At 74.4% G+C, this 57,671-nt stretch carries 35 protein-coding genes and 1 pseudogene (1 of these 36 running past the window's edge); 13 read left to right on the top strand and 23 right to left on the bottom strand.

Annotated elements, in window-relative coordinates; all coding sequences use genetic code 11:
* The 12 genes from ABEB00_RS07960 to ABEB00_RS07905 all read right to left on the bottom strand — a co-directional run.
* Nucleotides 1–16,016 carry the 5' portion of a non-ribosomal peptide synthetase gene (locus ABEB00_RS07960; protein ID WP_345618318.1) on the bottom strand. Its footprint begins 2,701 nt before the window's first position, so the window shows 16,016 of its 18,717 coding nt (coding positions 1–16,016); the start codon lies at nt 16,014–16,016; the stop codon falls past the left edge of the window.
* Nucleotides 16,017–16,136: 120 nt separating this feature from the next.
* Nucleotides 16,137–17,486: a serine hydrolase domain-containing protein gene (locus ABEB00_RS07955; protein WP_345618317.1), complete on the bottom strand. Its 1,350-nt coding sequence runs from the start codon at nt 17,484–17,486 to the stop codon at nt 16,137–16,139.
* Nucleotides 17,487–17,694: 208 nt separating this feature from the next.
* On the bottom strand, nt 17,695–18,906 hold the full coding sequence (locus ABEB00_RS07950; protein WP_345618316.1) for a cytochrome P450: 1,212 nt from the start codon (nt 18,904–18,906) through the stop codon (nt 17,695–17,697).
* Between the two features lie 758 nt (nt 18,907–19,664).
* Nucleotides 19,665–19,976, bottom strand: coding sequence for an EF-hand domain-containing protein (locus ABEB00_RS07945; RefSeq protein ID WP_345618315.1), 312 nt, complete (start codon nt 19,974–19,976; stop codon nt 19,665–19,667).
* A gap of 55 nt (nt 19,977–20,031) precedes the next feature.
* Nucleotides 20,032–20,529 carry a hemerythrin domain-containing protein gene (locus ABEB00_RS07940; protein WP_345618314.1) on the bottom strand — a complete coding sequence of 166 codons (498 nt, stop codon included), beginning with the start codon at nt 20,527–20,529 and terminating at the stop codon, nt 20,032–20,034.
* Nucleotides 20,530–20,926: 397 nt separating this feature from the next.
* The gene (locus ABEB00_RS07935) at nt 20,927–22,696 is read right to left on the bottom strand and encodes a subtype B tannase (protein ID WP_345618313.1); all 1,770 of its coding nucleotides are present in this window, start codon (nt 22,694–22,696) and stop codon (nt 20,927–20,929) included.
* Nucleotides 22,697–23,054: 358 nt separating this feature from the next.
* Nucleotides 23,055–23,978 (bottom strand): hypothetical protein, encoded by a 924-nt coding sequence (locus tag ABEB00_RS07930; RefSeq protein WP_345618312.1) that lies wholly within the window; start codon nt 23,976–23,978, stop codon nt 23,055–23,057.
* 4 nt (nt 23,979–23,982) lie between these two features.
* A complete protein-coding gene (locus tag ABEB00_RS07925) occupies nt 23,983–25,146 on the bottom strand; it encodes a C40 family peptidase (RefSeq protein ID WP_345618311.1) in 1,164 nt (387 codons plus the stop codon).
* A 278-nt stretch (nt 25,147–25,424) separates the two neighbouring features.
* Nucleotides 25,425–25,904 carry an NUDIX hydrolase gene (locus ABEB00_RS07920; RefSeq protein ID WP_345618310.1) on the bottom strand — a complete coding sequence of 160 codons (480 nt, stop codon included), beginning with the start codon at nt 25,902–25,904 and terminating at the stop codon, nt 25,425–25,427.
* Nucleotides 25,905–25,979: 75 nt separating this feature from the next.
* Nucleotides 25,980–27,599: an apolipoprotein N-acyltransferase gene (lnt, locus tag ABEB00_RS07915; protein WP_345618308.1), complete on the bottom strand. Its 1,620-nt coding sequence runs from the start codon at nt 27,597–27,599 to the stop codon at nt 25,980–25,982.
* 102 nt (nt 27,600–27,701) lie between these two features.
* Entirely contained in the window at nt 27,702–28,256 is a 555-nt protein-coding gene (locus ABEB00_RS07910; protein ID WP_345618307.1) for a hypothetical protein, read from the bottom strand.
* 91 nt (nt 28,257–28,347) lie between these two features.
* Complete coding sequence (locus ABEB00_RS07905) at nt 28,348–29,133, bottom strand: glutamate racemase (protein WP_345618305.1); 786 nt, start codon at nt 29,131–29,133, stop codon at nt 28,348–28,350.
* A 57-nt stretch (nt 29,134–29,190) separates the two neighbouring features.
* Between ABEB00_RS07905 and ABEB00_RS07900 the strand changes: the two genes are divergently transcribed.
* Entirely contained in the window at nt 29,191–30,366 is a 1,176-nt protein-coding gene (locus ABEB00_RS07900) for a glycosyltransferase (RefSeq protein ID WP_345618303.1), read from the top strand.
* A gap of 19 nt (nt 30,367–30,385) precedes the next feature.
* Here ABEB00_RS07900 and ABEB00_RS07895 read toward each other — a convergent pair whose 3' ends face one another.
* The gene (locus ABEB00_RS07895; RefSeq protein WP_345618503.1) at nt 30,386–31,648 is read right to left on the bottom strand and encodes a TerD family protein; all 1,263 of its coding nucleotides are present in this window, start codon (nt 31,646–31,648) and stop codon (nt 30,386–30,388) included.
* A 315-nt stretch (nt 31,649–31,963) separates the two neighbouring features.
* Here ABEB00_RS07895 and ABEB00_RS07890 point away from each other — a divergent pair, with 315 nt between their 5' ends.
* The 4 genes from ABEB00_RS07890 (at nt 31,964) to ABEB00_RS07875 (ending at nt 36,742) form a co-directional block, all read left to right on the top strand.
* Nucleotides 31,964–32,401 carry a DUF6643 family protein gene (locus tag ABEB00_RS07890; RefSeq protein ID WP_345618301.1) on the top strand — a complete coding sequence of 146 codons (438 nt, stop codon included), beginning with the start codon at nt 31,964–31,966 and terminating at the stop codon, nt 32,399–32,401.
* A 42-nt stretch (nt 32,402–32,443) separates the two neighbouring features.
* The gene (locus ABEB00_RS07885; protein WP_345618300.1) at nt 32,444–33,271 is read left to right on the top strand and encodes an MOSC domain-containing protein; all 828 of its coding nucleotides are present in this window, start codon (nt 32,444–32,446) and stop codon (nt 33,269–33,271) included.
* Between the two features lie 204 nt (nt 33,272–33,475).
* Nucleotides 33,476–34,081 (top strand): Rv1733c family protein, encoded by a 606-nt coding sequence (locus ABEB00_RS07880; protein ID WP_345618299.1) that lies wholly within the window; start codon nt 33,476–33,478, stop codon nt 34,079–34,081.
* A gap of 222 nt (nt 34,082–34,303) precedes the next feature.
* The gene (locus ABEB00_RS07875; protein ID WP_345618298.1) at nt 34,304–36,742 is read left to right on the top strand and encodes a right-handed parallel beta-helix repeat-containing protein; all 2,439 of its coding nucleotides are present in this window, start codon (nt 34,304–34,306) and stop codon (nt 36,740–36,742) included.
* On the opposite strand, the gene ABEB00_RS07870 is transcribed toward ABEB00_RS07875, so the two are convergent.
* Nucleotides 36,712–39,096, bottom strand: a complete 2,385-nt coding sequence (locus ABEB00_RS07870; protein WP_425586455.1) for a hypothetical protein — start codon at nt 39,094–39,096, stop codon at nt 36,712–36,714. The genes ABEB00_RS07875 and ABEB00_RS07870 overlap by 31 nt on opposite strands.
* 293 nt (nt 39,097–39,389) lie before the next feature.
* On the opposite strand from ABEB00_RS07870, the gene ABEB00_RS07865 reads away from it, so the two are divergent.
* Nucleotides 39,390–40,235: a DeoR/GlpR family DNA-binding transcription regulator gene (locus ABEB00_RS07865; RefSeq protein WP_345618297.1), complete on the top strand. Its 846-nt coding sequence runs from the start codon at nt 39,390–39,392 to the stop codon at nt 40,233–40,235.
* A gap of 29 nt (nt 40,236–40,264) precedes the next feature.
* Here ABEB00_RS07865 and cds1 read toward each other — a convergent pair whose 3' ends face one another.
* On the bottom strand, nt 40,265–41,383 hold the full coding sequence (gene cds1, locus ABEB00_RS07860) for an L-cysteine desulfhydrase Cds1 (protein ID WP_345618501.1): 1,119 nt from the start codon (nt 41,381–41,383) through the stop codon (nt 40,265–40,267).
* Nucleotides 41,384–41,719: 336 nt separating this feature from the next.
* Between cds1 and ABEB00_RS07855 the strand changes: the two genes are divergently transcribed.
* A complete protein-coding gene (locus ABEB00_RS07855) occupies nt 41,720–42,043 on the top strand; it encodes a hypothetical protein (protein ID WP_345618296.1) in 324 nt (107 codons plus the stop codon).
* Between the two features lie 183 nt (nt 42,044–42,226).
* Nucleotides 42,227–42,760, top strand: coding sequence for an ATP-binding protein (locus tag ABEB00_RS07850; protein ID WP_345618294.1), 534 nt, complete (start codon nt 42,227–42,229; stop codon nt 42,758–42,760).
* Between the two features lie 79 nt (nt 42,761–42,839).
* Here ABEB00_RS07850 and ABEB00_RS07845 read toward each other — a convergent pair whose 3' ends face one another.
* Both ABEB00_RS07845 and ABEB00_RS07840 read right to left on the bottom strand, forming a co-directional pair.
* Nucleotides 42,840–44,078 carry an ROK family protein gene (locus ABEB00_RS07845; protein ID WP_345618292.1) on the bottom strand — a complete coding sequence of 413 codons (1,239 nt, stop codon included), beginning with the start codon at nt 44,076–44,078 and terminating at the stop codon, nt 42,840–42,842.
* Nucleotides 44,079–44,114: 36 nt separating this feature from the next.
* Nucleotides 44,115–44,861 (bottom strand): alpha-ketoglutarate-dependent dioxygenase AlkB family protein, encoded by a 747-nt coding sequence (locus ABEB00_RS07840; protein ID WP_345618290.1) that lies wholly within the window; start codon nt 44,859–44,861, stop codon nt 44,115–44,117.
* Nucleotides 44,862–45,063: 202 nt separating this feature from the next.
* On the opposite strand from ABEB00_RS07840, the gene ABEB00_RS07835 reads away from it, so the two are divergent.
* Nucleotides 45,064–46,206, top strand: coding sequence for a methyltransferase (locus ABEB00_RS07835; RefSeq protein WP_345618289.1), 1,143 nt, complete (start codon nt 45,064–45,066; stop codon nt 46,204–46,206).
* Nucleotides 46,207–46,220: 14 nt separating this feature from the next.
* Here ABEB00_RS07835 and ABEB00_RS07830 read toward each other — a convergent pair whose 3' ends face one another.
* Together ABEB00_RS07830 and ABEB00_RS07825 are read right to left on the bottom strand one after the other, a co-directional pair.
* Nucleotides 46,221–47,081: a class II fructose-bisphosphate aldolase gene (locus ABEB00_RS07830; RefSeq protein WP_345618288.1), complete on the bottom strand. Its 861-nt coding sequence runs from the start codon at nt 47,079–47,081 to the stop codon at nt 46,221–46,223.
* A gap of 99 nt (nt 47,082–47,180) precedes the next feature.
* Nucleotides 47,181–48,062 carry an SIS domain-containing protein gene (locus ABEB00_RS07825; RefSeq protein ID WP_345618286.1) on the bottom strand — a complete coding sequence of 294 codons (882 nt, stop codon included), beginning with the start codon at nt 48,060–48,062 and terminating at the stop codon, nt 47,181–47,183.
* 164 nt (nt 48,063–48,226) lie between these two features.
* On the opposite strand from ABEB00_RS07825, the gene ABEB00_RS07820 reads away from it, so the two are divergent.
* A complete protein-coding gene (locus ABEB00_RS07820) occupies nt 48,227–49,006 on the top strand; it encodes a DeoR/GlpR family DNA-binding transcription regulator (RefSeq protein ID WP_345618284.1) in 780 nt (259 codons plus the stop codon).
* A 49-nt stretch (nt 49,007–49,055) separates the two neighbouring features.
* Here ABEB00_RS07820 and ABEB00_RS07815 read toward each other — a convergent pair.
* The 3 genes and pseudogenes from ABEB00_RS07815 to ABEB00_RS07805 form a co-directional block, all read right to left on the bottom strand.
* A pseudogene (locus ABEB00_RS07815) lies at nt 49,056–49,166 on the bottom strand (cupin); the annotation flags it as partial.
* A gap of 27 nt (nt 49,167–49,193) precedes the next feature.
* On the bottom strand, nt 49,194–50,159 hold the full coding sequence (locus tag ABEB00_RS07810; RefSeq protein WP_345618282.1) for a DUF6807 domain-containing protein: 966 nt from the start codon (nt 50,157–50,159) through the stop codon (nt 49,194–49,196).
* Nucleotides 50,156–51,271: a Gfo/Idh/MocA family protein gene (locus ABEB00_RS07805; RefSeq protein WP_345618281.1), complete on the bottom strand. Its 1,116-nt coding sequence runs from the start codon at nt 51,269–51,271 to the stop codon at nt 50,156–50,158. The genes ABEB00_RS07810 and ABEB00_RS07805 overlap by 4 nt, the downstream gene beginning before the upstream one ends.
* A 337-nt stretch (nt 51,272–51,608) precedes the next feature.
* Here ABEB00_RS07805 and ABEB00_RS07800 point away from each other — a divergent pair, with 337 nt between their 5' ends.
* The 3 genes from ABEB00_RS07800 to ABEB00_RS07790 all read left to right on the top strand — a co-directional run bounded on the left by ABEB00_RS07800 (nt 51,609) and on the right by ABEB00_RS07790 (nt 54,928).
* Nucleotides 51,609–52,205: a Dps family protein gene (locus ABEB00_RS07800; RefSeq protein WP_345618280.1), complete on the top strand. Its 597-nt coding sequence runs from the start codon at nt 51,609–51,611 to the stop codon at nt 52,203–52,205.
* A gap of 222 nt (nt 52,206–52,427) precedes the next feature.
* Nucleotides 52,428–53,516: an ABC-2 transporter permease gene (locus ABEB00_RS07795; RefSeq protein WP_345618278.1), complete on the top strand. Its 1,089-nt coding sequence runs from the start codon at nt 52,428–52,430 to the stop codon at nt 53,514–53,516.
* A 209-nt stretch (nt 53,517–53,725) separates the two neighbouring features.
* A complete protein-coding gene (locus tag ABEB00_RS07790) occupies nt 53,726–54,928 on the top strand; it encodes a cysteine desulfurase-like protein (protein WP_345618276.1) in 1,203 nt (400 codons plus the stop codon).
* A 133-nt stretch (nt 54,929–55,061) separates the two neighbouring features.
* Here the strand turns inward: ABEB00_RS07790 and yicI are convergent, their stop codons facing one another.
* Complete coding sequence (gene yicI / locus ABEB00_RS07785) at nt 55,062–57,332, bottom strand: alpha-xylosidase (RefSeq protein WP_345618274.1); 2,271 nt, start codon at nt 57,330–57,332, stop codon at nt 55,062–55,064.
* Nucleotides 57,333–57,671: the final 339 nt, after the last annotated feature.

Genomic DNA, 57,671 nt, shown 5'->3' with positions numbered 1-57,671 from the left:
AAGACGCTCCACCCGTCGAGCAGGACGTGGTGGAAGGTCCAGACGACCCGTATCCGGTCCGGGCCGAGCCGGATCAGGGCGAGGCGGAGCAGCGGGGCGCGGTCCAGGGCGAGGCCGCGGGCCTTGTCCTCGGCGAGCAGCCGCTCCAGCGCCGTGTCCCGCTCGGCCCCGGTCAGCGGCGTCCAGTCGTGCTCGGTGACGGGCGGCGCGGCGGTGCGGTGCACGGCCTGGAGCGGCACGGGGGCGCCGCTGAGCACCACGGTGGTCCGCAGTACGGGGGTGCGGTCGACGACGTGACGCCAGGCGGCGGCGAGCGTCGCGGGGTCGCGCGCCCCGTCCACGACGAACGTGATCTGCTCGACGTACATGCCCTGGCCGGGTTCGTCCAGGCCGTGCACGACCATGCCGGCCTGGGTGGGGGTGAGCGGGTAGAGGTCCACGACGTCGCGGCCGGTGCCGGCCAGCCGGTCCACGGCGGCCTGGTCCAGCGGGGCGAGCGGGAAGTCGGAGGGGGTGCGGCCGCCGGCGCCGGGCTCGGCGCAGTGCCGGACGATCCGCCGCAGTTCCTCGGTCAGTTCGGCGGCGAGCCGGGCCACGGTGTCCCGCCGGTGCACCTCGCGCGAGTAGGACCAGGTGAACTCCAGTCGCTCGGCGGAGACCCGGCCGAGGACGTCGAGCAGGTGCGGCCGGTCCGCCGCGCGGTCCATGGAGCCGGCCAGCGCGCCGTACGGCTCCTGGACCAGGCCGTGGGCAGTGGCGTTCCAGTCCTGCCGGCCGAGGTAGTTGAAGCCGACCTGCGGCAGCTCCGGCAGTCCGCGTGCGCCGTCGGGGCGCAGGTGGCGCAGGGCGCCGTAGCCCAGTCCGTCCCGGGGCACGGCCCGCAGGTTCTCCTTGACCGTCTTCAGGGCCGTCCCGGGGTCCGCGTCCGGCGGGACGTCCAGGGCGACGGGGAACATGGTGGTGAACCAGCCGACGGTCCGGGCGAGGTCGACGTCGTCGAAGAGATCCCCCCGGCCGTGGCCCTCCAGTGCCACCGCGACGCGGTCCCGTCCGGTCCAGCGGCCCAGGACCCGGCCCAGCGCGCACAGCAGGACGTCGTTGACGCGGGTGCGGTACACGTCCGGTACGTCCTGGAGCAGCCGTCGCGTCTCCTCGGCGTCCAGGCGCACCGTGACCGTCTCCTCACCGGCGGCGGTGTTGGCCCCGGCGAGGTCGGTCGGCAGGGGCGCCACGGCCTCGGACAGGGCCCGCCAGTGCGGGAGTTCGTCGTCGAAGCCGCCGGCCGCGGTGTGGGCGGCCAGGCGCCGCGCCCAGGCGCGGAAGGACGTGGTCTTCGCCCCGAGGTCCACCCGTTCGCCGGCCTCCAGCGCCCGGTAGGCGGTGTCCAGGTCCTCCAGGACGACCCGCCAGGACACCGCGTCCACGACCAGGTGGTGGGCGGCGAGCACCAGGACCGGTGGCCGGCCGTCGCCGTACCGGCACAGCGCGGCCCTGAGCAGGGGCCCTTCGCCCAGGTCGAACCCGGCGCACAGGCGCTCGGCGGTGGCGCGCACCGCCGCGTCGGCGTCGCCCGTCAGGTCGTGCACCTCCAGGGCGGGCGCCTCGCCGGGCGCGGTCCCGTACTGCCGCCGGCGCCCGTCGCCGGCCGGTGCGAAACGCAGCCGCAGCGCGTCGTGGTGTTCCAGTACGGCGGCCAGGGCGCCCCTGAGCGGGGTCGGGTCGGTGCCGGCGGCCAGCCGGAAGGAGACCGCCTGGGTGAGCTGCGCGGGGTCGCCGTCGAGGGTGTCGAACAGCCAGTGCTGGACCGGTGTGAGCGGTACCTCTCCGACCACGGGGCCTTGTTCCGCGACGGTCTGCGCGGGGGCGGACTCCTCGGCGGCGGCGGCGAGTTCGGCGACCGTCTGGTGCAGGAACAGGTGCCGGGGCGTCAGGGCGAGGCCGGCCCGGCGGGCGGCGGAGACGATCTGGATACCGAGGATGGAGTCGCCGCCGAGGGCGAAGTAGTTGTCCCGTGCGCCGACTTCGGGCACCCGCAGCACCTCGGACCAGATCGCGGCGAGGGTCCGTTCGGCCGCGGTGCGCGGCGGACGGTCGCCCGGCCCGGCCGGCGCCGACCACACGGGGTCGGGCAGCGCCCGCCGGTCCAGTTTCCCGGTGGCCCCGAGCGGGAGCCGCTCCAGCGCCACGACGAGGGAGGGGACCAGGTGGTCGGGGAGGGTGCGCGCGAGGAAGGCCCGGAGGTCGGCGGAGTCGGGCGGGGGCGGGGCGGCGGGGGCGGCCTGGCCGGCGGGCACCGCGTAGGCGACCAGCCGTCGGTGGCCGTCGTGTTCGACGACCCGGGCGGCCGCGGCGGACACCCGCGGATGCCGGGTCAGCGCGGCCTCGACCTCGCCCAGTTCGATCCGGAAGCCGCGGACCTTCACCTGGTCGTCCGAACGGCCGAGGTAGACCAGGTCGCCGTCGGCGCTCCAGCGCACCAGGTCACCGGTGCGGTACATGCGGCTGCCGGGCGGGCCGAGCGGGTCGGCGAGGAAGCGGGACGCGGTCAGGCCGGGCCGGTCCAGGTAGCCGCGGGCCACACCGGTGCCGGCCAGGTACAGCTCGCCGGGGGCACCGGCGGGCACCGGGCGCAGCCGGGCGTCCAGGACGTAGGCGCGGGCTCCGCCGACGGGCCGGCCGATGGGCGGGAGGCGGTCGGGTTCGGCCGGGTCGCAGGTGAAGGCGGTGGCGTAGACGGTGGCCTCGGTGGGGCCGTAGATGTTCAGCACCCGGCAGCCGGGGACGGCCGCGCGCACCTGGCGGACGGTCCGCGCGGGCAGTGCCTCACCGGCGAGGACGACGGTGTCGGCGGTGACGTGGACGGTGTCCTCGGCGAGCAGCCGGCCGAGCGCGGAGGGCACCGCGCTGAGCAGCCCGGCCCGCCAGGGCCCGTCGCGTTCGGCGAGGGCCAGCAGGTCGCGGACGATCTCGACCCGCCCGCCGGACAGCAGCGGCGAGAAGATCTCGAACACCGACACGTCGAAGTTGAGGGAGGTGGAGGCCACCACGTGGTCGAGGCCCCGCCCGCCGAACTCGGCGGCGGCCCAGTCGGTCAGTGCCAGCACCGACGCCTGGGCGACGACGACGCCCTTGGGCCGGCCGGTCGAGCCGGAGGTGTGGATGACGTAGGCGGGATGCTCCGGCAGCAGGGCGGTGCGCCGCTCGTCGTCGGTGACCTCGGCGTCGGACAGGGCGGCCAGCCGGGCGGCGCACGCCGGGTCGTCGAGGGTGATCCGGGTGAACGGGCCGTCCGGCAGCCGCTCCGCCGGCCCGGCGCCGGTGACGACCGCCTCGGGCCGTACGTCGTCGAAGAGGAAGGCGAGGCGCTCGGCGGGATGGCCGGGGTCCACGGGAAGGTAGGCGGCGCCGCTCTTGAGGACGGCCAGCAGGGCCACGATCAGGTCGGGGGTGCGCGGCAGGGCGAGGGCGACGAACCGCTCGGGTCCGGCGCCGGCCTCGATGAGCAGCCGGGCCAGCCGGTTGGCGCGCGCGTCGAGCTGCCGGTAGGTGAGGTGGCCGGTGCCGCCCAGCACGGCCGGGGCGTCGGGGGTGCGCGCGACCTGCGCCCGGAACGCCTCCGGCAGGGTCCGGGACGGCGCGGTGGTCACCGGTCCGCTGAAGCGGTCCACCAGCCGGCGGCCCGCCTCGTCGGAGAGCAGCGGCAGCTCGGCCAGGGTGCGGTCCGGTGCGGTGGCCATCTCGGTGAGCAGCGTGCGCAGGCTCGCGCCGACGCCTTCCACCGTGGCGGCGTCGAAGGCGGCGGGGTCGTAGTCCAGGGTGACGGTGAGGGTGTCGCCGGGCGCGACGACCACGCTGAGCGGGTAGTTGGTCGGCTCGACGTCGCGTTCCTGCTCCATGGCCAGGCCGTGCCGGGCCAGGGCGTCCGCGTCGAAGGGGTAGTTCTCGAACACCACGATGCTGTCGAAGAGCGGGGTGCCGCCGGGGACCTCGCTCCAGGTCTGGAGCTGGGCGAGGGAGACGAAGTCGTGGCGCCGGGACTCCGACTGCGCGGCCTGGAGTTCGGCCAGGAAGTCCAGCAGCGGGCGGTCCGCGTCGATCCGCGCCCGGGTGGGCAGGGTGTTGATGAACAGGCCGACCATGGAGGTCACGCCGGGCAGATCGGCGGGGCGCCCGGAGACGGTGGTGCCGAAGACCACGTCGGCGCCGCCGCCGTAGCGGGACAGCAGCAGCGCCCAGGCGCCCTGGAGCACGGTGTTGACGGTCAGGCCGGCCCGCTGCGCGGTCTCCCGCAGCCGTGCCGACACCCCGGCGTCGAGCGTCATCCGCACCGAGCCCGAGGACGAGCCGCGGTGCGCCTCGGCGGGGCGCCGGTCGCGCGGCAGTCCGGTGGCGACGGGGAAGCCGGCCAGGGCCCGGCGCCAGTACTGTTCCGCCCGCCCCGTGTCCTGCCGGGTCAGCCAGCGCAGATAGTCGCCGAAGGGGGCGCGGGCGGGGACCCGCGCGAGGCGCCCGGCGGTGAGCGCCGCGTACCGCTCGCACACCTCGTCGAAGACCTGGGCCGCGCTCCACCCGTCGAGCAGCAGGTGGTGGAAGGTCCACAGCAGCCGCACCCGCTCGGGCGACAGCCGGATCAGGGTGAGCCGCATCAGGGGGGCGGTGCCGAGGTCGAGGCCGGCCTGCCGGTCCGCTTCGACCAGCTCGGCCAGCTCCGTCGCGCGCCGCGGTTCGGGCCACCCGGACCAGTCGTGGTGGGTGACGGGCACGGTCACCCGGCGGCGCACGGCCTGGACGGGTTCGGTGGTCTCCTGCCACACCGGGCGGGTGCGCAGCATCGGGTTGGCGTCCGCCGTGCGCTGCCACGCCTCGGCCAGGGCGTGCGGGTCGGTGACGCCGGACAGTACGAGCTGGACCTGGTTGACGTAGGTGCGGGCGTCCGGGTCCAGCAGGCTGTGGAAGAGCATGCCCGCCTGCATCGGCGTCAGCGGGAACAGGTCCTCGACGTCCCGGCCGTCGCCCACCACCCGGTCCACCGCCGCCTGGTCGATCCGGACCAGGGGGAAGTCCGACGGCGTACGGCCGCCCGCGCGGGGATCGGCGCAGTGGGCGACGATCTCCTCCAGTGCCCCCCGCAGGCCGGCCGCGAGGGCGGCGACCGTCTCCTCACGGTGCAGGCCCCGGCTGTAGTGCCAGGTGATCTCCAGTTCGCCGTCCTCGACGCGGGCCACCACGTCCAGCAGGTGGGGGCGGACCGTGTCGGGTGCCTCGGCGCCGTCCAGGCCGCCCGGGACGGAACGCACCAGCGTGCCGCCCTCGGCGGACCAGTCGAACCGGCCGAGGTAGTTGAAGCTGACGCCGGGCATCGGCGCGTCGGCGAGCCCCGCGTCCGGCGCGAGGTGGCGCAGGGCGCCGTGGCCCAGGCCCCGGCCCGGCACCGCCCGCACCTGCTCCTTGACGGACTTCAGGGCGGTGCCCCAGTCCCCGTCCGGCACGTCGAGGGCGACCGGGAACAGGGTGGTGAACCAGCCGACCGTCCGGGACAGGTCGACGTCCTCGAAGAGCTGGTCCTCGCGGCCGTGGCCCTCCAGGCCGACGGCGACGGTCCGCCGTCCGGTCCATCCGGCGAGCACCCGGCCGAGGGCGGTGAGCAGGACGTCGTCGACGCGGGTGCGGTAGACGCCGGGCACCTTCCGCAGCAGGTCGTCGGTGCGCTGCCGGTCCAGGCGGACGGTGACCGCGCGGGCGTCGGCCGTCGTGTTGCCGCCGTCGCCGTCGACCGGCAGCGGTGCGGCCGAGTGCCGGGCCACCGTCCGCCAGTGCTCGCGCTGCGCGGCGAAGCCGCCCGCCGCGGTGTGCGCGCGCAGCCGTCGCGCCCACTCCTGGACGGAGGTGGTGCGCTCCGGCAGACGCACCGCCTCGCCGGCCCGGGCCTGCCGGTAGGCGGTCTCCAGGTCCTCCAGGAGGACCCGCCAGGAGACGCCGTCCACGACCAGGTGGTGCACGGCCAGGAGCAGCCGGGCGCCGGTGCCTCCGGCGCGGGTGAACAGGGTCGCGGTGAGCAGCGGGCCGTGCGCGAGCCGGAAGCCGCCGTGCGCGGCGGCGGTGACGCGGGCCTCGGCCTCGTCGGCCGCCGACGCCTCCAGCGCGCTCAGGTCGCACACCTCGAGCAGTTCCGGCGGCTCCTCCCCCGCCGGGGGGCACTCCTGGTGCCAGGAGCCGTCGGCGGACCGGACGAAACGGCCGCGCAGGGCGTCGTGGTGGGCGTACAGGGCCGTCAGGGCGCGGCGCAGGGCGGCCGGTTCGACGTCGCCCGGTGTCTCCACGACGACCGACTGGTTGAAGAACTCCGGGCGCGTCGGGCCGGCGTCCAGGAACCAGTGCTGGATGGGGGTGAGCGGGACCTCGCCGCGCACCGGGCCGGTTCCGGCGACGGGCACGGCGGTGCCGGTGGCCGCCGCGGCGGCCAGGGCGGCGATCGTCGGATTGCGGAAGAGGTCGCGCGGGGTGAGGGTGAGCCCGGCGGCGCGGGCGCGGGAGACGACCTGGATGCTGAGGATCGAGTCGCCGCCCAGCATGAAGAAGTTGTCGTCGGCGCCGACCCGTTCCGTGCCGAGGAGTTCCGCCCAGATCCCGGCGAGGACGCGCTCGGCCCCGGGGCGCGGTGCGCGGTAGGCGGTGTCGCCGGCGGCCGACCAGTCGGGGGCGGGCAGCCTGCGCCGGTCCACCTTGCCGTTGGCCGTCAGGGGCAGCTCGGCGACGGTGACGAAGGCGGCGGGCACCATGTAGTCGGGCAGTGCGGCGACGACGTGGTCGCGCAGGCCGGCCGCGGCCGGCACGGTGGCCGCGGGGGCGGCCACGAGGTGCGCGGCCAGCCGCTTGCGTCCGGCGTGCTCGTACACCGAGACGACGGCCTCGGCGACGGCCGGGTGGGCGGTGAGCCGGGCCTCGATCTCGGCGGGTTCGACCCGGAACCCGCGGATCTTGAACTGGTCGTCGGCGCGTCCCACGAAGCGCAGTTCGCCGTCGGCGCTCCAGCGCACGACGTCGCCGGTGCGGTACATCCGCCCGCCGGCCGGGCCGAACGGGTCGGCCAGGTAGCGGCCGGCGGTCGCGCCGGGCCGCCCGGCGTAGCCGCGGGCCAGTCCGGCGCCCGCGACGTACAGCTCGCCGGGGACGCCGGGCGGCTGCGGCCGCAGGGCGTCGTCCAGCACGTACACCCGGGTGTTGTCGAGCGGACGGCCGATGGGCAGCACCGGCGGGAGCGGGTCGCCGGCCCGGAAGGGGCGCCGGGTCACGAAGGTGGTGGTCTCGGTCGGTCCGTAGCCGTCCACGACGGTGAGGCCGGGGCAGGCGTCGAGGACCCGGCCCACCACCGCGCCGGGCACCGCCTCGCCGCCGGTCCACACCTCGCGGGCGCCGCGCAGACAGGTGGGGTCCTCCTGGGCGAGCAGCCGGAACAGGCCGGCGGTCAGCCACAGGTGCCGTACGCCGTGTTCGGTGATCGCCCGGCGGACGACGCTCACGTCCAGGTCGGCCGCCGGGGCCAGCACGGCCGTCCCGCCGCGCAGCAGCGGCACCCACACCTCGTAGGTGGCGGCGTCGAAGGCGTGCGGCGAGTGGACCAGGACCCGGTCGTGGCCGGCGAAGGCACGGTCGAGGGCGAGCGCGGCGACGTCCCGCTGACGTACGGCGACCCCCTTGGGGATGCCGGTGGAGCCGGACGTGAACATCAGGTACTGGGTGTTGTCGGGGTGGACGGCGCCGGGGCGCGCGGCGCCGACGCGGACGGCGGGCGCACCGGACGCCTCGCCGCCGGGCTCGCCGGCCGCTCCCGGGTCACCGCCGGGCCGGCCGTCCACCCGTACGACGGTCCCGCCGGGCAGTGCCCCGCGCGCCGTCGCCTCCTGGGCGGCATCGGTGAGCAACAGGTCCGCGCCCGCCTCGGTGAGCATGGCGCGCAGCCGCTCGCGCGGCGCCCTGGCGTCCAGCGGGACGTACACCCCGCCGGTGCGCACGAGGGCGAGCTGTACGACGACCAGTTCGGCCGAGCGGTCCATCAGGACGCCCACCGGGACCTCCGGCGCGACGCCGAGGGCGGTCAGCCGGCCGGCCAGTGCACCGGCCCGGGTGTCCAGTGCGCGGTAGGTGAGCCGCTCCTCCTCGCTCTCCAGGGCCACGGCGTCCGGCGTGCGCCGCACCTGCGCGGCGAACAGCGCCGCGACCGTGGCCTCGGGCAGGTCGGTGGCGGTGTCGTTCCACTCGTCCAGCACCTGGCGGCGGCGGGCGGCGGTGAGCAGTTCCCGGCGCGCGGGCGGGCGTCCGGGGTCCGCGGCCATGCCCGTCAGCAGGACAGTGAGGTACTCGGCCATCCGCTCGACGGTCCCGGCGTCGAGCAGCTCCGGGTCGTAGCCGAGGCGCAGCCCCAGTTCGGCGCCCGGGTAGGCGACCAGGCTCAGCGCGTAGTTGGTGGTCTCGACGCCGTCCAGGCCGCTGAGCCGGAGTCCGTGGCCGGCGGCGAGACCGTCGTCGACCGGATAGTTCTCGAAGACGACGATGCTGTCGAACAGGGCCGCCCGCTCGGGGAGTCCGGCGAACCCCGTCATCCGGGTGAGGGGGACGTGGTCGTGGCGGCGGTCCTCGCTCTGGCTCTGCTGCAGCTCGCGCAGCCAGTCGAGCAGCGGCCGGTCGTGCGGCACGGTCACCCGGGTGGGCAGGGTCGTGATGAACAGGCCGGTCATGCTGTCGGCGCCCGGCAGCTCGGGGGGCCGTCCGGAGACGGTCGTGCCGAAGACGGCCTCGGCCGTGCCGGCCAGGCGGCTCAGCAGCACTGCCCACGCCCCCTGCACCACGGTGTTCAGGGTCAGCCCGGCCGACCTGGCCAGTTCCTCCAGCGACCGGGTGGTGGCCGCGGGCACGCGGGTCCGGACCGCCGCCGTGGACTCGGCGTGGTGGCTCTCGCGCGGCTCCCGGTCGTAGGGCAGTGTGGTGGGCTCGGTCAGGCCGGCCAGGCGGCGCCGCCAGTGCCGTTCGGCCTCGTCCTGGTCGCGTTCGCGCAGCCAGGCCACGTAGTCCCGGAACGGGCGCCGCTCGGGCAGGGCCGCGCGCCCGCCCGAGCCGTGCCGGGCGAAGACGTCGGACAGCACCTGGAACAGGCTCCAGCCGTCCAGGACCAGGTGATGGAAGGACCACACCACCCGGACGCCGCCGTCGGAGATCCGGGCGAGCACCAGTCGCTGGAGCGGGGCCCGGGTCAGGTCGATGCCCTCCGCCCGGTCCCGGTCGAGGAGTTCCCGCAGCCGGCTGTGCCGTTCGTCCTCGGTCAGGTCGCGCCAGTCCAGGTGGGTGACGGGCACGGCGGCGTGCCGCTCCACCACCAGCAGCGGTTCGGGCACGTCCCGCCAGACGACCCGGCCGCGCAGCACGGGGGTCCGGTCCGTGACGTGCTGCCAGGCCGCGGTCAGCGCGCCGGGGTCCGGTACGCCGTCCAGGTCGAAGGTGAGCTGCTGGAAGTAGACGCCCCGGTCGTCCTGGGAGAGCCGGTGGAAGAGCATGCCGGTCTGGGTGGGGGTGAGCGGGTGGATGTCCTCCACCGCGCCGGGGTCCTCGCCCACGATCGTGTCCACGGACCGCTGGTCGAGCCGGGCCAGCGGGAAGTCCGAGGGGGTGCGTCCGGCGCTGCCGGGCCGCAGGGCGTGCCGGGCGAGGGCGCTGAGCGCGTCGGCGTACCGTGCGGCCAGATCGGCGACGGTCGTCCCCAGGTGCACGTGTGCGGAGTGGAACCAGGTGAACTCCAGCGCGTCGCCGTCCAGCCGGCCCACGACCTCCAGGGCGTGCGGGCGGACGGCCGAGGGATCGGCGTCCAGCTCCAGGGTGCGGTACGGGCCGTCGTACAGGCCCTCGGAGGTGTCCTGGTCGTCCCGGAGGCCGAAGCGGCCCAGGTAGTTGAAGCTGATCTGGGCCGCCGGGGCCTCGGGCAGGGTGCCGGGGCGGGCCAGGTGGCGCAGGACGTCGTGGCCGAGTCCGTGCCGGGGCACCGCCCGCAGTTGCTCCTTGACCTGTTTGAGCACGGTGTCCCAGTCCGCGTCCGGCGCGGCGGCGAGGGCGACCGGGTGGCGGGTGGTGAACCAGCCGACGGTACGGCTGGTGTCGAGGTCGGCGAAGAGTTCCTCGCGGCCGTGTCCCTCGACGTCCACCAGCACCCGCCGGTGTCCGCTCCACGCGCACAGCACCCGGCCGAGCGCGCTCAGCAGTACGTCGTTGACCTGGGTGCGGTAGGTGTCCGGCAGGGTGCGCAGGAGCGCGGCGGTGTCCTCGGGGGTGAGGCGGACGGTCACCGCGCGTGCCGAGGCGTAGGTGTTGGCGCCGTCCAGGTCGGCCGGGAGCGCCGCCCCGGCGTCCGCGACGGCCTCGGTCCAGTAGGCGGCCTCGGCGTCGAAGCCGCCGTCGGCGGCGTGGGCGGACAGGCGGTGGGCCCAGTGCCGCAGCGGTGAGGACTTCGCGGGGAGGTCCGCCTGTCCGTCGCGGCCTTCCCGGCGGGCGCGGTAGGCGCGGTCCAGGTCCTCAAGGAGTACCCGCCAGGAGACGCCGTCGACGACCAGGTGGTGGACGGCCAGGTGCAGGACGGGGGGCCGGCCGGCGCCGAGGTCGTGCAGCACGGCGCGCAGCAGCGGGCCGCGGCGCAGGTCGAAGGCGCCGAGGTGCGGGGTGTCGGTGTCCGGGCCGGTGTGGCGGGCCAGGCGCAGGCGGGGCGCGGAGGCGTCGATGTGCCACTGGGTGCCGCCCCCGGTGGTGAGGAAGCGGGAGCGCAGCGCGTCGTGGTGGGCGAGGAGGTCGTTGAGGGCGTCCTCCAGCGCCACCGGGTCGGCGGTCGCGGGGAGCCGGACCGACAGGGTCTGGGCGAAGCGGTCCGCGTGTGCGGCGCCGCTTTCGAACAGCCAGTGCTGGATGGGGGTCAGCGGTGCGGGCCCGGTGGCGGGCGCGGGGGCCGGGGCGGCGGCGGGCGCGCGTTCGCCGGCCAGGTCGGCGCAGCGGGCGAGGGCGGCGACCGTCTGGTGCCGGTAGACGTCCCGCGAGGTCACCGTGAGGCCGGCCTGCCGGGCCTGGGCCACCACCTGGATGCTGAGGATGGAGTCGCCGCCCAGCGAGAAGAAGTTGTCGTCCACCCCGACGCGGTCCACGTGCAGGATGTCCGCCCAGACACCGGCGAGGGTCCGCTCGGTGGGGGTGCGCGGGGCCACGTACCGCGTGCCGCTGTGCACGGGCCCGGGGTCGGGAAGCCGTCCGCGGTCCAGTTTGCCGTTGGGGTTGAGGGGCAGCTCGGCCAGGACCACGACGGCCGTCGGCACCATGTAGTCGGGCAGCGAGCGGCCGAGGGTGCGGCGCACCTCGTCCGGTTCGACGCGGACGCCGGGGGCGGGGACGACGTAGCCGACCAGCCGCCGGTGGCCGTCGTCCTCCCGGACGGCGGCCGCCGCCTCCGTCACTCCGTCGTAGCGGCGCAGCGCCTCCTCCACCTCGCCGAGTTCGATGCGGAAGCCGCGCACCTTGACCTGCTGGTCGGTGCGGCCGAGGTACTCCAGGTCGCCGTCGCCGGTCCACCGCACCAGGTCCCCGGTGCGGTACATGCGCTCCCCGGGGGCGCCGTAGGGGTCGGCGACGAAGCGGGTGGCGGTGAGCCCGGGCCGTCCGAGGTAGCCGCGGGCCAGGCCACCGCCGCCGAGGTACAGCTCCCCGGTCACTCCCGGGGGCTGGGGGCGCAGCAGGCGGTCCAGGACGTAGGTGCGGGTGCGGGCGACCGGGCGTCCTATCGGCGGGGCCTGGTCGGGTGACTCGTCGTCGGCGAACCACGCGGTGGCGTAGACGGTCGCCTCGGTCGGGCCGTAGATGTTGGCGACCTCGCTGTCCGGCATGGCCCGCCGCAGGTCGCGTACGGCCTGCGCGGAGAGGGCCTCGCCGGCCAGGACGACCGTGTTCGCCGCCACGTCCGCGCCGGCCGCGGTGAGCGTCCGGGAGACCACCGACGGGACCCCGCTGATCAGTCCGGCGCGGCGGGGTGCCGCGGTGTCGGTGAGGGCCGGAAGGTCGGCGACCACCTCGATGCAGCCGCCCACCAGCAGCGGGCAGAGCATCTCGAAGACCGACACGTCGAAGTTGAGCGAGGTGGAGGCCACCACGTGGGACAGCCCGTCGGGGCCGAACCGCTCCCCCGCCCACGCGGCGAGCGCCGCGACACTGCGGTGGGTGACCACGACGCCCTTGGGGCGTCCGGTCGACCCCGAGGTGTAGATGACGTACGCGGGGTGATCGGGGTGCAGCGGCCGGGCGCGGTCGGCGTCGGTGAGGTTGCCGCCGGTCCCGTCGCCGCCGCCGGTGTCTCCGGCTTCGCTGTCGGTGTCGGTGTCGGTGTCGCTGTCGCTGTCGCTGTCGGTGAGGCAGTCCTCCAGGAGCAGCGGGGCGCAGTCCCCGGGCAGCGATCCGGCGGTCTCGCGGGTGGCGACGACGAGGGCGGGCGCGGCGTCCGAGAGCATGAACCGGACGCGGTCGACCGGGTAGCCGGGGTCCACCGGCAGATAGCCGGCGCCCGACTTGAGTACGGCCCACAGCACCGGCAAGAGGTCCGCGCCGCGCGGCAGGCAGAGCGCCACCAGTGTCTCGGGGCCGGCGCCGCGGGCGGTCAGCAGCCGGGCCAGCCTGTTGGCGCGCCGGTTGACCTCGGCGTAGTCCAGCCGCCTCGGCCCGCAGGTCACGGCGGTCCGGTCGGGCGTCTTCGCGACCTGGGTCTCGAACAGGCCGGGCAGCGTGCGGTCCAGGGCCTCCATCGCGGCGTCCGTGGGCCGCGGGTTCCAGGTCTCCAGCAGGGTGCGCCGTTCGTGGTCCGACAGCAGGGGCAGTTCGCCCAGCGTGCGGTGCGGTCCGTCCGCCATGCCGTCGAGCAGCCGGTGCAGATGGCGGCTCATCCGCGCGACGGTCCGGGCGGTGAACAGGTCGGTGTTGTACTCGACCGTGAGCGCGCAGCTTCCGTCGGCGCGCGGCGAGAACTCCAGGACCAGGTCGAAGCGGGCGGCCGTGCGCGGCAGCGGGTGCTCCTCGATCCGTACCCCGGCGGCGCGCGGCGGGTGGGTCAGGGCGGTCTGCTGCACCACGAGCACCTGCACCAGGGGGGTACGGCTCGGGTCGCGGACCGGGGCCAGTTCCTCCACCACCCGGTCGAACGGCACCTCGTCGTGGGCGAAGGCGTCCAGTACGGTCGCGCGCACGCTCTGCACGAACCGGTCGACGGTGACGGTGTCGTCGACCTCGCCGCGCAGCACGACGGTGTTGGCGAAGAAGCCGGTCACGTCCTCCAGTTCGCGGCGTCCCCGGCCGGCCGTGACGGTGCCGAAGGCGATGTCCCGCTGCCCGGAGTACCGGGAGAAGAGCAGCGCCGCCGCCGCGGTGAACAGGGTGAACACGGTGGTGCCGCGGCCTCCGGCCAGGTGCCGCAGCCGCTGGACCAGGTCGGCCGGCAGCTCCTGCCGGTGTGCCGCGCCGGCGGTGCTGCGCACCGCGGGCCGGGGCCGGTCGGTGGGCAGCTCCAGTTGCCGCATGCCGGACAGATGCCGTTTCCAGTAGGCGAGGTCCGCCGCGTCGGCGTCGCCGGAGCGCTGCCGCCGCTCCCACACGGCGAAGTCCGGGTACTGCGTGCCGGGCGCGGGCAGGGCGGCCGCGGTGCCGGTCGCCTCGGCGTGGTAGAGCGCCGCCAGGTCGCGGGTGAGCACGCCCACGGACCAGCCGTCGGTGACGATGTGGTGCTGGGCGAGCAGCAGCAGGTGGTCGTCGGCGCGGCGGCGGACGAGCAGGGCTCTGGTGAGCGGACCGGTCGCCAGGTCGAAGGGGCGGCCGAGTTCCGCGCCGAGCAGCTTCTCGGCGGCCTCGTCGCGCCGGGCGTCGGGCAGGTGGGTCACATCGGCCGTGCGCAGCGGCAGTTCGGCGTGGGGGTGGACGCGCTGCACGCCCTGCCCGTCCTCGGTGGCGAAGGTGGTGCGCAGCGAGTCGTGGCGGGCGGCGAGCCGGTCCAGGGCGGAGCGCAGCGCCGCGGTGTCCACCGGGCCGCGCAGGCGCAGCGCGACGCCGGTGTTGTACTCGTCGCCGCCCGGGGTGAGGTCGTCGAGGAACCACAGGCGGCGCTGCGCGCTGGAGAGGGGCAGTGCCCCCTCGCGCGAGACGACCGGGATCGGGTCCGGGGGCGCGGCCTCGGCCGGGCCGCCGGCCAGCGCCGCCAGGGCGGTGACGGTGCGCGCGGTGAACACGTCCCGCACCGACAGCCGCACGCCCAGTTCCTCCCGGATCCGGGACAGGGCGCGGGCGGCGAGCACCGAGTCACCGCCCAGGTCGAAGAAGTCGTCGCCCGCGCCGACGGTGTCGACGCCCAGGACGTCCGCCCAGACGCCGGCCACCGCCCGCTCCTGCTCGGTACGCGGCGTCAGGTGCCCCGGAGCGGCCGTGCGGGTGGGCCGGGGCAGGGCCCGCCGGTCGATCTTGTGCTGCGGGGTGAGCGGCAGGGTGTCCAGGACGACGAGGGCGGAGGGGACCAGGTGGGCCGGGAGGGTGGCGGCGACGTGCGCGCGCAGCTCTTCGGGCCGGGGTGCCCGCCCGGGGTCGCGGGGGGTGACGTAGCCGACGAGCTGCCGTCGCCCGGGCTCGTCCTCGCGCACCACGACCACGGCCTCGCCGACCTGGGGGTAGCGCCGCAGTGCCGTCTCGATCTCGCCCGGCTCGACGCGGAAGCCGCGCACCTTCACCTGGTGGTCGAGGCGGCCCCGGTACTCCAGCTCGCCGTCCGTGTTCCAGCGGGCCCGGTCGCCGGTGCGGTAGAGCCGGGCGCCGGGCGGGCCGAAGGGGCTGGCGACGAAGCGGGCGGCGGTGAGGCCGGGCCGGTTGAGGTAGCCGCGGGCCACGCCGTCCCCGCCGACGAGGAGTTCACCGTCGGTGCCGGGCGGTACCGGCCGCATCGCCGCGTCGAGCACGTGCGTTTCGGTGCCCGGCAGGGGGGTGCCGATGGCCGGTGTCCCGCCGCCGGCGGCGAGCGGCCCGGTCCAGGAGGCGACGATGGTCGTCTCGGTGGGCCCGTAGGAGTTGATCATCCGGCGGCCGGGCGCCCAGCGGTCGACCAGTTCCGCCGGGCAGGCCTCGGCGCCCACGATCAGCGTGCTCAGGCGGCCCGCGCCGATCCGCGCCGGACCGGACAGGGTGGCGAGGGCGGCCGGCGGGATCAGCGCGTGGGTGATGCGGTGCTCGTCCACCACGGCGGCGAGTTCGTCGCCCAGCCAGGGGCCGTCCGGCGGGACGACCAGGGTGGCGCCGGACAGCACGGAGATGAACAGCTCCAGCACGGAGGCGTCGAAGCTCGGCGAGGAGAACTGCAGCACCCGGGAGCCGGGTCCCACGGCGTACCGCTCGGCGGCGGCCGCGGTGAAACCGGCGATGCCCCGGTGGGTGACGGTGACGCCCTTGGGTATCCCGCTGGAGCCGGAGGTGTAGATGACGTACGCGGCGTGGTCGGTGGCCACCCGCGTGGGGCGCCGCCGCGCGGCGGGCTCGGCCGCCCATCCGCCGCGTACCTCGGCGAGATCGCCGAGGACGACCGCCGGTGCCGCGTCCGCCAGCATCAGCCTCCGCCGCTCGGCGGGGTACTGGGGGTCCACCGGCAGGAAGGCGGCGCCCGCCCGGGCCACGGCCAGCTCGGCGGCGATCAGCTCCAGCGAGCGCGGCAGGACCAGCGCCACCGTCCGGTCCGGTCCGGCCCCGCGCCGTACCAGGTCGTCGGCCAGCCGCGCGGTCCGTTCCGCCAGTTCCCGGTAGGACCACGTCACCCGGCCGTCGGTCACCGCCGGCGCGTCCGGCGTGCGCGCCACCCACGCCTCGAACAGGTCACCGAGCGTCGCGTGCGGCATCGCGGCGGCCGCACCGGCTGCGGAGGCGGTGGCTCCGGCCGGTGCCGCGGCGGACGAGGGGGCGGGCTCGTTGTGCAGGTCCGTCATGAGGGGGTCCTTCGGGGACGGTACTGAGGCGGGTGCGCGGGAGGCCGGCCCGGTGGAGCCGAGGCCGTCGCGGAGGCGGCCCTGCGCCGCGGGAGACCCGCGGCCGAGCGGCTCGGAGGGTCAGGCGGTGGCGGTGCGGCGGGCCGTGCGCCCGGATATCTGCACCCGGTCGACGGTGCCGTCGACGGGATCGCGGTGGAAGCGGCCGCCGGGTTCGAGCCGCCCGGTGGCCGGGTCGACCAGATCGCAGGTCAGATCCGGGTGGCAGACCAGGGGCAGCGCGAGGTCACCGTCTATGGACAGCGCCGGGAGGCCGTCGGCGTCGAGGCTTATCCGGTACTCCGTCGTCCCGTTGCGGTAGGTGCCCGCGCAGTCGGGGAAGGGCACGGGTTCGCCCCGGCCGAGGAGCGCCGGAGCGGTCGGCACCCGCATGCCGGTGAGCCGGGTGAGGTCACCGGCCAGATCCCGCCACAGGGCGGTGGCGCCGCCGGAGTTGCCGGTGAAGGCGATCACGACGCCGCTGCGCGGCTCGGCACGCAGATGGCACGAGGTGCCCTGCGCGTTCCCGTCGTGACCGCACCACCATCGGCCGTCCTGCTGGTACAGGGCCGTGCCCAGGCCCCAGGCGTCCGCCAGGACACCCGCCTCGGCGCCGGGCTCGGGGCGCCGCATCAGCGCGGCGGCGGCGGACGGCAGTACGGCGGACCGGCCGAGCAGGGCCTGGCCCAGCGCTATGAGGTCACCGGCGCTGCCCAGCAGGGCCCCGGCCGGGGCCTCGACGGGGGCCAGGTTCTGGTGGGCCGGCCGCAGGGCGCCGGTCGCCGTGTTGTGGGCGTGTCCGGCGGCGAGGGGGCGGCCGGGGGCCCGGTCGGCGAGGAAGGCGGGGGTGATGCCCAGCGGCTCCAGGAGCAGGGTGCGGACGGCTTCCTGCCAGCTCATGCCGGTGACGGCCTCGATCAGCCGCCCGGCCGCCACGTAACCGGCGTTGGAGTAGGAGAAGTCGGTCCCGGGTGCGAACAGCGTGTCCGCCGCCCTGCCGACCGCGGCCAGATAGCGGGGGGCCGTGGTGCCGGCCGCGGTGTCCGAGTCGGGGCCGGTGGGCAGACCCGCGGTGTGGGCGAGGAGGTGCCGTATGGTCACCTTCGGTAAGTCCTCGAACTCCGGCAGGACGTCGGCGACGGACTCGTCGAGGTCGAGGTCGTCGTCGGCTATCAGGAGCATGACGGTCGCGGCCGTGTAGGTCTTGGTGACACTTCCCAGCGGCACGGCGGTGTCGGCGGTGAACGCGGTGCCCTGGACGGCGTCGGCCGTGCCGGTGTGCACGCTCACGACCTCCGTGCCGATGTCGACGGCCAGTTGGGCGCCGGGCACGCGGTGGGTCCGCGCGAGCGTGTCGAGGCTGTTCTGCAGTTCCTGACGGAGGAGAGACGGTCGGGGGACGGTGATCGGAGCGGCGGCGCGGTACGGCATGAGCTGGGGACTCCCGGTATCTGGGTCTCATGAACATGACACACGGGGCCCTGGGGAGAGCGGTACGGCCCTGCGCGTCATTGCGGGTGCGGGTGCGGGTGCGAGTGCGGGTGCGGGTGCGGGTGCTGGTGCTGATGCTGGTGCTGATGCTGGTGCTATGGCTTGTTGCGGTTCAGCCCTTGTCCGGCTGCTGCTTACCGCTTGCTGCCTACTGCTGCCTTACGACCTCGACCGGCAGGTGGCGTACGCCGACGATGACGGACGGGTTCTGGAACGTGACCTCGCCGTAAGAGGGGACGGCGAGGTCGGAGAAGCGGTCGAGCAGCATCCGTAGCGCGATCCGCGCCTCCAGCCTGGCCAGCGGAGCGCCGAAGCAGAAGTGGATGCCGTGCCCGAACGTCAGGTGCGGGTTGGGGTTGCGGGCCGGATCGAAGACCTCCGGTGCCGTGAAGCGGGCCGGATCGCGGTTGGCGGCGCCCAGGTGAGCCACCACCATGGAGCCGGCGTCGAGTTCCTGGCCGCCGACCACCACGGGGCGGGTGGTCCGCCGGCCGAGTTCGGCGAAGGGCGGCAGCCATCGGAGCACCTCTTCGACGGCCTCCGGCACCCGGCCCGGGTCGGCGCGCAGCGACCGCAAGGTCCCGGGGTGCCGGTCGAAGGTGACGACGGCGCTGCCGAGCAGGGCGGTGGTGGTGATGTGGCCGGCGACGAGCAGCAGGGCCACGAAGCCGACGATCTCCTGATCCTCCAGTCGGGCCCCGTCCACCTCGGCGGCCAGCAGCTTGCTGGTGAGGTCCTCACCGGGGTTCGCGCGACGTCGCCTGATGTGGTCCAGGACGTAACCGTTCATCTCCCGCACGGTCGGGGCGATGGCGTTCAGAGCGCGTTCCAGTTCGGCCATGTCGGGGGCGTCGCCGAGTACGTCACCGCCGAAAAGGGTGCTCGCCCACTCCTGGAACAGTTTGTGGTCGTCGGCCGGGATGCCGAGCAGTTCGGCGATGACAATGATCGGCAACGGATAGGCGAGTTCGTCCACCAGGTCGAACCGGTCACGGTCGGCGACCGCGTCCAGCAATCGCGCGCACACGGCTTCGATACGCGGCGCCAGTCCGTTGACCACGCGAGGGGTGAATGCCTGACTCACCAGGGTACGGAGCTTGCGGTGTTCCGGAGGATCCATTCCGACGAAATTGCCCTGCCGGAAGAGCTCGAAGTCCTCCTGGGTCGGCCCGGCCGAAGAGAAGTCGGAAGAGAACGTTCCGGGGTCCGCGAGAATGGCGGACACCGCTTCGTACTCCGTCACCTGCCAGGCGCTCTGCCGCTCGTCGTAGCGGATCGGCCCGGAGGCGTGCAACGAACGCCACCGTTCGGTCAGCGCGTCAAAAGGGAAGTGCTCCTGTGTCGATGAGTTGCCGGTCACTATTCTCCTAACGAGAGCAACGCGGGAACAGCGAAACCACCACGGGCGGGCCCGGCCGGGGAGGAACTGGGCAGCGTCGAATGGCACGCGGACAGCCGGTCGTGCGGCGATCCGGGTTCTGTGCGGCGAGGGCATTGCCGAACGCCTCAAGCCCTGACGGCCCCCCGGCCCTCACGGAAATCCGCCACCCGCACATCACCGAGTTTCGGCGAAACGCGTCAACAAGTCCGGCGCGCTCCACATCGGCTCCACTGCCGCCCGCGGAGCATGGGCGTCACTTGTCGTGTGCGCCGGGCCGGCATCTCTCTGACAGCGGATGAGAAACTGCGCATACCTTCGTCCCCCCGGTCGAACTCGGCGACAGTCTTCACGGCGGTTCACTCGATGGCAACCCCCGGAAGTTGAACGGGGGGCATACCGGCAAGGCGTCCCGCATTGCCTCCGCCCGGCCTCGGCCGGGCACCTCGACGACGACTCTGGCTGAATCACCGCCCTGCGGGTGCCCCGGGTACGGGTGGCCAAACAGTCACCTGTACAGAATCTGGGAATACCCCGCTACACAGAGGGCCCACAACTCCCCCCACCTGCACAAAGATTGACTTTAGTGATCACAAAAGTGCAGAAAGAGAAAAGCGGAATACCTGATTCGAAAGGCCGCCCGCCCCATTCGGACGCCCTATGCGGTCGGCCCGCGGACCTTCGCCACCCAGGGGCGCTCCGCGACACACATGATCGTCTGCGCCGAATTCGGCTGAATCTCACCTGGAGCATTTGGGGCGCACGCGCCCGAGGTGTGCGCGGTTGTGCGCCCCTGATGCGGGTGAGTGAGCGGTGCCGCGGGGGACTTTCCGTCCTGACCCGGAACGGGGCCCGGTGGCACCGGCCGGCGGACCGATCAGGCCGATGCGGGTGACGGCCGCGGTCATGGCGGGCAGCCGGTCGACCATGGCGAGGAGGTCGTCCATGCCGATCCGGCCGTCGTGGTCCGTGTCCACGGCCGTCGACAGATGCTGCCACCAGCCCATGATCACGCTCCGCGTCCGCGCCGCGGGTTCCGCCTCCGCGCGCACGCGCGGCAGTCGGCCCCAACGGGCGGCGAGCGCGCGGAAGGCTGAAGGCGCCGCGTCAGTCGCCGGCGGCGGCCACCAGCTCGCGCACGTTCTCCACGCTGCCGCAGTCGGCCTTCAGGTACTGGGCGCGTGCCTCGTGGAAGGCCTGGCCCAGCTCGGCCCGGCGGGCGTCGGCGATGTTCTCGCGGGCGTCGTTCAGGAGGGTCCGCTCCTCCTCGTCCGCGTGGTGGTTGACGGCGGTGACGAGTTCCTCCAGCTTCTCGTCCCACTCGTCGGACGCGGTGTCCTTCACCTCCAGCAGGGCGAGCAGGGCCTCGTTCGCTTCGTGGTGTTCATGGACGCCGTGGTCCACATCGTCGCCGTCCACGTTCTTGTAGCGGCGCAGAGCGGGGTAGACCTTGTCCTCCTCGGCGGAGGCATGGGCGATGAGCAGGCCCGCGAAGTCGGCCAGCGCGGCGGCCCGGTCGGCTTCCACGTTGCGCATGGTGCGGAAGAGGTCCTCCATCCGCCGGTGGTCCTTCAAGATGAGTTCGACGACGTCCGTGGACGGCACTGTGGCTCTCCTTCGAGGGGCGGTTGTCCGGTCTCGCGGTTACCCCGGATCCCGCTGCTGAGACCTGCCTGCCGGACCGCCGGACGCCGTGGCGACGCTCCGCCCGCAAAAATGTGTCGCACATATTGCTGACAATATTGCCGCCCGGTTACGTTCGCAGTCGACCACAACCGGTCCTCAGCCGGTTCTCAGCCGGTTCTCAGCCGGTTCTCAGCCGACAGCTCACCTCGGTGTCCACGGCGGCGGCTTCACGGGCGGTGCGGGCCAGGACACCGACCCGCGCCGGTTCGTCACGCAGGCCGGCGCGCAGAACGGTTCGGCCTCGTACACCCGTTGGCACCCCGGCGGGCCGCGACTTCGCCGAGGAGCACAACCTCGCGTTCTGGCTGGGGCTTTCCTAGCCGGCCGCGTCGACGACCGCGGCGATCCAGGCCATGGCCTCGGGTACGTCGTAGTTGCCGGCGTGCGGCTGGTTCCAGGCGAGCCGGTAGTCGACGTTCTTCACCTGCTTGTCCGCGGCGAGCGCCCGGTCGAGGTTGAGCGAGACGGTGAACGCGGTGTCCCGGTCGCGGGTGCCGTTGCGGACGTACCAGTTCGGCGCGGTGTCGGCGCCGGTGCCGATGAAGTCCATCGGGTTGATCAGGTGGACCTGGTCGTCGACGGTGGTGCTCCGCTCGGCGGTGTACCGGTCCCAGGTCAGGCCGGTGTCGTCGAGGCCGCTGCCGTCGCCGGCGACGTCGTTCCGGTTCCAGCCGTACTCGGTGTAGTTCAGGTACTTCTGGGTGGGCGGGCCGAAGAGGTTGGTCTCGGTGCCGCTGGTGGTGTTCCCGTTGACACCGACGGCGTCGAAGGCGGGGGTCGTCTTGAGGGTGGCCTGGGTGGCGACGAAGGCGAGGTACTTGGCCAGGTCGACGGAGAGCACCGTGTCGGTGGCGTTGTCCACGTCGATCCAGTCGTTGACGTACGACTTGGTGGTGCCCCCGGACGTGAACTCGAAGGTGCCGCCCAGCGGCGGGATCGCGTGGTCGGCAGCCGCCTTCAGATAGGTCTCCGCGGAGCGGACGACCTCCTTCTTGATGGTGTCGAGCAGGTTCGCGGCGGTGAGCCGGGAGCCGTCGGGGTTGCGCAGCCCGAGGCTCTTCTCGTAGGCCGGGAACCGGGCCGCGATCGCGGCGGCGTCCTCGGGCGAGGGGTTCGCGCCGGTGGTGTCACGGGTGGCGAGGACGTGGTACAGCCACTCGTAGGCCGCGTCGGCGTTGCCGAGGTCGGTGATCGGGCAGTACGCGTTGACGGCGAAGACGTCGTCGCGCAGCGTGCTGCGGCCCTTCCCGTCGACGCCGGCGGCGCCGATCGCGGCGAGGTAGGGGTCGTACTCGCGGCTGTTGCCGGCGGCGCCCAGGATCGACACCAGCGCGCCGCCGCCGCTGGTGCCGTTGATGACGATCCGCTCGGCGCTGCCGGGCATGGCTGCGTCGTTGAGGCGCAGGTAGCGGACGGCGGCCTTGGCGTCGACCACCGCGGCGGGGGCCTTGCCGGGGTAGGAGCCGTCGGCGCCGATCAGTCCGCGGCTGCGGTTGGCGATGTCGGTGAAGACGTAGCCGGCCTTGAGGGCGGCGCCGACGTTGCTGGTCGAGCTGTTGTAGGCGGCACCGTCGCGCACGCCGGCCCGGAGATGGCTGGCCATCCAGCCGCTGTTGTTCACCGCGAAGTAGACCGGTGCCCGCTGGTCACCGAAGGCGCTCTCGGGGACGAACACGTTCATGCTCTGGTAGCCGCAGGCGGTGTCGGGGATCGTGGTGGAGCCGCCGCCGGGGCCGCCGGGCTGCTGCGCCGCCGCGGCGACCGGGTTCGCGACGTAGCAGATCTCCTTGTACCAGCGTACGTTCATCGGCCGGCCGTCGACGGTGACGGTGATCGTCGTGTAGGCGGCGGAGTCGAAGGCCAGCGCGGAGTCCTGGGGGTCCGCGGCGTGACCGCGGGCCGGTGCGGGGGCCGGTACCCCGGACGCCGCCGCGACGGAGGACGGGACCACGACGGCCGTGAGGGCGAGGGAACCCGCGATCGCCACGCCTCTCAGGAGGTGCTTGCGGGCCACCGGGCGTCCTTCCCGGATGTCCGTCGGATAGGTGAGTGCGTCGCGTCCGCAGGACGCGGAGAGCCGCTGCATCGAGGTCTCCCCTCATTGGGCACGGAGTGGTGCGCTGCCGCCTCGGATCGAGGCGTGACGCACGCTACAAGATTGTTGACAATGTGCCCAGCGATCTGGCCGACGTTTTGGTCGACTGTCTCATTTCGGCTGACCTCGGCGGGCGACGCGGGGTCACTTCCTCGTCCACGGCCGCGCGGCGGACCGGCAAGGACCGGCGACCAGCGACCGGCGACCGGCGACCGGCGACCGGCGAGCAGACACGCCGCGCCGTCGGCTCGGGCGGCCCTGGACCGGCGTGAGACGCCCCGGCGACGGACGGAGACCCGGAGCCGACCGCCGGCCGCTCCGGACCGCCCCCCGGCCCGGGGACACTCCCTTACTGGGACGACGGTTCGGCGGACCGGCCGGCCCGCCGGGTGAAACGCCGCAGCCCTCGTCGTGCGGGCTTGAGCGGCTTGTCCTCGGGGGCGAGCGACCCTGGGCCGCCGGTCACGGCCGCCGCCGGGACGGGGGACGGATCGGGCAGCGGCCGGCTGCCCCGTTCGAGCCGGGTCCGGACGGCCTGGGCCATGGCCTGGTGGGCCGGCTGTACCAGCAGGTCCGCCGCGGCCAGCCGCTCCCACATGTGCAGGAGTTCCTGTCCCCGGATGGCCACCTGGCCTTCGTCCATCAGCCGCTGCCACGCCGCCGTGGCGCGGGCCACCTCGGGCACCGCCCGCTTCAGATCGACGCGGCAGCGGATGCGCGCGACGGTCAGCGTGAGGACGGTGGAGAGCATGTAGTCGCCGCGCAGATACGCGAGGTACGCCTCGATCGCCCGTGCCTCCAGCGAGAGTTCGTCCTCCGCTCCCCTGCGCAGCGTGAGGTGCTCCCGCAGCGCGCTGGCGAGAACGAACGCGGCGTGCAGTTCCTCGCGCTGCGCGTGCTGGATGATGCGTTCGACGCGGGCGAGCGGAGGGAACGCCTCCTCCTCGGCGGTGGTCCGCTCGGGGCCGGGCGGCAGGTCCTCCTCCTCCGCGATGGTCCGGCTCGACCCGTCGGGGTAGACCCGCAGCCGGGCCACCTGCTGCGCCATGCGGTCGATGACGGTGGCCGCCACCGGGGCGCGCAGGGTGCGCGCGAACATGGCGACGGCGTCCAGGATCGCCTCGTTGGGCGGCCGCCTGCCGCCCATCTCCAGCAGATGGCCGTTGACCACCGTCGACCCGTCCTCGGCCACGTAGGCGTCGAGGCGGATCAGCGGCGGCGCGCTGAGCGCGGGCAGGTTCTGCTCACCGCGGGGTACCAGCGAGTGGGTCATGCGCTCAGACTCCGGGTCGTACGACACCGAGGACGGGCATGGAGGCGGCCGGCGCGGTCGTGACCGTGCGTCCGGGCCGAGGGGCGTGGACCATCTGCCCGCCGCCGATGTACATGCCCACATGCGTGGCGTCACTGAAGTAGATGATCAGGTCCCCCGGCTTCGCGGCCGCCATGCCGACCCGGGTCAGCCCCTGCCACTGCGCCTGCGAGGTGCGGGGTATGGGGTGTCCGGCGGCCGCCCACGCCGTGGAGGTGAGTCCGGAGCAGTCGTACGAGGAGGGGCCGACGGCGCCCCACACGTACGGCTTTCCGATCTGTGCCATCGCGAAGTCGACGGCCCTCGCGGCCGCTCCGGTCGGCTGCGTGCCGCCGCCGCCCGAGCCGGTGGTGCCCGAGCCGGTCCCGCCCGAGCCGCTGCCGGTCGAGGTGCCGCCGCCCGAGCCGCTGCCGGTCGAGGTGCCGCCGCCACCGCCGCCGCCACCCGAATCGGAGCTGACCCACTGGGACCGGGCCTGCTCCGCCTCCTTCTTCTCCAACTGGGCGAGCCTGCGGGTCTGCTCCTTCTCCAGGCCCGCCTCGATCTGCTCGGCCTGGGCGATCTTGCCCTCGATCTTCTCCTTCGCCCCGGCCTTGTCCGCGCGGCTGCTCTCCAGCTCGCGCAGTTCCTTCGCGGCGGCGTCGGTCCGCCGGCTCAGCTCCGCGCGGGCGGCCTGCTGGATCTCGGAGACGTTGACCAGGTTCCGCACGACCTGGCGGGCCTGGGACGCCTCGTCCAGTGCCTGGTCGGGGTGGTCGCCGAGCAGCAACTGGATGCCCGTGGCGGCGAGATCGCCCCCGCGGTACTGCGTCCGGGCGGCCGCCCCCGCGAGGTCGCGCAGTTCGTCCACCCGGTCCTCGGAACGCGCGAGGTCCTTGCGGAACGACGTCAGCCGCTTCTCCTGCCCGGTCGCCTTCTCGTTGGCGGCGTTGTACGCCTCGGTGGCCACCTCCGCCTCGCGGTAGAGGCCGTCCAGCTCGGCCCGGATGGCCTCGATCGACTTCTCGTCACTCGGGGCGGGGTCGCTCGGAGCCGCGTAACTCGGCCCGGCCAGCAGGGTGATCGCGCAGGCAAGGGCCACCGCGGCAGCTCGGCTCCGCAGCTCTCCGCCGCCCGTCGACACGTTCATGATCTCCACTTTCGCAGGCCGCGTGCGGGCGGCTCAGACAGACGACTTGCCTTCGCAGTCCTCATCGGCGGGTCACACGGCTCGATGTTCGATCCTCGAACAGATTACCTCTACTGGAACAGTCGCCTCCTGCGGCCCCGGGCGTGTCAACTCGCCGCGTCACCCGGGCGCCATCGCCGTCACCGAGCTGAGCGTCTCCCCAACTACGTGTCGGCAAGCGCCCATACGGCCCCCGCGCCAGGTGCCGGGGCGTCAGACCTGATCCCGCGGCCCGCCGTTCAGCCGGAGGTGGCGGGGTCGAACCACGTGGGTGCGTCGGCCAGTGCCTGCTTGATCCGGGACCGGCCGAACTCACCCAGCTCCGGCAGGCCGTCCACCGCGAACCACCCCACGTCGAGCGACTCGTCGTCGTTGACCCGGGCCTCGCCGCCGACGGCACGGCAGCGGAAGGTGATGTCCATGTACTGACAGACGTCGCCGTTCTCGTACGTCACCGGGCTGAGCGCCTGGACGAGGACGCACCGCTCGACGACGCACCGCACGGCGGTCTCCTCCGCCACCTCGCGCACGGCGCACGCGGCGGGCTGCTCCCCCGGCTCCGGGATGCCGCCGATCAGGGACCAGCGGCCGGTGTCGGAACGCCGGTTCAGCAGCACTCGGCCGTCGTCGTCGAAGACGAGGGCGGTGACCCCGGGGAGCCACAGGAGCTGGTGTCCGGCGGAGGCGCGGAGGGTGCGGATGAAGTCGGGAGTAGCCATGTGCTTGACCCTAAGGGGACGGCGGCGCCGCTCCCGGCGCGTCGGCGGGGCGTGCGGCGGGCGTACGGCTACATGTCACCGGCGCGCCGCACCGCGCACGCCGGCGGCGATCGCCCAGCCCAGCCCGCCCGCGGCGAGAAGGACCAGCAGGATCTCCGGCAGCACGCCGAGCCGGGTGGCGGGGGTCTCGGAGGAGCGCAGGGGCACCTCCTGCACCAGGGAGTCGGCGACGAACATGCCGGTCCGCTGGGTGATCCGGCCGTCCGGCATGATGATCGCGCTGACTCCGCTGGTCACCGGCACCGTGACGGTGCGGCTGTGCTCGACCGCGCGGACCCGGGACATGGCGAGCTGCTGGTAGGTCATCTCGCTGCGGTCGAAGGTGGCGTTGTTGCTCGGGACGGAGATGAGCTGGGCGCCGTCGGTGACCTCGGAGCGCACGGCCCAGTCGAAGGCGGCCTCGTAGCAGGTGACGAGCCCGACCTCGGTGCCGGCCATGGTGAACACGCCCGGCTCGCTGCCCCGGCTGAAGTCCTGGTGGACCATCGACGTCCACTCGCCGTTGATCGCGCCGATGAGGGAGCGCAGCGGCAGGTACTCGCCGAAGGGCTGGATCTGCCGCTTGTCGTAGGTGTCGACGGGGCCCTTGTCGGGGTCCCAGAGGATCTGCTCGTTGTACAGCCTGCCGTCGCGCTCGACGACGCCGCCGACCGAGAGGGGGGCCTTGACCGCCCGGGCCGCCGCGTCGATCACCGCGCGTGCGTCCGGATTGGTGAAGGGGTCGATGTCGGAGGAGTTCTCCGGCCACAGCACGAAGTCGGGCCGGGCCACCTTGCCCGCGTCGATCTCGGCGGCCAGGCGCCGTGTCTCCCGGGCGTGGTGATCGAGCACCGCGCGGCGCTGGGCGTTGAAGTCGAGCCCCGCGCGGGGCACGTTCCCCTGGACGACGGCGACGGTGGCGGTGCCGTCCTCGGCCTCGTCGCTCACCAGCGGACGGGCCGCCAGGGCACCGGCGACGGGGACGGCCACGCTGAGCAGCGCCGCCGCGGCGGCGCCCCGCCGTACGGTCCGGGTGGGCAGGCCGGTGCGGGCCGGCCGCACGACCTCGTACAGGCCGAAGTACAGGCCGAAGCCGCACAGGACGACCGCGAAGCCGAGCACCGGGGTGCCGCCGACCGCCGCGAGCGGGAGGAAGACGCCGTCCGCCTGGCCGAACGCGATCTTCCCCCAGGGGAAGCCCTCGAACGGCACGCGCGCGCGTGCGGCCTCGCCGGCCGTCCAGATTGCCGCCGCCCACACCGGCCAGGCCGGCAGCCTGGACACGGCGGCCACCCCCGCGCCGGCCAGGGCGACGAAGACGGCCTCGACCGCGGCCAGCGCCAGCCAGGGACCCGGCCCCACCTCGACGCCGGTCCACACCAGCAGGGGGAGCAGGAAGCCCAGGCCGAAGAGGTATCCGAGGCCGAGGCCCGCCTTCCAGCTCCGTCCACGCAGTACCGCGCCGAACCCGGCGAAGGCCGGCAGGGCCAGCCACCACAGGGTGCGGGGCGGGAAGCTGACGTAGAGCAGCAGGCCGCAGAGGGCGGCCGCGGTGGCGGGGAGGAGCCGGCGTCCCCAGCGCGCGGCGCGCGACGCGGGGGCGGCCGGGGGGTCGGTGCGGCCCGGGCCGCCGACGGGTGGTGCGGTGACGGTCACCTCCGGAGTGTACGGCGGCTGACCTGGGCGTCGTCAGCCCGGTCACCGGCGGCCTCGGGGGACGCGGCGCTCAGTACGCCGTATCCCTCTCGGGCACGGCGCTCAGTACGCCGTACCGGGTGCCTTCGGCCGCAGCCGGTCCTTGATCACCTGTACGGCGGCCTCCGCGTCGTCCACGGTGATGGTGAAGGTGTGGCCGTCCCACAGCCTGAGGACCAGGCCCTCCCCGCGCCGGACCACGACGGCGGTGCCCTTCTCGGGGAGCCAGCGGTAGCCCCAGCCGCCCCAGTGCCGCGGGGTGACGTGCGGGGCGAACTCGGCGCCGACGACGTGCGACAGCGGGATGCGCCGGCGGGGCACGCCGATGTGCCCGCAGCGCACTTCCAGGCACTCCTCGTCCACTCTCAGGGCGACGTGCACGAAGGCCAGCGTGCCGAAGAGGACGAGCAGGCCGGCCGCGATGCAGCCGACGACCGACATGATCAGGGGGGCGACGCCGGACTCCCAGCCCGAGTCGACGGCCAGCGAGATGCCGAGCGCCAGGCAGGCGGCGCCGACGAGTGCCAGCAGCCACTGGACGCGGTTGGTCGCGCGGCCGGTCCAGACATCGGGCAGGGAGGTGTGGGAGGCGTGCTCGCCGTGGCGGGGGTCCCTCATGGCTAAGAGGTTACTCACGATTCGCTCCGCGGGTACCGGACCGCGGCGGGTCACTGGGCCGACGGGGCGTGCGCCCGGCGGTCCGGCCGGGTCAGCCGGCCGGGGTGACCGCCCGCAGCAGCCGGCCTTCCGCGTAGGCCAGGGCGGGCGCGGGCAGCGCGCCCTCGCGTCCGCTCAGCAGCACCGTGAGGGTGCCCTCGGCGGCGGCGCCCGGATCCGGTGCGCGGCCGATGCGGCGCAGTGCCTGCGCGGCGACCGCGTCGGCCGAGCCGTGCAGCACGAGCGGCGGGCGGCCGGGGCGCCGCACGGCGGTCCGGATGCGTTCGGCGACCAGCTCGTAGTGGGTACAGCCCAGGACCACGGTCGTCACCTCGGGCGGGGTGAGCGCGGCGGCGGCGGCGACGGCGGCGTCGATCGCGGACTCGTCCGCGTGTTCGACGGCTTCGGCGAGTCCGTGGCACGGCACCTCGGCGACCGCCACCCCGCCGGCGAAGTCCCGGATGAGGTCGCGCTGATAGGCACTGCCGGTGGTGGCGGGCGTCGCCCAGATCGCCAGGGGGCCGCCGCCGGACGCGGCGGGTTTGATCGCCGGGACGGTGCCGACGACGGGCAGAAGGGGTTCGTGCCGGGCGCGCAGGGCGGGCAGCGCGTGCACGGTCGCGGTGTTGCAGCCGACGATCAGGGCGTCGGGGCGGTGCGCGGCGGCGGCCTCGGCGACGGCGAGCGCCCGGCCGGTCAGGTCCTCGGGGGTCCGGGGGCCCCAGGGCATGCCGTCGGGGTCCAGGGAGAGGATGAGATCGGCGTCCGGTCGCAGGCGCCGTACCGCGGCGGTGGCCGCCAGCAGACCGATTCCGGAGTCCATGAGCGCGATCTTCACTCCGCCACGATAGACGATGAGCCGTGCGGGTCCCGCCGGGTGGGGCAGACTGCCGAGGTGATCGCCGTCGCGTGGACCGCCGTCGTCTCGCTGGCCGCCTGGCTGTGGCTGCTGCTCTGCCAGGGCTTCTTCTGGCGCACGGACGTCAGGCTGCCGCCCCGCCGGGAGCCCGGGACCTGGCCGTCCGTGTGCGTGGTCGTGCCGGCCCGGGACGAGGCGGCGGTCCTGCCGGACAGCCTGCCCGCGCTGCTGGCCCAGGACTACCCGGGCCGGGCGGAGGTCTTCCTGGTCGACGACGGCAGCACGGACGGCACCGGGGAGCTGGCGCGCGAACTGGCCCGGCGCCACGGCGGCCTGCCGCTCACCGTCGCCTCGCCCGGCGAACCGCCCGCGGGCTGGACCGGGAAGCTCTGGGCGGTGCGGCACGGCATCGCGCTGGCACGGGCGCGTGCTCCCGAGTACCTGCTGCTGACGGACGCCGACATCGCCCACGCCCCGGACAGCCTGCGGGAACTGGTGGCGGCGGCCGGCGCCGGGGGCTTCGACGCCGTCTCCCTGATGGCGCGGCTGCGGGTGGCGAGCGGCTGGGAGCGGCTCGTGGTGCCGGCCTTCGTCTACTTCTTCGCGCAGCTCTATCCGTTCCGGTGGATCGGGCGGCGGGGGACGCGGACGGCCGCGGCGGCGGGCGGCTGTGTACTGCTGCGCGCCGAGACCGCCGAGCGGGCCCGGATCCCGGACGCCGTCCGGCAGGCGGTGATCGACGACGTGGCGCTCGCCCGGGCCGTCAAGGGCGCCGGCGGGCGGATCTGGCTGGGGCTGGCCGACCGGGTGGACAGTGTGCGGCCGTATCCGCGCCTGGGCGACCTGTGGCGGATGGTGTCGCGCAGCGCGTACGCCCAGCTCCGGCACCGTCCCCCGGTGCTCCTCGGCACGGTCCTCGGGCTGCTGCTGGTGTACCTGGTCCCGCCCGTCGCGCTGGTCGCGGGCGTCCTCGGCGGGAGCGCGCCCGCCGCCGTCCCCGGCGGCCTGGCGTGGCTGGTGATGGCGGGGACGTACCTGCCGATGCTGCGCTACTACCGGCAGCCGTGGTGGCTCGCTCCGCTGCTGCCGTTCACCGCCCTCCTGTACCTGCTGATGACGGTCGACTCGGCCGTCCGGCACCACCGGGGGCGCGGTGCGGCCTGGAAGGGGCGCACCTACCCGCGTCCGGAGGCCGTGGCCGACGAGGGGTGAGCGGGGCGGGGCCGGCGGGTCACTTGCGGCCGGGCGTCCAGTTCATGCCCCAGCCGTAGACGTGGTCGACGGTCCGCTGGGGGCTGACGCCGCGTTCCGGTACCAGGTAGCGGGCCTCGCGCTGGATGACGAGGTCGTCGCCGGTGTGGGTGATCAGGGCGAGCGCGCACACCGTGGAGGGGACCGTGCACTCGTCCAGGGAGAAGTCGACCGGGGCGCCGTGCTGGGGGGTGAGGGTGACGGTGGCGTTCAGGTCGGCGAAGGAGCGCGCGCCCTGGTAGACGGTGACGAAGACGAGAATGCGCCGGAACGCCTGGGTGTGGTCGAGGTTGACGGTGAGGTTCTCGCCGCTCGACACGGCGCCGGTTCGGTCGTCTCCGTCGAGGTGGATGTAGGGGGGCCGGTGCAGGGCGCCGAAGGCGTTGCCGAGGGACTGGATCACGCCCTTGCTGCCGTCGGTGAGTTCGTACAGCGCGCACAGGTCGAGGTCGAGGTCGTTGTGCAGGGCGAGGGGGCGGCCGAGTTTGCGGGCCCAGCCCGAGAACTGCTTGCGCACCTCCCAGTTGAGGTTCACCCGCAGGGTGCCCGAGGTGCCGCCCTGCTTGGTCAGCGAGACGGACGGGGCCGACTTGGTCAGCGTCACCTTGGAGAGACTGACCGGCGGCGCGGCGGGCGGCGTGGCGGGCGGGGCGGCGGGCGGTGGCGGGGCGGCGGCGGGTCGGGCCGGTGCGGCGACCGGGGCGGGCGCGGGTGCGGACGGCTGTCGGGGTTCGTCCACCGAGATGCCGTAGTCCGTGGCCAGGCCCAGCAGTCCGCTGCCGTAGCCCTGGCCGACCGCGCGGAACTTCCAGGCGCCCTGGCGGCGGTAGAACTCGCCGAGCACGAAGGCCGTCTCGACGCTCGCGCCCGGGTTGTCGAAGCGGGCGGCCACCGTCCCCTGCGCGTCGCGCACCTCGATGTACAGGCCCGGGACCTGTCCGAACGCCCCGCCGTCGGCGGAGGCGGCGAGGATGACGGTCTCGATGGCGGGTTCGACGCGCGCGAGGTCGACGACCAGACTGTCGGTGAGCGCGCCGCCGCCGTCCCGCTTGCCCTCGTGCCGGACCGCGCCGGAGGCGTGCGCGGGCTGGTTGTAGAAGACGAAGTCGGCGTCGGAACGGACCTTGCCGCCCACCAGCAGCAGGGCCGAGGCGTCCACGTCGGGCACTCCGGGGCCGGTGCGCCAGCCCAGTTCGACGCGGAGCGCCGCCGTCGGCACCGCGGTGTTCGACCCCTTCGACATCGGCATGTCGGCCCCTCTCACCTGTCGGCGTGCCGGTCCGTGTCCCGGCGGTGCCCTCATTCTGCCGTGCGCGGCTCGATTTCCCCCCGTCCCCCGGGCCGGCCTCCCGCGGACGGCCCCAAGGCGGGCACCGGGAAGGGATGTTGACCGCCGGCAACGCGCCCGAAAGTTGCCCTTTATCAGAAGATTAGCTCCCAGTCATGCCCCTTATCGTCAAGTTCGCTCGCATTAGGGGCACGAGGTCACCGCGGGCGCACAAAACAACCTTCTTATCGGTCTCCCCAACCGGCACATCGTGGGCTTAACTTATGTGCCATGACCTCCCCCCGCTCCACGTATGGCGGCGGCTACTACTCCGCCTCCTTCCCGGACACCCCGATCTACGACTCGCTCGTGGCCGAGCGGGGCACCCCGCAGATCGCGCCGATCAGAGTTCCCGCCGCCTACGACGCGCCCGGCAGCCACCTCCCCGCCCTCCCGTCGGCCCTTCCCGCCCTCCCCGCGGCGCCGTCCCACTCGTACGGCTACCCGCAGCAGGCGCAGCAGCCCGCACCCCTGCAGCAGGCTCCCGCCGCGTACATCCCGCAGCAGGCCGCGCCGCGCGGCTACCCCGGCCCGCAGGCCCCGCAGCAGCCCCGTCCGGCGCCCGGCCCGGCCGGCTACGAGGCGATGCGTCCCGCCACACCGCGGCCCGCTCCGGCCCCCACGCCGTACCAGGACCCGTACCACAACCAGCAGTATCGGGGCTACTGATCCGACCTCCGGGCTGTCGGTGCCGCCTGGCACGATTGCTCCATGGGGAACACGCGGCTGCACTCGATACACGTCCATCCGGTCAAGGCGCTCCGGGGCCTGGCGCCCGGGGAGGCCGCGGTGGAGCCCTGGGGGCTGGCCGGGGACCGTCGCTGGATGCTGATCGACGACGGGGGAAAGGTCGTCACCCAGCGACAGCGGCCGCGTCTCGCGCTGGCCGCCGCCGAGCCCTTGCCCGGCGGCGGCGTCCGGCTGTCCGCGCCCGGCGCGCGGCCCCTGACGGTGGAGGTTCCGGGGCCGGGTGACACGGTCACGGCGGAGATCTTCCGCGACAAGGTCGCGGCGGTGCCGGCCCGCGACGAGGCCGCGCACGCGTGGTGCGCCGCCCATCTCGGCGCGGACGTACGCCTGGTGCACCTGGACGACCCGGCCACCCGCCGGCCCGTCGACCCGCGGTACGCGCTGGACGGCGAGACCGTCTCGTTCGCCGACGGCTTTCCCCTGCTGCTCACCACCACGGCCTCGCTCGACGCCCTCAACTCCCTGATCGCCGAGGGTGCGCACCCCGGTGAGGGTCCGCTGCCGATGAACCGCTTCCGGCCGAACGTGGTCGTCGACGGCGCCGAGGCGTGGGCCGAGGACGGCTGGACCCGGGTGACGATCGGCGAGGTCGCCTTCCGGGTCGCCAAGCCGTGCGGGCGGTGCGTGGTGACCACCACCGACCAGGGCAGCGCCGTCCGCGGCAGAGAGCCCCTGCACACCCTCGGACGCCACCGCCGGCACGGCGGCAAGCTGGTCTTCGGACAGAACCTGGTGCCGCTCTCCCGGGGCACGATCCGCGTCGGCGATCCGGTCACCGCCGTCGGATGACGTGATCCGGCCACGCTGCCCGGAGCGGGAACCCCGCCCCCGAGCACAGGCGTTGGCCGGGATGAGAATCGCGTGAGAGGTCCGGCGGCGGCCGGGCCGGGTGATCTCGCTCTCTCTTCGGCGGATCCGTTGGTGATCCGGCGGGTGCGGAGTTATCACGGAGCGCGAGGGCACGAGAAGGCACGGGGGGATGGGGGGCGGACGGTGCGCGCGATCAAGGGGCTCTGGCGCTGGCGGCACAACCCGCTGCGCCGTACGACCGACCTGGCCGAGTCCTGGCTGGCCCTGGGCACCCTGCTGCTGATCCTCCTCGTCGCGCCCGCGGCCGGTGTGCTCACCGGCACCGCGGTCCAGGACGCCCTTCAGCGTTCCGTACGGGACCAGCAGGCGGCCCGCCACCAGGTGGCCGCCACCGTCGTACGCCGGCTGGACCGCTCCGCGCCGGACATCGACCCGGAGACGGCCGCCGCGGGCGATCTGCGCACCCGCGTCCGGGCCGACTGGACCGCGCCGGACGGCACCGCGCGCCACGGCACCGTCCTCACGAGCCTCGACGACCCGGGGCCCGGCGCCCGGTTCCCGGTCTGGACCGACGAGCACGGCCGGATACTGGCCCGTCCGCTCGACGCCGCCACCGCCTCGACCCAGGCCGTCCTGGCCGCACTGGGCGCCGCGCTCGCCGGCGCCGGCCTCGCCGAGGGGGCCCGGCGGCTGGTCCTGTGGCGCATGGTCCGCCGCAGGTACGCCCGTTGGGACCAGGCATGGGACCGGGCGGGCCCGGACTGGGGCCGGACCGGCGCCGGTAGCTGACCGGGGGGCGCCTGCGGTCAACCCACATCCCGCCCGCACGCTACGGTGGACCGGCCGAACCCGTTCGGCACGACCCGCGCGTGAGATCCATAGGGACGCGCCGGAGTCGGGATCACGCGTACCGGGGCCCGCGGGCCGCCGGGCCCGGCGGTCCCGCCACCGGCCGGTACGCCCCGACGGCGAACGAGCCATCAGTACGACGAGGTGGGGTACGGCAACACCATGGCACAGGGCACGGTCCAGGTGACGCACACCGGCACGTCGCGGTGGCGGCGCCGCACGGGCGAGTACGCATCTCTCGCCGCCGCCCTGGAGGCCGCGGCCGACGGTGACATGCTCACCATCGCCCCCGGCACCTACCGGGAGAACCTCGTCGTCGAACGCGCGGTCACCCTGCGCGGCCCCGAGGGGGCCCAGGGATCGGTGCGGATCGCCCCCGCGGACGGGGTGCCGCTCACCGTGCGCGCCTCGGCGGTGGTGCAGGACCTGCACGTGGAGGGCCAGGACGCGGCGGCGCCCGCCGTACTGATCGAGGAGGGCGCCCCGGAACTGCTCGACCTGCGGATCGTCACCCGCTCCGCCGCCGGCATCGAGGTGCGCGGCGGCGCCCGGCCGACCGTGCGGCGGTGCGCCGTCGACAACCCGGCGGGCATCGGCATCGCCGTGGTCGACGGCGGGGGCGGGGTGTTCGAGGAGTGCGAGGTGGTCGCGGCCGGGCAGGAGGGCGTGGCGGTGCGCTCCGGCGGCCACCCCCGGCTGGAGCGCTGCCGGGTCCACCACGCCGCGGGCTCCGGGCTGACCGCGACGGGCGAGCACTCCGCGCTGGAGGCCGTGGGCTGCGAGGTCTACGAGGTGCGGGGCAGCGGCGTGCAGGTGACCGGGCGGGCCACCGCCCACCTGACCGACTGCGACGTGCACCGCACCACCGCCGACGGCGTCACCCTCGACACCGACGCCGTGCTCACGCTCGCCGACTGCCGTATCCACGACATCCCGGAGAACGCGGTCGACCTGCGCTCCCGCTCGGTCCTCACCCTGACCCGCACCACGGTGCGCAAGTTCGGGCGCAACGGCCTGTCCGTGTGGGACCCGGGCACCCGCGTCGACGCCAACCAGTGCGAGATCTTCGACAGCACCGGCGACTACCCGGCGGTCTGGGTCAGCGACGGCGCCACCGCGGTCCTCGACTCCTGCCGGGTGCACGACGTGCCGGACGCCCTGTTCGTCCTGGACCGCGGTTCACGCGTGGACGTCGTCGACAGCGACCTGTCCCAGGTGCGCAACACGGCCGTGTCGGTGAGCGACGGGGCCACCGCGCAGCTCGACGACTGCCGCATCCGGGACGCGGCGACCGGCGCCTGGTTCCGGGACCACGGCAGCGGCGGCACCCTGAACAACTGCACCGTGGACAACACCCGCACCGGCGTGATCGTCACCAAGGGCGCCGACCCCACCGTCGAGCGCTGCACGGTCGACTCCCCCGCCGAGGCCGGGTTCTACGTGTCGGCGGGCGGCCGCGGCTCCTTCCTGAGCTGCCGGGTCACGGGCAGCGGCGGCTACGGCTTCCATGTGATCGACGGCTGCCGCACCACGTTGCGGAAGTGCCGCACGGAGCGGTGCGCGCGCGGCGGTTACGAGTTCGCGGACGCCGGGGCGGAGCCGGGCGCCGACGGGGGCCCCGTGGTCGAGGACTGCACCAGCGACGAGAGCGCGAGCCCCCGGCCGGCCGCCGCCGCGCAGCCGGCCGTGCAGACGGCGGGCGCCGCCCCGGGCCTGCTGGGCTCGATCCCCGGTCAGCGCAGCACCGAGCAGGAACCCGTGGTGGCGGCCGGCCGGCCCGCGCCGCCGGTGCGCAGCTCCGGCGACGTCCTCGGTGAACTGGACGCCCTGGTGGGCCTGGACAGCGTCAAGCGCGAGGTGCGCGCCCTGACCGACATGATCGAGGTGGGCCGGCGCCGGCAGGAGGCCGGTCTGAAGGCCGCGTCGGTCAAGCGCCATCTGGTCTTCACCGGCTCCCCGGGCACCGGCAAGACGACGGTGGCCCGCCTGTACGGCGAGATCCTCGCCTCGCTCGGCGTCCTGGAGAAGGGCCACCTGGTCGAGGTGTCCCGGGTGGACCTGGTCGGCGAGCACATCGGCTCCACGGCGATCCGCACCCAGGAGGCGTTCGAGAAGGCGCGCGGCGGTGTGCTCTTCATCGACGAGGCGTACGCCCTCTCCCCCGAGGACTCGGGCCGCGACTTCGGCAAGGAGGCCATCGACACGCTCGTGAAGCTGATGGAGGACCACCGGCAGGCGGTCGTGGTGATCGTCGCGGGTTACACCGCCGAGATGGAGCGGTTCCTGTCCGCCAACCCCGGGGTGGCGTCCCGCTTCTCGCGGACCATCACCTTCGGCGACTACGGCCCCGGGGAACTGCTGCGGATCGTGGAGCAGCAGGCCGACGAGCACGAGTACCGGCTGGCGCCGGGGGCGGCCGAGGCGCTGCTGACGTACTTCACCGACCTGCCCAAGGGTCCGGCGTTCGGCAACGGCCGTACCGCGCGCCAGACGTTCGAGGCGATGGTGGAGCGGCACGCGAGCCGGGTCGCCCAGGTGAGCGACCCCAGCACGGACGACCTGACCCTGCTCTACGCCGAGGACCTGCCGCCGCAGCCGTGAGGTCCGCCGTCGGCGCCCGGTACCGGTCCGCAGGCCGGGCGGGGCCCGGGCAGGTCCGGGCGGAGCCGGGCGAGGAGGCGCCGGCGTTCCTCGGCGAAGGCCGGGTCGGCCTGGTAGTCGGAGTGTCCGAGGATCGGCGCGGGCAGCGGGTGCAGGGCGGTACGGCCGTACGCCAGCGGGTCCTTCAGCGCCTCGCGGTCCACCTCGGGTCCGCAGTCCCCGGGCAGGCGTACGGGGCCGCCGATGGGGTCGGTGGCCCGGTGCAGGTTGCGCCAGCAGTCGACCTCCCGGTGCAGGCCGGCGAGGGCGGCCGGTCCGAAGTGGGCCGGGAACCAGCGGCCGTAGAGGCGTTCCAGCGGGGAGCCGTAGGTGAGCAGGGCGACCCTCGCGCGGACGGACGGTTCGAGCTGCCAGGCCGCCGCGGCGGCGAGGACGCTGCCCTGGGAGTGTCCGGAGAGGACCAGCCGGCCGCCGGTGGCGCGGGTCCAGGTGGCCATGCGCCAGGTGAGGTCGGGGACCGCGCGTTCGGCGTAGCAGGGCGGCGCGAAGGGGTGGGCGGCGCGCGGCCAGAAGGTGCCGACGTCCCAGAGGATGCCGATGGTGCGCCGGGCAGCGGGGTCCTTGTAGGCCCGCCTGCCCCAGGTGACGAACAGTATGAAGCCGACGCCTATCAGCCAGGAGCCGAGGGCCTGGGCGGTGCGGGCCGCGCCCTGCACGACCGCGTAGGTGCCGTCGGCGGCGGCGGCCGGGGTCCGGTCGGTGGCGAGGGCGCCGGCCAGGGCGGCCGCGCCCAGCAGGAAGGTCGCCGTCGAGGTGAGGGCGAGCAGGAGCGGGGCCCGGTCGGTGAGCCGGGCCGCCGCGCGGGCGGTCGCGATGCGCCGGGTGCGGGCCGGGTCGCCGGCGTCCCCGGGCTGGTCGCCCGTCACGTCGGCGCGTTCGGCGCGGGCCCGCAGGAGGGTGTGCCGGACCAGGACGGCGCAGAGCGCCAGGACGACGAGGAGCAGCGGCGGGATCACGGAGGCCTGCCAGGTCAGCAGGACGGGGGGACCGGCGAGGAAGGTCCCGGTGCCGTCCAGCCAGTCCGAGACCCGCTGGGCGACGCCGCCGGACATCACTCCGCCCAGGGCGCAGGCCAGCATGGCGACGGCGGGCCCGCCCAGCCCCCGCATCGCGGCCCGCGGGTCGGGAGCGGTGCGGTGCAGCAGGTGCGCGGCGACGGCGAGGGCGATCACGAGCAGCCCCTGCGCCAGGGCGAGCCCGCTGAAGGCGGTGTTCCCCGGCAGTCCGCCGGCCGAGACCCACTGCGGGCGGGCCCAGCCGGCGTAGAGCAGGGCGCCCGCGAACAGGGTGCCGGCGGTGAGCGGCAGCCGCTGGACGAGCCGCCGGTCGACTGCGCGGTCCAGGCGGTGTTCGCCGCGGCCCCGGCGGCAGACCACGACGGTCACGGCGACGGCCGCGGCGATCAGGGCGGCCTCCAGCAGCCGTCCCGTCACCTCCAGCGCGGCGGGGCCGCCGGGACGCCGGTCGAAGCGGGCGGCCGGCACCGTGACCGCGGCGGCGACGGTGAGCAGCCCGGCGGCGGTGTGCGCGGCCCGCAGCCGGGCCACCAGGCGGCGGCCGTACCAGAATCCGGGCCGGCCGAGGGCGGTGCGGGCGGGGTCCTCCTCGGGTGCGGCGGCGCGGTCCATCGGCTGCTGGGACTCGTAGGCCCGCCAGGTGCGCAGGGAGAGGTACCAGAGCAGGCCGGTGAGGGCGGCGGGCACCGCGGCGGCGAGAGCCAGCCGGCGGCCGGGCGCGCTCCACCAGCCGGCGCCGGAGCCGGCCGGGGAGAGGAAACCCAGCCAGGTGTGGCGGCCGACGCACGCCTCGGTGCCCGCGCACTGCCAGGCCGCCAGGTCAAGGGCGACCTCGCAGGCCGCGGCGGTCAGCAGCACGGTCAGGGTCAGTCCGGCGAGCCGGACCAGCATGCCGTACAGGCGTACCGTCCGGTCCCGGCCCGGGGTGGCGGGCCGCATCCAGTGGGCGAGGTTGACCACCATGAACGGCAGGAGCAGCAGCCACAGGGCGCGAGTGCCGTTGCCGGAGGTGAGGTTGCACCAGACGTACGCCTCGGGCACCGGCTCACCGCGCCGCTCCCCGGGGCGTGATTCGGCGTCGACGTCGTCGGCGCGGCGGAAGACGGCCGCGGTGTCGTCGCCGGTGATCCGTACCGTGCGCGGATCGTCGAGCATCTGCTCCGGTGTCGTCCCGCCCACTCCGTGCACCAGGAGTTCCAGGGCCGTCCCCTCGCCCCCGGACGCCGGGGCGGTGTCTCCCGTACCGCCCCGGGCTCCGCGTTCCTTGGCCTGTTCCACTGTTCGACACTTCCCCTGTGACGCGCCGTCGGCTGTGTGGTGCGGGCACCAGGATCTCCGCTCGGCGGGCGGCGCACACCGGTGCGCACGGAATCTCCCCGAACCGTGTGACGGAAGACCGGGACGAGGCCCACGAGGTCTGTGTGACATGTGCGCGACGGGATGGCGGTGGCGCGCCCGGTGAGGGGGCGTGCGAGGATGGGACGTCGGCGCACCGGTGCGGGAGACCTCCTCGTCACAGCGTGCGCGGCGGGCGTGTCGGGCGGTGGGACGGCGAGAGGACCGGAGCGTACGTGAGCGAGAATCAGAACCTCCTCGCGGAGCAGCGGCGGGCCCTGATCCTCGACGAGGTACGGCGCCGGGGCGGTGTCCGGGTCAACGAGCTGACCCGGAAGCTCGGTGTGTCGGACATGACGGTCCGCCGGGACCTCGACGCGCTGGCCCGGCAGGGTGTGCTGGAGAAGGTGCACGGCGGCGCGGTGCCGGTGGTCGAGGCGAGTACGCACGAACCCGGCTTCGAGGCCAAGTCGGGTCTGGAGCCGACCGCCAAGGAGGACATCGCGCGGGCCGCGGCGGAACTGGTCCCGCCGGGTGCCGCGATCGCGCTGTCGGGCGGCACGACGACGTACGCGCTGGCGCACCGGCTGGTCGACGTGCCGGAGCTGACCGTGGTGACGAACTCGGTGCGGGTGGCCGACGTCTTCCACGCGGCGCAGCGCACCTCGGGCGCGCGGCCGGGAGCGGCGACGGTGGTGCTGACCGGCGGGGTGCGCACCCCGTCCGACTCGCTGGTGGGCCCGGTGGCCGACCAGGCGATCGCGGCGCTCCACTTCGACGTGCTCTTCCTGGGCGTGCACGGCATATCGGTCGAGGCCGGGCTGTCGACGCCGAATCTCGCGGAGGCCGAGACCAACCGGCGGCTCGTGCAGTCGGCGCGGCGGGTGGTGGTGGTCGCCGACCACACCAAGTGGGGCGTGGTGGGCCTGAGTTCGTTCGCGGCGCTGGAGCAGGTGGACACGCTGGTGACCGACGGCGGGCTGCCCGGCGAGGTGCGCGCCGAGGCCGCCGAGCATGTGCGGGTGGTCGTGGCGGGCGATTCCCCGGCGGACGCCGACGAGGACGGACCGGCGTCCGGCTGACACCGGCCGCCGACCGGCCGCCGGTCGCGTCAGCCGGGCCAGACCCCGGTGTGCAGCAGGGACTCTATGGCCGCGGTGTACGGCGTGATGTCCAGGCCCTGTCCGGCCAGCCAGGCGTCGGAGTAGTACTTGTCCAGGTAGCGGTCGCCCGGGTCGCACAGCAGGGTCACCACGCTGCCGCGGCGGCCCTCGGCCACCATCTCGGCGACGATCTTCAGCGCGCTCCACAGGCCGGTGCCGGTGGAGCCGCCGGCCTTGCGGCCGATGACCTGTTCCAGGGCCCGCACGGCGGCGACGCTCGCCGCGTCGGGCACCTTCATCATCCGGTCGATCGCGCCGGGCACGAAGCTGGGTTCCATCCGGGGGCGGCCGATGCCCTCGATACGGGAGCCGCAGTCGCAGGTGACGTCCGGGTCGCCGGTGGTCCAGCCGTCGAAGAAGCAGGAGTTCTCCGGGTCGGCGACGCAGAGGCGGGTGTCGTACTGCATGTAGTGCACATAGCGCGCGAGCGTCGCCGAGGTGCCGCCGGTGCCCGCGGTGGCGACGATCCACGCCGGTTCCGGGAACCGCTCCAGGCGGAGCTGACGGAAGATCGACTCGGCGATGTTGTTGTTGCCCCGCCAGTCCGTGGCGCGCTCGGCGTAGGTGAACTGGTCCATGTAGTGACCGTCGGTCTCGGCCGCGAGACGGGCGGACTCCTGGTACATCTTCCGGGAGTCGTCGACGAAGTGACAGCGCCCGCCGTGGAATTCGATCAGGCGGATCTTCTCCGCGCTCGTCGTGCGCGGCATGACGGCGATGAAGGGGACGCCGATCAGCTTGGCGAAGTACGCCTCGGAGACGGCCGTCGAGCCGCTGGACGCCTCGATCACCGGGCGGCCCGGCCGGATCCAGCCGTTGCAGAGGCCGTAGAGGAACAGCGAGCGGGCCAGCCGGTGTTTGAGGCTTCCGGTCGGGTGGGTCGACTCGTCCTTGAGGTACAGGTCGATCTCCCACGGCTCGGGCAGCGGGAACCTCAGCAGATGGGTGTCGGCCGAGCGGTTGGCGTCGGCCTGCACCTTGCGGACGGCCTCTTTCAGCCAGGCGCGGTATCCGGTGTCGCTGCGGTCGACGTCCTGTGTCGCGACGGCGGGGTGGGGCGGGGGCATGGTCACGGTGGGGCTCCTCACGGCTGCGCGCCGACGGCGCGTCGGGGCGCTTCGCCTGCCTCGATCATAAGCACCCGGCGCACGCTTCTCACCTGCATAAACATGTCTTTGGGCTGCTCCAAGCACGCCCTGGGGGCGAGCAGGGGGGCACATGGGGGCGCACGCGTGGGAGTGCTCCGTGCACCGGAGCGAGGGGGCCGCGCGTACTGGTGCTCGAAGCCGGGGGCGGGCAGACTTCAGCAGGTGGTTCGCAGAGGGCGACGCGGACACCTGCCGCATCAGGACACGAGCCGGCAGCGGCCCCGCGGGGGCCTGGACGCACGAGAGGGCGGTGGCATGGCGGAGCCGGAGTTCACGGCCACAGGGGTGCGGATAGACCAGCGCCTGCGGTCGCTCACCCGGGCCGGGCAGGTCCGGATCAGCGGCGGCAGGCTGGAGCTGCTCACCAGTTACGGCAGCGAGATCGACAGCGCGCCGGTGCGGTCGGTGCGCGCTTTCAGGCCCCGGTTCGCCGCGGCGGGCCGGGCCCTGGCCGAGCTGGGCGGCAGGCGGTACGTGCTGACCCTGGGCGAGCGGGACCCGGCCCCGGGGGAACCGGGTCCTCCCGCGGCACGCCGTTTCATCGAGGCGGTGCGCAGGGCGGCGGGGCACAGCGCCTGAGATGCCCGTGACTTGCGGTGCCCCACCCCTTGCGTCACGCTGGTCCCACGTCACTCTGGGTTTATCGGCGCTTACGCTGCGAACCAGCCCGCCGACCATGAAGGCAGGCGGTCCCGTGTGGCCGGTGCCTGCCGGATCCGTACTCCGTGTTCTTCCGGACCTCTATGCCGGGGAGTCACAGCCGTGATCAGTCACCCAAGCAGGCACTGCACGGTGGAGCTCCAAGCCCTGCCGTCGCGGATCGGCCAGGTCCGCAGAATCGTATCTGCGCAATTGCGCTACTGGCACCTCGATCCCCTGATCGACCGGGCCGCGCTCGGCGTGACGGAGTTGTTGACCAACGTCCATCTGCATGCCCGTCCCGACAAGACCTGCGCCGTGGAGATCGAACTGCTGCCCGACCGCCTGACCGTCTCGGTGCGCGACCAGGACCCGCGGCTGCCCGTGGTGGACGACGCCGAACCCCTCGCGACCTGCGGACGCGGCCTCGCCATGGTCGCCGCGATGAGCGAGAGCTGGGGCGCCCGGCCGGACGGCGCGTCCGGCAAGGTCGTCTGGTTCACGCTCCCCGTCCCGCCGTCGGTGCCGTCCTCGTCCGCGCGTCCGCCGCGACGCGTGGTGGAGGAGGTGGCCGCCGGCGCGTTCGTCGCCGTGGGGCCCGCGGACGGCCTGCGCGGGTCGCACCCCGCTCCCGCCCGGTCGGCCGTTGCCGGCTGACCGGGCGGTGACCCTCTCGCGCGACCCCCGCTGAACAGGTCCTCGGTCCGGTCCGGCGGGCCGGCCCGCCGGGCACGGCCTAACCGAGTGCCGCCAGCGGGTCGTCGAGGACCGGCTGCCAGGCCAGTTCGGCCGCGCCGACCAGGCTGTTGTGGTCCAGGGTGCAGGGCAGGATGGGCACACCGCCGCTCTGGCCCCACAGGCACCGGTCGGCGACGACCGCGCGCAGCCGCTCGGGGTCGGCGTCCAGGAGGGTGCGGTGCAGTCCGCCGAGGATGATGCGGTCGGGGTTGAGGATGTTCACCAGCCCGGCGAGGCCGAGGCCGAGGCGGTCCAGGAGCGCCTCGGTGGCGGCGCGCACGGCCGGGTCGGCGTAGTGGTCGCGGACCAGGTCGACGGAGTGCTGGAGCGGGGAGACCTCGGGGCCCGGCTCGCGGCCGGCCGCGGTGAGGAAGGCCAGCGGGTCGGTCTCCACGTCCAGGCAGCCGCGGCTGCCGCAGTGGCAGGGCCGGCCCGCGGGATTGACGGTGAGGTGGCCGACCTCCAGGGCGAGTCCGGAACTCCCCGAGTGCAGACGGCCGTCCAGGACCAGGGCGCCGCCGACGCCCCGGTGGCCGGTGGCGACGCACAGCAGGTCCCGGGCGCCGCGGCCGGCGCCGTGCCGGTGTTCGGCGAGGGCGGCGAGGTTCACGTCGTTCGCGGCGAACGCCGGTCCGTCGAGGCCGGCGGCGCGCACCCGCTCGGCGAAGATCTCCCGGACGGGGGCGCCCGCGGGCCAGGCCAGGTGCAGCGGGTTCAGTGCCAGTCCCTGCGGTTCGGCCACCGCGGACGGCACCGCGAGCCCGGCGCCGACGCAGCGCCGTCCGGTACGGCGCAGCAGGTCGGCGCCCGCCTCGACGACCGAGCCGAGCACCTTCGCCGGGTCGGCGTCCACGACCTCGCAGCCGGGCGCGGTGGCGACGATCCGGCCGCCGAGCCCGACCAGCGCCGCCCGGAACCCGTCGGTGTGGATCTGCGCGGCGAGGGCGACGGGACCGTCGTCGGCGACCGCGAGGCGGTGCGAGGGCCGGCCCTGCGAACCGGCCGCCGCGCCCGGCCGGGCGTCCACCCGGATCAGGCCCAGCGCCTCCAGTTCGGCGGCGACCGCGCCGGCCGTCGCCCGGGTCACACCGAGTTCGGCGGTGAGCACGGCCCGGGTCGGAGCGCGTCCGGTGTGCACCAGCTCCAGCGCGGGGCCGAGCGCCGAGCGCCCCCGCTCCAGCCGCGCCTTGTGGGTGGTTTCTTCCCCCGCCCGCCGGGGGTCCGCCATGCCGCTCATGAGGGGGAGTCTCCCATGGTCGCCGCCCGGCGCGGCCTACAGGCCGCCGGCCCTGAGCGTGATGTTCAGGCGCCCGGTGAGACCCAACTCCGGGGGTGCGGTGCCCGGGTGCACGCGGGGCACCCCGTGGTACGCGAGGCGCGCGGGACCGCCGAAGACGAACAGGTCGCCGCTGCGCAGCTCGACGTCGGTCCAGGGCCGGGTACGGGTGCCGGTGTTGCCGAATCGGAAGACACAGGTGTCGCCGAGGCTCAGGGAGACCACCGGCGCGTCCGCCCGCTCGTCGCCGTCGCGGTGCATGCCCATCCGGGCGTCGGCACCGTAGAAGTTGATCAGCCCGATGTCGTACGGCGGCGGCGCCCCGGCTCCGTGCGGGCCGGCTCCGCACGCGTCGGCTCCGTACGCGTCGGTCACCGCGCGGTGGGCCAGGTCACCGAGGAGCGGCGGGAAGGGCTTGACGGGGGCGCCGTCGCCGTCGACGGCGGTACGGGAGTAGGCGTACGGGTACTGGTGCGGGCCGGGGCACGCCGGGTTGTCGCGGACGGCGCGGCCGCAGGCCGGGCAGGCGGGGACCGGTCCCCAGTGCAGGCCCAGGCAGACCTGCCGGGCGGTCATCGTGCCCCCGCCGGGGGTGCGGACCGTACGCAGGCCCGCGGGCGGGCGGGCCCAGCGCCGGCAGGCGTCCAGCAGCTCGCGCTGGAGCGCGGCGTCCAGCCAGTCCGGCAGGTGCACGGCGCCGGGCGCGATCTCGGCGCGCTCCCTCGGGAACAGCTCGGCGTCCATGCCTCCCATCGTGCCGCACGTGCCGGGCCCCGCTCCCCACCGGGCCGTCCGCCCCAGCCTTCCGCCGCCCCGGACCTTCCGCCCCACCGGGCTTGAGCTGCGGGACAGCCCTTAGCCTGGACGCACGATGGACGACCCTTTGACGAGCGCAGACGACCAGACGCCGAGCGCGGACACCCGCCTGCCGGCCACAGCCGACCGAATGACGACCGCATGGGGCGAGCCGGTGCTGACCCGGTTCCCCGAGGACCCGCGCGACCTGCTGCGCGCCTGGGACGCCTCCGACGAGTACCTGCTCGCGCATCTCGCCGAGGAGCGGGTGCCGCTGGCCGGGACGGTCGTGGTGGTCGGTGACCGCTGGGGCGCGCTGGTGACGGCCCTCGCGGCGCACCGCCCGACGCAAGTCACCGACTCGTACCTCACCCAGGAGGCGACCCGGGCCAATCTGGCGCGGGCCGGCGTGCCGTCCGACGCGGTGCGGCTGCTGACCACCCAGGACCCGCCGCCCGAGCGGATCGACGTGCTGCTGGTGCGGGTGCCCAAGAGCCTGGCGCTGCTGGAGGACCAGTTGGCGCGGCTGGCGCCCTCGGTCCACGAGGGCACGGTGGTGGTCGGCACGGGAATGGTGAAGGAGATCCACACTTCGACGCTGGCGCTCTTCGAGCGGATCCTCGGCCCGACCCGGACCTCCCTCGCGCGGAAGAAGGCCCGGCTGATCTTCTGCGCGCCGGACCCGTCGCTGGAGCGGACCGCCAGTCCGTGGCCGCTCGCATACCGGCTCCCCGAGGGCATCGGCGCCGCCTCGGGCCACACCGTCGTCAACCACGCCGGCATCTTCTGCGCCGACCGGCTGGACATCGGCACCCGGTTCTTCCTGAAGCATCTGCCGCAGGCCGCCGCCGGGGGCGGCGAGCGCCGGGTGGTGGACCTCGGCTGCGGCAACGGCGTGGTCGGCACGGCGGTGGCCCTGGCCGACCCCGGCGCCGAGGTGCTGTTCACCGACGAGTCCTTCCAGGCGGTGGCCTCGGCGGCGGCGACGTACCGGGCGAGCGGGGCAGCGGGGCGGGCGGAGTTCCTGGTCGGCGACGGGCCGGCCGGGGTGGCGGACGGCAGCGTCGACCTGGTCCTGAGCAACCCGCCGTTCCACTCCCACCAGGCGACCACCGACACCACGGCCCGGCAGATGTTCGCCGGGGCGCGGCGGGCGCTGCGGCCGGGCGGCGAACTGTGGGTGGTCGGCAACCGGCACCTGACGTACCACGTCACGCTGCGCCGCCTGTTCGGCAACTGCCGCACGGTGGCGGGCGATCCGAAGTTCGTCGTGCTCAGGGCCGTCAAGCGGTAGCCCGGCCGGCCCGGTCAGGCAGGTGGCCCGCCGACCACCCCCATCAGGTCGGCCACCGTCCGGGCCATGGCGCGGCGGCCCACCGTGAGGTAGGCGCGCGAGTCGACCGCCTCCGGGTGCGCGGCGAGGAACCGGCGGATCGCGCCGGTCATGGCGGCGTTGAGCGCGGTGCCGATGTTGACCTTGGCGATGCCGCCCGCGACCGCCTCGGTCAGTTCGCCGTCGGCGAGGCCGGAGGAGCCGTGCAGGACGAGCGGCACGTCGAGTGCGCCCGACAGTTCCTTCAGCAGGTCGTGATCGAGGGCGGCGGTGCGGGTCGTCATCGCGTGCACGCTGCCGACGGCGACGGCCAGGGCGTCCACCCCCGAGTCGGCGACGAAGGCGCGGGCCTCGGCGGGGTCGGTGCGGGCGCCCGGCGCGTGGGCGTCCAGCGGCGCCCGGCCGTCCTTCCCGCCCACCTCGCCCAGCTCCGCCTCGATGAACAGGCCCTGGGCGTGCGCCCAGTGGGCGGCGGCGCGGGTCGCGGCGAGGTTCTCGGCGTAGGGCAGCCGGGAGGCGTCGTACATGACGGAGCTGAAACCGGCACTCGCGGCCTGTCGCAGCAGGGCGTCGCCTTGTACGTGGTCGAGGTGGAGGGCGACGGGCACGGCGGCGTGTTCGGCGGCGGCCACCGCGGCGCGGGCGAGGGGCAGCAGCCGTCCGTGGCGGAACTTCACCGCGTTCTCGCTGACCTGGAGGACGACGGGGGCGCCGGCGGTCTCGGCGCCGGAGACGACCGCCTCGATGTGTTCCAGGGTGATGACGTTGAACGCGGCGACCGCGCGGCGGGCCGCGACGGCCCGGGCGACCAGGTCACCGGTGGTGGCGAGGGGCACGGCTGGTCCCTTTCCGGCGTCAGGGGCGAGTCGGGGAGCGGGTCGGGGAGCGACTCGGGGGGGGCGGGTCGGGGCGGCTCAGGGGGCGGGTCGGGCGGCTCAGGGGGCGAGGATCACCGAGCGGGTGAGGTGGCGGGGCCGGTCCGGGTCCAGGCCCCGGGCGGCGGCCACCGCGACCGCGAGCCGCTGGGCGCGGACCAGTTCGGCGAGCGGGTCGAGCGGGCTCGCCACCCACCGTCCGCCGGTGGCGCGGACCTGGTCGGCCAGCCCCGCGGGCGGCTCGCCGAGCATCCAGGCCGCCGTGTCGCGGGTCGTGATGCTGATCGGGCCGTGCCGGTACTCCATCGCCGGGTAGGACTCGGTCCAGGACTGCGACGCCTCGCGCAGCTTCAGTGCCGCCTCGTGGGCGAGGCCGACGGTCCAGCCGCGGCCGAGGAAGGTGAACTGGGCGCACTCCACGAGCCCTTCGGGCAGGTCGCCGGCGAGCGCGGTACGGGCGTCGGCGACGGCCCGCTCGGTGGGCAGCCCGAAGTGGGCGCGGAGCAGGGTGAGGGCGGTGGTGGCGAACCGGGTCTGGACCACCGAGCGTTCGTCGGCGAAGTCCAGGACCGCCAGGTCGTCGGCGGTGTCCGCCACGGGTGTGGCCGGGTCGGCGGTGATCGCGGTGGTGCGGGTACGGCCGCGCAGCCGGCCGAGCAGTTCCAGTACTTCGGTGGTGGTGCCGGAGCGGGTGAGGGCGACGACGCGGTCGTAGCGGCGGCCGGGCGGGAACTCGGAGGCGGCGAAGGCGTCCGTCTCGCCCTGTCCGGCGTCCTCGCGCAGGGCGGCGGCCGACCGGGCCATGAAGTACGAGGTGCCGCAGCCGACGATCGCGACCCGCTCCCCCGCCCGCGGCAGCGCGCTCCCCGCTTCCCGCGCCTGGTCCGCGGCGCGCGTCCAGCACTCCGGCTGGGTGCCGAGTTCTTCCTCGACGTGTGACATGACCACACCCTCCCCTGTCCGACCACCCGCCCACGACTGCTCGTTGCTGCAAGATATAGCGAGCTTTCGAGCACAATCAAGCATTCGGCGCGAGATCATCCGGCGAACGAGGGTGCGTTAGGGTCGCCGAGGGACTTGAGGAACCGGGAAACGGAGGGGGGCGCATGTCGCGCGACGCCCGCTGGAAGACGCTGCTGGACCTGCTCGTCGAGCGCGGCCGGCTGGACGTCGAGGAGGCGGCGGCCGAGCTGGAGGTGTCGGCGGCGACCATCCGCCGGGACCTCGACCAGCTCGCCGAGCAGCAGATGCTCGTGCGCACGCGCGGCGGCGCGGTCGTCCACGGGGTCTCGTACGAACTGCCGCTGCGCTACAAGACGGCCCGGCGCGCCTCGGAGAAGCAGCGCATCGCGCGGGCGGTCGCCCGCCTGGTGGCGCCCGGTGAGGCGGTGGGCCTGACCGGCGGGACCACCACCACCGAGGTGGCGCGCGCGCTGGCCGTGCGCCCCGATCTCGCCTCGGGCGCCCCCGCGCTCACCGTCGTCACCAACGCGCTGAACATCGCCAACGAGCTGGCCGTCCGGCCCCAGTTCAAGATCGTGGTGACCGGCGGGGTGGCGCGGGCCCAGTCCTACGAGCTGATCGGTCCGCTCGCGGACGGCGTGCTCGGGCAGATCACGCTGGACGTCGCCGTGCTGGGCGTGGTCGCCTTCGACGTGGCGCACGGCGCCGCGGCCCACGACGAGGCGGAGGCCGCGATCAACCGGCTGCTGTGCGAGCGCGCCGAGCGGGTGGTGGTGGCCGCCGACTCCACCAAGCTGGGCCGCCGGGCCTTCGCCCGGATCTGCGCGACCGGGGCGGTGGACACCCTGGTCACGGACGCCGCCGCCGACGCGGAGGCGGTGCGGCGCTTCGAGGAGGCCGGGGTCACGGTCGTCGCGGTCTGATCTCCGTGTCCTCGGGCCGGAAGGCACCGGCGGGCCGCGGCGCGGGCCCTCACGGTGGTTCGTACGGTGCCGTCGTGCCCGGCAGCACGTGTGCGTCCCGGCGGCCGCACATGCCGTAGCCGCCGAGCCGGGCGGGAGCGGCCCGGTACGCGGTCGCCTCGTCGCGCCGGCCCGGCACCTTCTCCCGTCACCACGGCAGTCCTTCCAGGTGGGCGGCGACACGGCCGGGGTCCCAGGCGCCGTCGGCGATCACGAGCCGGTAGCGGTAGCCGAAGGACTCCCCCGGGGCGAGCGCGAACTCCTCGAAGAACGCCCAGGAGAAGGCCACGCTCGGGATCGGTTCGGTGCGCACGAACCAGTGCGAGGGGTGTACGGCGGACCTCTCGTCGAGGTTCTCGGGCGCGTGCGCGAAGACGAGGGTGGAGTGGGCGTCGACGTCGTCGTGCTCGGCGGTGAAGGCGAGCCACGGCCCCTGGGTACCCATCAGCGCCCCGGCCCCCCTCCCCGGTCCTGTCCCCGGTTCCGCCCCCGGTCCCGCCCCGGTGTCCGGGGTGAAGGCGGTGCCGCCGGTGAAGTCGCGGGGGCCGCGCCACTGGAGGCCGGTGTAGCCGGCCGCCTCCCGGCCGGCGGTGGTCGGTGAGCCGAAGACCAGCGGCAGGTCGCGGGTGTTGGTCAGCCGGATCGACCAGTCCAGGGCCCAGGCGCCGGCCCGCTGGTCGACCGAGTGGACGGTCAGCCCGCGCTCCTCGCGGGCCCACTCGGCGCCGCCGTTCTCGACCCAGGTGAGGTGTTCGGTGAGCGCGAACCGGTCGTCCCCGACCTCGAATCCGCCGAAACGGTCGTGCCGCATCGAGCCGATGCGCCCGGGCAGCGCCAGATAGCCCTCGCCGTGGACGTAGCTGTTGCCGCCCCAGAAGTTCTGGCCGGAGAGGTGGCTGGCCGTCATCTGGACGCCCTTGTGCCAGCGGTGGTCGCTGGGGCGGTAGCCGGTCACCGTGCGCCCGGCCAGCGTGCGCACCGGGTGGGCGTACGGCTTGCGGGACTCGAAGGGATCGGGGTCGGGGCGGTAGACGTACCGCAGGATCTCGGTGCCGTTCGCGGCGGTGACGGCGATGTCCTCGCCGTGCGTGTGGGTGACGCGCAGGGTGCTCACGGGTGCTCCTCGGGGGCCCAGTCGGGGTGGTCGCCGTGCATCGACGCGTAGAAGGGGTCGCCGGGGCCGATCTCGCCCGCGTGGACCGGCCGGCCGGTGAACGCCGCCTTGTAGAGGGCGGCGGCGAACTCCAGGGTGGCGCGGGCCCCGGCACCGCTGCCCGGTGGCCGCAGGCCGGCGTCCCAGGCGTCGAGGACCTCGCCGAGCTGGGCCGTGTGGGAGCTGGGCACGTCGACGGCGGGGGTGCGCCAGGCGGCGGCACGCGCGGGATCGACATGCCGGGCGGGGGTGTACGTCCAGTCCTCGTTGCGGTGGCCGTACAGGTGCGTCAGCTCCACCGTCGCGTCGGCGCAGTCGACCCGGATCCGGCTCACCTCCTCGGGCGAGAGGACGCTGTTGACGACGGTGGCGAGGGCACCGCCGGCGAACCGCACCAGCGCGGTGGAGACGTCCTCGCTCTCGGTGTCGTGGACCAGCCGCGCCGCCATGGCCCGGACCTCGGCCCACGGACCCAGCAGATGCAGCAGCAGGTCGTACTGGTGGATGCCGTGGCCCATGGTGGGGCCGCCGCCCTCGGTGGCCCAGCGTCCGCGCCAGGGCACGCCGTAGTAGGCGGCGTCGCGGTGCCAGGTGGTCTGGCAGTGGGCGACCAGCGGGGTGCCCAGCTCGCCGCGCGCGATCAGTTCGCGGGCGTGTGCGGCGCCGGAGCCGTAGCGGTGCTGGAAGACCACGGAGGCGTACGCCCCGGACGCCTCCTCGGCCGCCGCGATGTCGTCGTACTCGGCGAGCGAGAGGCAGAGCGGCTTCTCGCACAGCACCCAGGCGCCCGCCTTGAGCGCGGCCACCGCCTGCTCCCGGTGGAGCGACGGCGGCGCGCCGATGAGGACCAGGTCGGGGCGGACCGCGTCCAGCATCGCCTCCGTCGACGCGTGACCGGCGACGTCCCCGCCGGCCTCGGCCCGGAAGGCGTCGAGCCGGGCCGGGTCCACGTCCACCGCGGCGACCAGCTCGACCCGGTCGGCGTGGGCTCTCAGCGCGGGCAGATGACTTCCGGCGACGATGGCACCGGTGCCGACGACGGCGACGCGGCGACGGGCGGGAGGCGGGGGCATGCGGTCCTCCTCGGACACTGACGAACAGCACGGCGGCGCGGACACGGAAGACGGAGGACAGCAGGCAGAAAGCGCTTGCACACTTGATCGACTCTAGGGTGCGGACTCTCGGCCGGACAACCCCCCGCCCGCCCCGGCCCGTGACCCCGCCCACGGCTCCGCCCCCGACTGTGCCGGAGAAAGGCGCCGAGGGGGCGTTCCGAGGGAACGTGTGCCTCGCTCGCACCGCAGCGTTTGCGGCCCCCGTGCCCTGCTGGTCGACTGGCGCAGGGAGCCGAGGCCGGTCGCGTAGGGCACCGGCACTCCCCTTCAGCTCCCCCGTGGAAGGAGTCCAGGCGTGAGCACCGATCCGAGGTCGACGGCACCCGCTCGCAACACCGACGGCAGCCAGCCGTGGCTGCACCAGCAGGGCCGGATCATCCAGGAGTTCGGCACCGTCAAGCAGTTCCCCGTGGCCCTGTCCATGGAGGCCCGCCTCTACTCCTGCCAGCGGATCAACAAGATCCTGGCGGACACGCGCATCCTGCACGACCTGTACAAGAAGCACCACTGGCTCATGCGCGGGGCGACGTTCTACCAGTTGCATCTGCTGATGGACAAGCACGCGGGCGAGCAGCTCGCGCTGATCGACACGCTGGCCGAGCGCGTGCAGACCCTCGGCGGCGTCGCGCTCGGCGACCCGCGCCACGTCGCGGAGATCACCACGGTCCCGCGCCCGCCGGACGGGGTGGAGGAGGTGCCGGTGATGCTGTCGCGGCTGCTGGAGGCGCACGAGCTGATCCTCATCGAGTGCCACGACGCCGCCGCCCGCACGCAGGAGATGGGCGACGACGGGACCAACGACGTCCTGGTCTCGGACGCCATCCGCACCAACGAACTCCAGGCGTGGTTCCTGGCGGAGCACCTCGTGGACACGCCGTTGGTACGGGTCTGAGCAGCCCGGTCCGTACGGGCCCGCCCGCCCGCGCGGACAGCCGGGTCCGTACGGGCCCGCCCGGGCGCGAGCGGCGCGTCCGGGCAGGGCGCGCTCGTTTCCGGACGCCGTCCCCTCCGGGCAGCGCCGGCCTGATCCGCCGGAGCGGCCCCGGGGCCGGTCCGACACCTCCCCGCCTGCCGCGTGACGCCTGGCAGACAACAGGTCCTAGCGAGGACGAACGTGCACGAGACTGACGAGACGGCCCCCGGCGGTCAGAGCCCGCCCCCGGCGCCGCCGGAGACCACCTGGGCCAGGTTCCGGAAGGGGCCGTGGTGGCCGGCGTGCGTGCTGGTGCTGATTCTGGCGGCGGCGGCCGGCCTGTTCGCGGGGTCCTACACGTACACCATGGCCAACCCCACGCCGCGCAACGTGCCGACGGCCGTCGTCGGCGGCTACGACCAGGCACGCGGCAACGCGTTCCTGACCGGCCTCGGAAAGGCGCTGGACGCCTCGGTGCGGGTGCACACCTACGACTCGCGGGCCGCCGCCCTGGGAGCCGTCGAGAACCAGTCCGTCTTCGCCATCTTCGAACTGCGCGACGAAGGGCGGCGCGTGGTGCTCGACGTGTCGTCGGCCTCGGGCTCCTCGGTCGCCGAACTGCTGGAGCAGGCGGCACCGGCCGTGGGCAAGGAGACCGGGGTGGCGGTGACCGTCCGGGACGTCAACCCCCTCCAGGACGGCGACCCGCGCGGTCTGGCGATCTTCTACATCTCGCTCGCGGCGGTGATCATCGGTTTCGTCGGCGCGATCCAGCTCAGTGTGCACGCGCGGGGGCTGACCCCGATGGAGCGGATCGCCTTCACGGTCGCGTACTCGCTGCTCGGCGGTTTCGCCATCGCGGCGATCGTGGACTGGCTGCTCGGCGCGCTCGACCTGCCCTTCGTGGAGTCCTGGCTCATCCTGGCGCTCACGATGTTCGCCAGCGGCATGACCTTCACCATGTTCAACACCCTGTTCGGACGCTGGGCCATGCTGCCGACCTGGGGGGTCATGATCCTGCTGGGCAACCCCTCCTCCGGCGGGGCGGTCTCCTGGCCGCTGCTGCCGTCCGCGCTGGGCGTGATCGGGCAGTGGCTGCCGCCGGGCGCCTCGGTGAACGCGCAGCACACGGCGGTGTACTTCGCGGGGCACCAGCACGTGTTCCCGTTCCTGGTACTGGCGGGCTGGGCGCTGGTGTCCTGCGCGGTGTTCTGGACGTGGCGGCACCGGCACCCCGGCGGCCGGGACAAGAAGCCGCCGGAGCTGGCGCCGGACGCCGCGGCGGCCTGAGGGCTCGCGCCGCCAGGAGCACCGTTCGGCCGCCGGGGGCCTCTGTCCTGGGCCCCACGGGGCTGCGATCATGTGACCGGAGTCGGCAGGTGCGGCTCGGGGCGCGGCCCGGCCGCGCCCCGTACCCGCCGCGGGGCCGCACGGCCCCACGCCCACCCGGAGATCCTGCCCGGACCGCCCGCCCCGCCCCACCCACCTGGAGTCCGCCCATGGCCCTCGACGTCGCCGCGATACGTACGCGCGTGCCCGCCCTGAAGTCCGGTACCGCGCGGTTCGACGCGCCGGGTGGCACGCAGACCCCGCAGCCGGTGATCGACGCGATCGCGGCGGCGCTGACCGACCCGCTCGCCAACCGGGGGCGGAACACCGAGGGCGAACGCAACGCGGACCGGATCGTCACCGAGGCCCGCTCGGCACTGGCCGACCTCCTCGGCACCACACCCAAGACCGTGGTCTTCGGGCGCAGCGCCACCCAGCTCGGCTACGACCTGTCCCGGACGCTGGCCAAAGGGTGGGGACCGGGTGACGAGGTGGTGGTCACGCGGCTGGACCACGACGCGAACATCCGCCCGTGGACGCAGGCGGCCGAATCGGCCGGCGCGACCGTGCGGTGGGCCGACTTCGACCCGGCCACGGGCGAACTGCGGCCCGAGCACCTCGAAGCGGTCCTGAGCCCCCGCACCCGGCTGGTCGCGGTCACCGCCGCGTCCAACCTGATCGGCACCATGCCCGACCTGCCGGCCCTCGCCGCCCTGGCCCACGCGGCCGGGGCGCTGTTCCACGTCGACGCGGTGCACTACGCCTCGCACGCGGTGGTGGACCTGGCCGCGCTCGGCGCCGACACGCTGGTCTGCTCCCCGTACAAGTTCCTCGGCCCGCACCTGGGCGTGCTGACCGGCCGCGCGGACCTGCTGGAGTCGCTCCACCCGGACAAGCTCCTGCCGTCCGCCGACACGGTCCCCGAACGCTTCGAACTGGGAACCTTGCCTTACGAGTTGCTGGCGGGGACGCGGGCGGCGGTCGACTTCCTCGCCGGGCTGGAACCGGCGGCGCGCGGCACCCGCCGGGAACGGCTCACCGCCTCCTTCGCCGCGCTGGAGACGCACGAGGAGGCGCTGCGCGCCCGACTGGAGCGGGGGCTCGCGGAGCGGGACGGCATCACCGTGCACTCCCGGGCCGGGCGACGCACACCGACGCTGCTGTTCACGGTCGCGGGCCGGCGCCCGGCCGAGGTCTCCCGCCACCTGGCCGAGCAGGGCGTGGCCGCCCCCGCCGGATCGTTCTACGCCGTGGAGACGTCCCGCCGGCTCGGCCTCGCCGACGAGGGCGGCGTACGGATCGGGCTCGCTCCCTACAGCAGCGCGGAGGACGCCGACCGGCTGCTGACGGCGCTGGACACGCTCGGCGGTTGAGCGGGGACGTCGCGAAGACGCGGGAAGCGCGTCGGCCAGGGAGCACGGAGCCCGAGCGGGCTCTTGGCGACCGCGGCCGGGGGCACGCGTCCCGTCCCCCGGGTCGCTCTCCCCGGCCTCCCGCCCCAGCCGCTCAGCCCAGCCGCACCGTCACCTCGCCGCTTCCCTCGGCGCTCTCCCCGCCCGGCACCCGGACCGTGAACGGCCGGTCCGTGCCCTCGGCGGTGACTTTGAGCAGGTCGCCGTCGCGGCGTGCCCGGAACGTCGCGGCCGGGGCGCCCGTCAGGTCGGGCACGGTGACCGCCGCGGTGTACCGCGGCGAGGAGGTGGGGTGGACGAGCAGCGTGGGCGCGTCCAGCCAGTCGCCGTCGGGACGCCGGTCGTCGGCGCCCAGCGGCAGGAGGGCGCCTTCGCGGACGTACAGCGGGAGGCTGTCGAAGCCGTGGTGCTCGGTGCGCCAGACCGGGCCGGTGACCCGCTCGCCGGTCAGGAGGTGGGTCCAGGTGCCCGCGGGGAGGTAGACCTCCACCTCGCCGTCCTCGGTGAAGACCGGGGCGACGAGCAGGTCGGAGCCGAGCATGTACTGACGGTCCACCGGGCGGCACGCCGGGTCCTCGGGGAACTCCAGGACCATCGGGCGCATCACCGGGACGCCGGTGCGGTGGGCCTCGGCGGAGGCGCCGTACAGGTAGGGCATCAGCCGGTGCTTGAGCAGGGTGAAGCGGCGGGCGACCTCGACCGCCTCCTCGCCGAACTCCCACGGCACCCGGTACGAGGAGGAGCCGTGCAGGCGGCTGTGCGAGGAGAGCAGGCCGAAGGCGAGCCAGCGCTTGAAGACGGCCGGGTCGGGGGTGCCCTCGAAGCCGCCGATGTCGTGGCTCCAGAAGCCGAAACCGCTCAGTGACAGGGAGAGGCCGCCGCGCAGGGACTCGGACATGGCGCCGAAGGAGGACCAGCAGTCGCCGCCCCAGTGCACCGGGTACTGCTGGCCGCCCGCGGTCGCGGAGCGGGCGAAGAGCACCGCCTCGCCCTGTCCGCGCTCCTTCTCCAGGAGTTCGAAGACGGTCCGGTTGTACAGGTGGGCGTAGTAGTTGTGCATCCGCTCGGGGTCGGAGCCGTCGTGCCAGACCACGTCGGTGGGGATGCGCTCGCCGAAGTCGGTCTTGAAGGAGTCGACGCCCTGGTCGAGCAGCGGCTTGAGCTTGCTCTGGAACCAGGCGCGGGCCTCGGCGCTGGTGAAGTCGACCAGCCCCATGCCGGCCTGCCACAGGTCCCACTGCCAGACGTCACCGGCCGGCGTGCGCACCAGGTGCCCGAGTTGCGCGGCCTCGTCGAAGAGCGGCGACTTCTGCGCGATGTAGGGGTTGATCCAGGCGCTGATCCGCAGTCCCTTCTCCTTGAGGCGGGCGAGCATGCCCTCGGGGTCGGGGAAGACGTCCGGGTCCCACTCGAAGTCGCACCACTGGTACTCGCGCATCCAGAAGCAGTCGAAGTGGAAGACGGAGAGCGGGATGCCGCGCTCGGCCATGCCGTCGACGAACGACATCACGGTCTGCTCGTCGTAGGAGGTGGTGAAGGACGTGGTCAGCCAGAGGCCGAAGGACCAGGCCGGGGGGAGCGCCGGCCGGCCGGTGAGGGCCGTGTACCGGGACAGGACGTCCTTCGGGGTGGGGCCCGCGACGACGAAGTACTCCAGCGTCTGGTCCTCGACGCTGAACTGCACCTGCCCGACCGACTCCGAGCCGACCTCGAAGGAGACGGCGCCGGGGTGGTTGACGAAGACGCCGTAGCCGCGCGAGGAGAGGTAGAACGGGACGTTCTTGTACGCCTGCTCGCTGCTGGTGCCGCCGTCGGCCTGCCAGACGTCGACGACCTGGCCGTTCTTGACGAACGGGGTGAAGCGCTCGCCGAGGCCGTAGACCTGCTCGCCGACACCGAGGCCGAGCCGGGTGAGCATGTGGTGGGCGCCCTCGCCGGTGGTGGCGTACGCGGTGCTCTTGGCGTCGGCCCGGGTCAGCTCCCGTCCGCCCGCGTCGCGGAAGGAGAGGGTCCAGGGGCCGGAGCGGTCCAGGCACAGGGTGAGCGGGCCGCTGGTCAGTTCGGTGACGCTGCCGTCCTGGCGCACCTCGCCGGCGTCGTCCACCGCGCCGGGGAGCGCGAAGTCGGGTCCGGGGTGCCGCCGGCCCGCGTGGTGGGTGACCCGGACGCCGATGACGCCCTCGGCCGGGGAGAAGCAATCGACCGTGAGCAGCGGCGCGTTGAGCGTGTCACCCCTGCGCGTCACCTTCTTCACGGCGGCATGGGCGGTGAAGCGCTTCGACTGGGTACGGACATCGCGTACGTCAGTGGCGTAGGCGATGTCCACACCCTCGCGGACGAGCCAGAAGCCGTCGGTGAACTTCATGATCTTCCTTGGTGGGGCGAAGGCGGTCGGAGGGCAGGCTGAGCGTCTCTGGAGCATTTTGATCGTACACAAAACAAATCCGGCCCGGCAGGTCCCCGAGCAGGCTTTCTCCGTGCTGAACTGGCCTGATTACCGACAAGAGCAGCCTCCTCACGCCTCGGAGTGGAGAGTCCGACACCCTTGGGGGCTAGCGCGAAACATGCTGCGTGACGTATTAGTCATCCCATCAAACAAAAACCGTCCGGCCCGGGAGCCGGGCGGTACGACAGCAAGGGCCGCACGATGTCGAAGCGCTTCAACCCCACTCCCGAGGACAGGTTCACGTTCGGTCTGTGGACC

The organism is Streptomyces ziwulingensis (assembly GCF_039542605.1).
GTDB lineage: Bacteria > Actinomycetota > Actinomycetes > Streptomycetales > Streptomycetaceae > Streptomyces > Streptomyces ziwulingensis.
The sequence above is the reverse complement of the archived record's forward strand: the minus strand, read 5'-3'. Positions and strand labels throughout refer to the sequence as shown.

Bases quoted from the DNA above. Each gene is read 5' to 3' on its own strand.
- yicI (WP_345618274.1), bottom strand. From the start codon at position 57,332: ATGAAGTTCACCGACGGCTTCTGGCTCGTCCGCGAGGGTGTGGACATC.
- ABEB00_RS07930 (WP_345618312.1), bottom strand. From the start codon at position 23,978: ATGACCCACTCGCTGGTACCCCGCGGTGAGCAGAACCTGCCCGCGCTC.
- ABEB00_RS07935 (WP_345618313.1), bottom strand. From the start codon at position 22,696: ATGCAGCGGCTCTCCGCGTCCTGCGGACGCGACGCACTCACCTATCCG.
- ABEB00_RS07910 (WP_345618307.1), bottom strand. From the start codon at position 28,256: ATGAGGGACCCCCGCCACGGCGAGCACGCCTCCCACACCTCCCTGCCC.
- ABEB00_RS07895 (WP_345618503.1), bottom strand. From the start codon at position 31,648: ATGTCGAAGGGGTCGAACACCGCGGTGCCGACGGCGGCGCTCCGCGTC.
- ABEB00_RS07875 (WP_345618298.1), top strand. From the start codon at position 34,304: ATGGCACAGGGCACGGTCCAGGTGACGCACACCGGCACGTCGCGGTGG.
- ABEB00_RS07885 (WP_345618300.1), top strand. From the start codon at position 32,444: ATGGGGAACACGCGGCTGCACTCGATACACGTCCATCCGGTCAAGGCG.
- ABEB00_RS07890 (WP_345618301.1), top strand. From the start codon at position 31,964: ATGACCTCCCCCCGCTCCACGTATGGCGGCGGCTACTACTCCGCCTCC.
- ABEB00_RS07820 (WP_345618284.1), top strand. From the start codon at position 48,227: ATGTCGCGCGACGCCCGCTGGAAGACGCTGCTGGACCTGCTCGTCGAG.
- ABEB00_RS07845 (WP_345618292.1), bottom strand. From the start codon at position 44,078: ATGAGCGGCATGGCGGACCCCCGGCGGGCGGGGGAAGAAACCACCCAC.
- ABEB00_RS07920 (WP_345618310.1), bottom strand. From the start codon at position 25,904: ATGGCTACTCCCGACTTCATCCGCACCCTCCGCGCCTCCGCCGGACAC.
- ABEB00_RS07790 (WP_345618276.1), top strand. From the start codon at position 53,726: ATGGCCCTCGACGTCGCCGCGATACGTACGCGCGTGCCCGCCCTGAAG.
- ABEB00_RS07825 (WP_345618286.1), bottom strand. From the start codon at position 48,062: ATGTCACACGTCGAGGAAGAACTCGGCACCCAGCCGGAGTGCTGGACG.
- ABEB00_RS07805 (WP_345618281.1), bottom strand. From the start codon at position 51,271: ATGCCCCCGCCTCCCGCCCGTCGCCGCGTCGCCGTCGTCGGCACCGGT.
- ABEB00_RS07840 (WP_345618290.1), bottom strand. From the start codon at position 44,861: ATGGACGCCGAGCTGTTCCCGAGGGAGCGCGCCGAGATCGCGCCCGGC.
- ABEB00_RS07835 (WP_345618289.1), top strand. From the start codon at position 45,064: ATGACGACCGCATGGGGCGAGCCGGTGCTGACCCGGTTCCCCGAGGAC.
- cds1 (WP_345618501.1), bottom strand. From the start codon at position 41,383: ATGCCCCCGCCCCACCCCGCCGTCGCGACACAGGACGTCGACCGCAGC.
- ABEB00_RS07855 (WP_345618296.1), top strand. From the start codon at position 41,720: ATGGCGGAGCCGGAGTTCACGGCCACAGGGGTGCGGATAGACCAGCGC.
- ABEB00_RS07925 (WP_345618311.1), bottom strand. From the start codon at position 25,146: ATGAACGTGTCGACGGGCGGCGGAGAGCTGCGGAGCCGAGCTGCCGCG.
- ABEB00_RS07955 (WP_345618317.1), bottom strand. From the start codon at position 17,486: ATGCCGTACCGCGCCGCCGCTCCGATCACCGTCCCCCGACCGTCTCTC.